The organism is Pseudoxanthomonas mexicana (assembly GCF_001556105.1).
Classification (GTDB): Bacteria; Pseudomonadota; Gammaproteobacteria; order Xanthomonadales; family Xanthomonadaceae; genus Pseudoxanthomonas_A; species Pseudoxanthomonas_A mexicana_A.
In genome coordinates this window covers 56818-112099 of the sequence record NZ_LSIF01000002.1, presented here as the reverse complement: position 1 = coordinate 112099, position 55282 = coordinate 56818, and the positions used below count along the sequence as shown (strand labels likewise).

60 protein-coding genes, 2 tRNA genes and 1 pseudogene (1 of these 63 cut by a window edge) are annotated in these 55282 nt (G+C 65.1%); 25 read left to right on the top strand and 38 right to left on the bottom strand.

The genetic code is table 11. The annotated features are described in order from the left end of the window. Positions 1–529: 529 nt before the first annotated feature. The 4 genes from AX730_RS00555 to AX730_RS18665 all read left to right on the top strand — a co-directional run bounded on the left by AX730_RS00555 (position 530) and on the right by AX730_RS18665 (position 2170). On the top strand, positions 530–796 hold the full coding sequence (locus AX730_RS00555; RefSeq protein ID WP_232310133.1) for a BPSL0761 family protein: 267 nt from the start codon (positions 530–532) through the stop codon (positions 794–796). Between the two features lie 2 nt (positions 797–798). After that, positions 799–1557, top strand: coding sequence for an SseB family protein (locus AX730_RS00550; protein WP_062350366.1), 759 nt, complete (start codon positions 799–801; stop codon positions 1555–1557). An 18-nt stretch (positions 1558–1575) separates the two neighbouring features. Then, positions 1576–1734, top strand: coding sequence for a hypothetical protein (locus AX730_RS18670; RefSeq protein ID WP_157074017.1), 159 nt, complete (start codon positions 1576–1578; stop codon positions 1732–1734). Positions 1735–1984: 250 nt separating this feature from the next. Continuing rightward, positions 1985–2170 carry a hypothetical protein gene (locus AX730_RS18665; RefSeq protein ID WP_157074016.1) on the top strand — a complete coding sequence of 62 codons (186 nt, stop codon included), beginning with the start codon at positions 1985–1987 and terminating at the stop codon, positions 2168–2170. A 513-nt stretch (positions 2171–2683) separates the two neighbouring features. Here the strand turns inward: AX730_RS18665 and AX730_RS00545 are convergent. The 4 genes and pseudogenes from AX730_RS00545 to AX730_RS00535 form a co-directional block, all read right to left on the bottom strand. Next, entirely contained in the window at positions 2684–2950 is a 267-nt protein-coding gene (locus AX730_RS00545; protein WP_157074015.1) for a hypothetical protein, read from the bottom strand. A 133-nt stretch (positions 2951–3083) separates the two neighbouring features. Continuing rightward, on the bottom strand, positions 3084–3368 hold the full coding sequence (locus AX730_RS18660; RefSeq protein WP_157074014.1) for an SEC-C metal-binding domain-containing protein: 285 nt from the start codon (positions 3366–3368) through the stop codon (positions 3084–3086). A gap of 229 nt (positions 3369–3597) precedes the next feature. After that, positions 3598–3963 (bottom strand): annotated as a pseudogene (locus tag AX730_RS19525) (VC1465 family Xer recombination activation factor); the annotation flags it as partial. Positions 3964–4002: 39 nt separating this feature from the next. Next, positions 4003–5004: a glucokinase gene (locus AX730_RS00535; protein WP_062350389.1), complete on the bottom strand. Its 1002-nt coding sequence runs from the start codon at positions 5002–5004 to the stop codon at positions 4003–4005. Positions 5005–5165: 161 nt separating this feature from the next. On the opposite strand from AX730_RS00535, the gene AX730_RS00530 reads away from it, so the two are divergent. The 4 genes from AX730_RS00530 to AX730_RS00515 all read left to right on the top strand — a co-directional run bounded on the left by AX730_RS00530 (position 5166) and on the right by AX730_RS00515 (position 8924). Next, positions 5166–5567 (top strand): CopL family metal-binding regulatory protein, encoded by a 402-nt coding sequence (locus tag AX730_RS00530; RefSeq protein ID WP_198146939.1) that lies wholly within the window; start codon positions 5166–5168, stop codon positions 5565–5567. A 122-nt stretch (positions 5568–5689) separates the two neighbouring features. Further along, on the top strand, positions 5690–7483 hold the full coding sequence (locus AX730_RS00525) for a copper resistance system multicopper oxidase (RefSeq protein ID WP_062350355.1): 1794 nt from the start codon (positions 5690–5692) through the stop codon (positions 7481–7483). After that, positions 7480–8388, top strand: a complete 909-nt coding sequence (locus AX730_RS00520; protein ID WP_157074012.1) for a copper resistance protein B — start codon at positions 7480–7482, stop codon at positions 8386–8388. The genes AX730_RS00525 and AX730_RS00520 overlap by 4 nt, the downstream gene beginning before the upstream one ends. A gap of 11 nt (positions 8389–8399) precedes the next feature. Further along, entirely contained in the window at positions 8400–8924 is a 525-nt protein-coding gene (locus AX730_RS00515; protein WP_062350383.1) for a DUF411 domain-containing protein, read from the top strand. Positions 8925–8979: 55 nt separating this feature from the next. Here the strand turns inward: AX730_RS00515 and AX730_RS00510 are convergent, their stop codons facing one another. From AX730_RS00510 to AX730_RS00420, 19 genes are all read right to left on the bottom strand, one after another. Beyond that, positions 8980–9420: a hypothetical protein gene (locus AX730_RS00510; RefSeq protein WP_062350352.1), complete on the bottom strand. Its 441-nt coding sequence runs from the start codon at positions 9418–9420 to the stop codon at positions 8980–8982. 136 nt (positions 9421–9556) lie between these two features. Beyond that, on the bottom strand, positions 9557–10792 hold the full coding sequence (locus AX730_RS00505; protein ID WP_062350348.1) for a beta-ketoacyl-ACP synthase: 1236 nt from the start codon (positions 10790–10792) through the stop codon (positions 9557–9559). After that, positions 10789–11523 (bottom strand): 3-oxoacyl-ACP reductase FabG, encoded by a 735-nt coding sequence (gene fabG, locus AX730_RS00500; RefSeq protein WP_062350346.1) that lies wholly within the window; start codon positions 11521–11523, stop codon positions 10789–10791. Before fabG ends, AX730_RS00505 begins: the two co-directional genes overlap by 4 nt. Beyond that, on the bottom strand, positions 11520–11978 hold the full coding sequence (locus AX730_RS00495; protein ID WP_232310130.1) for a hotdog family protein: 459 nt from the start codon (positions 11976–11978) through the stop codon (positions 11520–11522). The genes fabG and AX730_RS00495 overlap by 4 nt, the downstream gene beginning before the upstream one ends. Further along, the gene (locus AX730_RS00490) at positions 11975–13165 is read right to left on the bottom strand and encodes a beta-ketoacyl-ACP synthase (RefSeq protein ID WP_062350341.1); all 1191 of its coding nucleotides are present in this window, start codon (positions 13163–13165) and stop codon (positions 11975–11977) included. Before AX730_RS00490 ends, AX730_RS00495 begins: the two co-directional genes overlap by 4 nt. After that, a complete protein-coding gene (locus tag AX730_RS00485) occupies positions 13162–13707 on the bottom strand; it encodes a DUF3261 domain-containing protein (RefSeq protein ID WP_062350337.1) in 546 nt (181 codons plus the stop codon). Before AX730_RS00485 ends, AX730_RS00490 begins: the two co-directional genes overlap by 4 nt. Beyond that, positions 13695–14927 carry an NAD(P)/FAD-dependent oxidoreductase gene (locus AX730_RS00480; RefSeq protein ID WP_062350334.1) on the bottom strand — a complete coding sequence of 411 codons (1233 nt, stop codon included), beginning with the start codon at positions 14925–14927 and terminating at the stop codon, positions 13695–13697. Before AX730_RS00480 ends, AX730_RS00485 begins: the two co-directional genes overlap by 13 nt. Continuing rightward, positions 14924–17290, bottom strand: coding sequence for an MMPL family transporter (locus tag AX730_RS00475; RefSeq protein ID WP_062350380.1), 2367 nt, complete (start codon positions 17288–17290; stop codon positions 14924–14926). The genes AX730_RS00480 and AX730_RS00475 overlap by 4 nt, the downstream gene beginning before the upstream one ends. After that, on the bottom strand, positions 17283–17912 hold the full coding sequence (locus AX730_RS00470; RefSeq protein ID WP_062350331.1) for an outer membrane lipoprotein carrier protein LolA: 630 nt from the start codon (positions 17910–17912) through the stop codon (positions 17283–17285). The genes AX730_RS00475 and AX730_RS00470 overlap by 8 nt, the downstream gene beginning before the upstream one ends. Then, entirely contained in the window at positions 17909–18340 is a 432-nt protein-coding gene (locus tag AX730_RS00465; protein WP_062350328.1) for an acyl-CoA thioesterase, read from the bottom strand. The genes AX730_RS00470 and AX730_RS00465 overlap by 4 nt, the downstream gene beginning before the upstream one ends. Next, positions 18330–19871: an HAL/PAL/TAL family ammonia-lyase gene (locus AX730_RS00460; RefSeq protein ID WP_062350325.1), complete on the bottom strand. Its 1542-nt coding sequence runs from the start codon at positions 19869–19871 to the stop codon at positions 18330–18332. The genes AX730_RS00465 and AX730_RS00460 overlap by 11 nt, the downstream gene beginning before the upstream one ends. Further along, the gene (locus tag AX730_RS00455) at positions 19864–20808 is read right to left on the bottom strand and encodes an LpxL/LpxP family acyltransferase (protein ID WP_062350322.1); all 945 of its coding nucleotides are present in this window, start codon (positions 20806–20808) and stop codon (positions 19864–19866) included. Before AX730_RS00455 ends, AX730_RS00460 begins: the two co-directional genes overlap by 8 nt. After that, positions 20805–21584 (bottom strand): glycosyltransferase family 2 protein, encoded by a 780-nt coding sequence (locus AX730_RS00450; RefSeq protein ID WP_062350319.1) that lies wholly within the window; start codon positions 21582–21584, stop codon positions 20805–20807. Before AX730_RS00450 ends, AX730_RS00455 begins: the two co-directional genes overlap by 4 nt. Continuing rightward, positions 21574–23259 (bottom strand): ApeI family dehydratase, encoded by a 1686-nt coding sequence (locus AX730_RS00445; protein WP_062350316.1) that lies wholly within the window; start codon positions 23257–23259, stop codon positions 21574–21576. The genes AX730_RS00450 and AX730_RS00445 overlap by 11 nt, the downstream gene beginning before the upstream one ends. Continuing rightward, positions 23252–23803, bottom strand: a complete 552-nt coding sequence (locus AX730_RS00440; protein ID WP_157074011.1) for a COG4648 family protein — start codon at positions 23801–23803, stop codon at positions 23252–23254. Before AX730_RS00440 ends, AX730_RS00445 begins: the two co-directional genes overlap by 8 nt. Before the next feature lie 17 nt (positions 23804–23820). Further along, a complete protein-coding gene (locus tag AX730_RS00435; protein WP_055944868.1) occupies positions 23821–24075 on the bottom strand; it encodes an acyl carrier protein in 255 nt (84 codons plus the stop codon). A gap of 24 nt (positions 24076–24099) precedes the next feature. Beyond that, entirely contained in the window at positions 24100–24369 is a 270-nt protein-coding gene (locus AX730_RS00430; protein WP_475277074.1) for a phosphopantetheine-binding protein, read from the bottom strand. Beyond that, positions 24347–25144: a lysophospholipid acyltransferase family protein gene (locus tag AX730_RS00425; protein ID WP_062350305.1), complete on the bottom strand. Its 798-nt coding sequence runs from the start codon at positions 25142–25144 to the stop codon at positions 24347–24349. Before AX730_RS00425 ends, AX730_RS00430 begins: the two co-directional genes overlap by 23 nt. Further along, a complete protein-coding gene (locus AX730_RS00420) occupies positions 25137–25877 on the bottom strand; it encodes a beta-ketoacyl synthase chain length factor (RefSeq protein ID WP_062350302.1) in 741 nt (246 codons plus the stop codon). Before AX730_RS00420 ends, AX730_RS00425 begins: the two co-directional genes overlap by 8 nt. A gap of 137 nt (positions 25878–26014) precedes the next feature. On the opposite strand from AX730_RS00420, the gene AX730_RS00415 reads away from it, so the two are divergent. From AX730_RS00415 to AX730_RS00405, 3 genes are all read left to right on the top strand, one after another. Continuing rightward, a tRNA-Ala gene (locus AX730_RS00415) sits at positions 26015–26090 on the top strand. 49 nt (positions 26091–26139) lie between these two features. Next, positions 26140–26215 (top strand) — tRNA-Glu (locus AX730_RS00410). A 142-nt stretch (positions 26216–26357) separates the two neighbouring features. Then, positions 26358–26993, top strand: coding sequence for a DUF4747 family protein (locus tag AX730_RS00405; protein WP_083537605.1), 636 nt, complete (start codon positions 26358–26360; stop codon positions 26991–26993). Positions 26994–27300: 307 nt separating this feature from the next. On the opposite strand, the gene AX730_RS00400 is transcribed toward AX730_RS00405, so the two are convergent. Further along, positions 27301–28062, bottom strand: a complete 762-nt coding sequence (locus AX730_RS00400) for an SseB family protein (RefSeq protein ID WP_052756066.1) — start codon at positions 28060–28062, stop codon at positions 27301–27303. 2 nt (positions 28063–28064) lie between these two features. Then, the gene (locus AX730_RS00395; RefSeq protein WP_223224794.1) at positions 28065–28358 is read right to left on the bottom strand and encodes a BPSL0761 family protein; all 294 of its coding nucleotides are present in this window, start codon (positions 28356–28358) and stop codon (positions 28065–28067) included. 307 nt (positions 28359–28665) lie between these two features. Here AX730_RS00395 and AX730_RS18650 point away from each other — a divergent pair, with 307 nt between their 5' ends. After that, the gene (locus tag AX730_RS18650) at positions 28666–28893 is read left to right on the top strand and encodes a hypothetical protein (RefSeq protein ID WP_155944467.1); all 228 of its coding nucleotides are present in this window, start codon (positions 28666–28668) and stop codon (positions 28891–28893) included. Between the two features lie 159 nt (positions 28894–29052). Here the strand turns inward: AX730_RS18650 and merR are convergent, their stop codons facing one another. Beyond that, complete coding sequence (merR, locus tag AX730_RS00390; RefSeq protein ID WP_054665581.1) at positions 29053–29460, bottom strand: Hg(II)-responsive transcriptional regulator; 408 nt, start codon at positions 29458–29460, stop codon at positions 29053–29055. A gap of 74 nt (positions 29461–29534) precedes the next feature. On the opposite strand from merR, the gene merT reads away from it, so the two are divergent. From merT to merA, 3 genes are read left to right on the top strand one after another with little or no spacing between them, the layout of a single operon-like run. Then, positions 29535–29885 (top strand): mercuric ion transporter MerT, encoded by a 351-nt coding sequence (gene merT, locus AX730_RS00385; protein ID WP_019183730.1) that lies wholly within the window; start codon positions 29535–29537, stop codon positions 29883–29885. Between the two features lie 12 nt (positions 29886–29897). Continuing rightward, a complete protein-coding gene (merP, locus tag AX730_RS00380; protein ID WP_062350294.1) occupies positions 29898–30176 on the top strand; it encodes a mercury resistance system periplasmic binding protein MerP in 279 nt (92 codons plus the stop codon). A gap of 10 nt (positions 30177–30186) precedes the next feature. Further along, a complete protein-coding gene (gene merA / locus AX730_RS00375; protein ID WP_012480191.1) occupies positions 30187–31881 on the top strand; it encodes a mercury(II) reductase in 1695 nt (564 codons plus the stop codon). 82 nt (positions 31882–31963) lie between these two features. On the opposite strand, the gene AX730_RS00370 is transcribed toward merA, so the two are convergent. Continuing rightward, a complete protein-coding gene (locus AX730_RS00370; protein ID WP_054665575.1) occupies positions 31964–33304 on the bottom strand; it encodes an ISL3-like element ISStma11 family transposase in 1341 nt (446 codons plus the stop codon). Positions 33305–33476: 172 nt separating this feature from the next. On the opposite strand from AX730_RS00370, the gene AX730_RS18230 reads away from it, so the two are divergent. Beyond that, on the top strand, positions 33477–33971 hold the full coding sequence (locus tag AX730_RS18230) for a YkgJ family cysteine cluster protein (protein ID WP_082393984.1): 495 nt from the start codon (positions 33477–33479) through the stop codon (positions 33969–33971). 255 nt (positions 33972–34226) lie between these two features. Here the strand turns inward: AX730_RS18230 and AX730_RS18645 are convergent, their stop codons facing one another. From AX730_RS18645 to AX730_RS00355, 4 genes are all read right to left on the bottom strand, one after another. Further along, positions 34227–34427, bottom strand: coding sequence for a hypothetical protein (locus tag AX730_RS18645; protein WP_155944466.1), 201 nt, complete (start codon positions 34425–34427; stop codon positions 34227–34229). A 146-nt stretch (positions 34428–34573) separates the two neighbouring features. Continuing rightward, the gene (locus AX730_RS00365; RefSeq protein WP_056878761.1) at positions 34574–35986 is read right to left on the bottom strand and encodes a Cu(+)/Ag(+) sensor histidine kinase; all 1413 of its coding nucleotides are present in this window, start codon (positions 35984–35986) and stop codon (positions 34574–34576) included. Continuing rightward, complete coding sequence (locus AX730_RS00360; RefSeq protein WP_054665569.1) at positions 35979–36659, bottom strand: heavy metal response regulator transcription factor; 681 nt, start codon at positions 36657–36659, stop codon at positions 35979–35981. Before AX730_RS00360 ends, AX730_RS00365 begins: the two co-directional genes overlap by 8 nt. Before the next feature lie 185 nt (positions 36660–36844). After that, positions 36845–37279, bottom strand: a complete 435-nt coding sequence (locus AX730_RS00355) for a hypothetical protein (RefSeq protein WP_054665567.1) — start codon at positions 37277–37279, stop codon at positions 36845–36847. Between the two features lie 219 nt (positions 37280–37498). Here AX730_RS00355 and AX730_RS00350 point away from each other — a divergent pair, with 219 nt between their 5' ends. From AX730_RS00350 to AX730_RS00320, 8 genes are all read left to right on the top strand, one after another. Further along, complete coding sequence (locus AX730_RS00350; RefSeq protein ID WP_054665565.1) at positions 37499–37744, top strand: DUF2933 domain-containing protein; 246 nt, start codon at positions 37499–37501, stop codon at positions 37742–37744. Beyond that, the gene (locus tag AX730_RS00345; protein WP_054665562.1) at positions 37734–38399 is read left to right on the top strand and encodes a methyltransferase family protein; all 666 of its coding nucleotides are present in this window, start codon (positions 37734–37736) and stop codon (positions 38397–38399) included. The genes AX730_RS00350 and AX730_RS00345 overlap by 11 nt, the downstream gene beginning before the upstream one ends. Positions 38400–38533: 134 nt before the next feature. Continuing rightward, complete coding sequence (locus tag AX730_RS00340; protein WP_164490769.1) at positions 38534–40486, top strand: heavy metal translocating P-type ATPase; 1953 nt, start codon at positions 38534–38536, stop codon at positions 40484–40486. Next, on the top strand, positions 40483–41484 hold the full coding sequence (locus AX730_RS00335; RefSeq protein WP_054665556.1) for a ribose-phosphate pyrophosphokinase: 1002 nt from the start codon (positions 40483–40485) through the stop codon (positions 41482–41484). The genes AX730_RS00340 and AX730_RS00335 overlap by 4 nt, the downstream gene beginning before the upstream one ends. An 11-nt stretch (positions 41485–41495) precedes the next feature. After that, the gene (locus tag AX730_RS00330; RefSeq protein WP_081420139.1) at positions 41496–42851 is read left to right on the top strand and encodes an MBL fold metallo-hydrolase RNA specificity domain-containing protein; all 1356 of its coding nucleotides are present in this window, start codon (positions 41496–41498) and stop codon (positions 42849–42851) included. Beyond that, the gene (locus tag AX730_RS19270) at positions 42848–43762 is read left to right on the top strand and encodes a hypothetical protein (RefSeq protein WP_232310128.1); all 915 of its coding nucleotides are present in this window, start codon (positions 42848–42850) and stop codon (positions 43760–43762) included. Before AX730_RS00330 ends, AX730_RS19270 begins: the two co-directional genes overlap by 4 nt. Then, positions 43744–44331: a hypothetical protein gene (locus AX730_RS19265; RefSeq protein ID WP_232310127.1), complete on the top strand. Its 588-nt coding sequence runs from the start codon at positions 43744–43746 to the stop codon at positions 44329–44331. Before AX730_RS19270 ends, AX730_RS19265 begins: the two co-directional genes overlap by 19 nt. Positions 44332–44448: 117 nt before the next feature. After that, the gene (locus AX730_RS00320; protein WP_081420138.1) at positions 44449–46176 is read left to right on the top strand and encodes a DUF3141 domain-containing protein; all 1728 of its coding nucleotides are present in this window, start codon (positions 44449–44451) and stop codon (positions 46174–46176) included. 62 nt (positions 46177–46238) lie between these two features. Here AX730_RS00320 and AX730_RS00315 read toward each other — a convergent pair whose 3' ends face one another. From AX730_RS00315 to AX730_RS00300, 5 genes are all read right to left on the bottom strand, one after another. Then, positions 46239–47738 (bottom strand): ABC1 kinase family protein, encoded by a 1500-nt coding sequence (locus AX730_RS00315; RefSeq protein WP_232310126.1) that lies wholly within the window; start codon positions 47736–47738, stop codon positions 46239–46241. Continuing rightward, positions 47684–48805, bottom strand: a complete 1122-nt coding sequence (locus AX730_RS18225) for a copper resistance protein B (protein ID WP_232310125.1) — start codon at positions 48803–48805, stop codon at positions 47684–47686. The genes AX730_RS00315 and AX730_RS18225 overlap by 55 nt, the downstream gene beginning before the upstream one ends. Before the next feature lie 167 nt (positions 48806–48972). Next, complete coding sequence (locus tag AX730_RS00310) at positions 48973–50853, bottom strand: copper resistance system multicopper oxidase (protein ID WP_054665543.1); 1881 nt, start codon at positions 50851–50853, stop codon at positions 48973–48975. Positions 50854–51190: 337 nt separating this feature from the next. After that, entirely contained in the window at positions 51191–51664 is a 474-nt protein-coding gene (gene cueR / locus AX730_RS00305; protein WP_054665540.1) for a Cu(I)-responsive transcriptional regulator, read from the bottom strand. 1 nt (position 51665) lies between these two features. Beyond that, the gene (locus tag AX730_RS00300; protein WP_198146942.1) at positions 51666–54038 is read right to left on the bottom strand and encodes a heavy metal translocating P-type ATPase; all 2373 of its coding nucleotides are present in this window, start codon (positions 54036–54038) and stop codon (positions 51666–51668) included. A gap of 151 nt (positions 54039–54189) precedes the next feature. On the opposite strand from AX730_RS00300, the gene AX730_RS00295 reads away from it, so the two are divergent. Further along, positions 54190–54393, top strand: coding sequence for a heavy-metal-associated domain-containing protein (locus tag AX730_RS00295; protein WP_054665537.1), 204 nt, complete (start codon positions 54190–54192; stop codon positions 54391–54393). A 113-nt stretch (positions 54394–54506) separates the two neighbouring features. On the opposite strand, the gene AX730_RS00290 is transcribed toward AX730_RS00295, so the two are convergent. Both AX730_RS00290 and AX730_RS00285 read right to left on the bottom strand, forming a co-directional pair. Continuing rightward, positions 54507–54890: a DUF1622 domain-containing protein gene (locus AX730_RS00290; RefSeq protein WP_054665533.1), complete on the bottom strand. Its 384-nt coding sequence runs from the start codon at positions 54888–54890 to the stop codon at positions 54507–54509. Between the two features lie 12 nt (positions 54891–54902). After that, positions 54903–55282, bottom strand: the end of a protein-coding gene (locus AX730_RS00285; RefSeq protein ID WP_054665529.1) for a multiheme c-type cytochrome. The gene runs 424 nt beyond the window's last position; 380 of the gene's 804 nt are visible here — the last part of the coding sequence; its start codon lies beyond the right edge, outside the window; its stop codon occupies positions 54903–54905.

Sequence of the window (55282 nt, the reverse complement as noted above, 5' to 3'; positions counted from 1 at the left end):
TGCAACTGTTGATCATTTTGCATTGACGGGTTGAACTCACCCTGCTAGTGTCAGAGCGCCGATGCACTGGACCCGTTCCTGTCAGCGATCCAAGATGGGATAGCCACCGAGATCAACGGGCCAAACTCGCCTGGATGGCTCTCCGAAGAGTCCATACAAAGCGGGTAAGACTGAAGCTGAGCTTCTTCATTTTTTTCGCGACTGGAGCCAACAAGTCGAGAACATCGTCACTTCACTCTACTGGGTAGCACAGGGTATCAATCAACTTATGAGATCACCTCGATGGCAAAACCCTGAGCAACTAAGTTGGATAAGTGTCGTAGGCGCGGGCAGGGGAGCGTAGGGATTGAGCGACAGCGCAGGCAGCTTACCCCATAGCGCTATACATAACGGATGTTATGCGAACTAAGTTATTGATTATATTATCTTTTGTTCCGCTAAGCAAATAGCCAGAGCTTGTAGCCAACACCGTTCCCAAAAGTCTGTAAGCTAAGTATTCCTTAGTACGTCATCAGGCATTCGCGTGACCATGCCCGCCGAACGCACCCGCAACGTGCTTCAGGCCGGCGCGTTCCTGAGAGAACTCGCCGGCAGCAAGGACGTGCCAAAATCGGTACGGGAAGAGGCGTACCGGCTGCTTCGGCACTATCCAACGGTCAGCGACATTGAGGCCATTGCCCAGCACGAAGAACGGCTGCGGGAGCTGACCCAGTCGGCCTTCGTACGCCCTTATTTGACCAGTCAGTTCGACGCAGATTGGTTTCGCGGCTTTCCCCTTGGCCCGCATCGCATCTGATCATGAAGCGATCGACCAGACCCGGAAGACGCGAGTCAGCCGCGGAGGCAGACCTGGAGGCTGCGCTCGAGCGAGCCCGTGGCGACTCAGCCCAGGAGCTTGCCTTCTTCAAGCAGTTGATGGATGCGATGGTCTACGTGCATGCGCCTGTCTCGGACGATTCCCGGACACCTAGGCTGGTCCAGTTCCGACACCCCGACGGGTTTGACGCCATCCCGTTCTTTACCTCGCTGGGTAAGGCGGAGGTGGCCAGCTCATCGGCCGTCAAAATCCTGGGGGTGCCGGGACGAGATTTGTTGGAGGGTTCGCGGGGCGCGACGTTAATGCTCAATCCCAACGACGGGGGCATTGTCCTGTATCCGGAAGAGATCGCGACATGGTTGGATAAGGGTTTCTTGGCCAGGGTGGAACGGCTGGCGCCAGCGGAGTTTGTGGTAGGACCTGCCCTAAGAGCACCGGCTTGGCTAGCTCCCACCATCGCCCGCAGCCTTGAACCTGCCACTTTCGTCTCGTCGGCGTATCTCCTGGAAACTCACTCGTCAGGGCGCATCGAGCAGTCATCCGGGCTGTTGATCTGGCTAGTGGTCGACATGGTATTCGCCGAGCGAGCCGCCCGTATGGTGACCACTGCCATACAGCCCTTGTGCGGCGATTTAAACGTCATCATCGATGTGGCGATCCACGACGTATCGCAGCCTTTGCCGGCGGGCCTCGATGATCCTCAGATCATGCCCGTATTCAAGAGAATCACGTCAACCTGAGCGCAGCGTACCCATCCAATGAGCCACGAAGAAAAGCTATTAGCACTCCTTCCGGAATTGACCGAAGAAGAGAAGGATCGCCAAACCCGCGAGGGTCTGGCCGACGTGGACGCCGGACGGACGATCCCGCACGACGAACTGCTGCGATGGGTCAGGCAGCTGACTGTACCTGCTTGAGGGTTCCCGCTGGCGTGGAAGCTTGGGAACTGCGGCTGGTCAAGGGCGCTAAATAACGCTGCGGTAGGAAAATCATGTCCCGTGGTGGTAGCGTAATGTCGTGGGCGCTAGGCAGGCGCCCGTCGCCCGTCATCGCAAAGCTGTTAACAGCACTGCCGAGAAAGCAGGACCGCTCAACCGACCATGACCTTGTTCGGTTCGAGAAATGGCTGACGGGCGACATTTCACATCGGACCGTGAGGACACTGTCATGTCAAAAATCGTACATCCCTCCACGATGGAGGGCATCAAACGCTTGGCCAAGTCGCTCAAGCGCGAAAAGAACATCTCTCACACCGAGGCGCTGGATCAGGCGGCCCAAGCGGCTGGTTTCCAGGATTTCAGGCACGCCCAAACTACGCTGTCACAAGCCGATTCTGCTACGCGGCGGACCTGAGTTTCGGACCTGACCAGCATCGCGCCGCTGTTCGGTCCTTCTGGCAGCGGCGTCTTGTCAGTAGATCTGTGACTTTCTCGGAGTGCACAATAAATCTGTGACTTAGCCGGGAGCGGGGGGAAAAGTCACGGCTTTTCCGAGCCCGGTTCGAACCGGACACGAAGCCAGAGCCATAGCGCCCCAATAAGTCATTTCGCATAATGCCTATTATGTAAAACGGCATCATGTGCTTTCATGGTGTCGCCGCCTCCAACGCGGCTTTGTTGGGGCCTGATTTCGCTTCGCTAAAAGCTGTCAGGCAATTCTTGCTCTCATGGGCCAGATAAAGCGGGTCAGCGGCATGGGTGTCAGCCCAGCTCTGACCCGCTCCCTTCGCGGGTCCAACCGCTAACGCAACAGCCGCACATCCATGTGCGATAACCGCCGGGGACAAGCCCCCGGCACCCCGTGACTTTCGTGACGCGTCACGGTTTATGTCTACACGACGGCACCGAGTGCCTATCCTGCAAACCTTCATGGACGCCACGCCGGTGGCGTGTGTTCGAGCAGATCGAGGACCCGACCGCAGGCGTCGAATTTGGCTTGTAGCTCAGCGATGATCATCGTGGAGGCCAGCATCATGCCGGGACCCTCCAATGACCAGTCGATGGCACGAGCCCTTTCGATGAAGCCGCGGTAGACGTCGCGGAGGTCACGCAGCATTGGGATATCTCTAGCTCCGAAGCGACGACCTGACGGACCGGGATCGAACAGACCTTTGGGATGCCTGGGGAGCTTCATGCGGCCTCCCCCTTGGATGGTGCGGACGGGGCGTCAGTGCTGAGCGGTGCACGCCCGGTGTTGATAGGGTTTCCAGCCCCTGACGGGATATAGACATTCCCGCCCGTCGCCTTCTCAGTCAACGTCCGCGTAGCTATTTGGCTTTGCCCCCGTGGCAAAACCGATATTTCTTCCCGCTTCCGCAAGGACAGGCGACGTAGACGCCACCGGCCGGAGGTGGCAGCAGATCCTCGCTGGGAGATTCCGCGACGGCGGCCGCGACCGGCCTCCGGACCACCCGAGTTGGAGGCGGCGTACGTTCCTTCCACTGAAGGTAATTCTCGACCGCCTTCACTAGGAACTTGTTGACCGATACGTCCTGCTGATCGGCCATCGCCTTGACCCGATCCCGAAGAGACTCGGTCATGCGCAGCTTCACTTCGAACTTGGGAGGTATCGCCATTGGGTCGGCTGGAATTATGGGCCCACAATGGGCCCACTTTTACGCCTGTATGCACCGTCTGGCAAGTGGCTTCGTTATCCGCTTGTCCATTGTCGTAAGAAGAGACAAGCCCAGCACCCTCGGGCCCCCGCCCCGCGCTAGCGCGCGGGTCGCGTGCCGTGGGCGCGGCAGCCCTCGCCACAACAGAGGAAACGTTGGGTACGGTCGCCTCCCTGCTACGCCGGCACATATCGACGAACTGCTGCGCCATGCGAACCAGAAGGCTCTGCCACGCCATGTCGTGCGGGGCAATCGCCCTACCCTCAGGCGTGATCAGGTGGCCACGAGAGAGCCTGTAACCCGCCCAGGCGGCGTCCTGCAGCTCGCCGTGACGAATGACCCTCAGGAGACGAAAGGCGGCGTAGCTGGGCGTGGCGAAGCCGGTCTCCCAGTGACCGATGGTGCGGACCGTGACGCCGAGCAGATCGGCGGCCGCCTCGCGATCTAAGCCGGAGTAGATCCGGGCATCGCGGAACTGCTGGGACTCGACAACCTTAAAGCGGGGACGCTTTGAGCGGCTCGCTGCAAGGATGTGGGAGTGCCTATTATGTCTGTAGCCAGGTGCGCGCCATCAACCGCCCTTAGTGTTCTGCCGGTACCACGCCGCCGCACCCAGTAACCCTAGTTGGCCATGCTCCACACGCCACACGGGCACCCTTTCCAGTTGTTCGGTCATCACGCCCTTATTGAGGTAACGCCGCAGGAAGCGGCCGTCGTGCAGGAACTGCGGGATGTGGGCCGTCACGCCGCCGGCCAGGTACACGACCCTGGCGCCGAAGATGATGGCCAAGTCGCCGACCACGCTGCCCAGCCAGCCGCAGAACGTTTCCAGCGTTTCGCGGGCCAGTGCATCGGACGCCGCCGCCGCCACCAGAGCACCGGCATCGGCATGCGCCGGCGTCGCAGCGCGGAGATCGCACAGGCAGCGGTACAGATTCATCAGGCCGGGCCCGGATAGCACGTGTTCGTTGTGCAGGTACGGACGATCCTTCAATAGCCGACGCACGATATCCAATTCCAGCGCGTTGCCGGCCGCCAGCGATGCCTGACCGACTTCCGTAGGCAGCACGCGCGGTGGCTGGCCTTCGATCCAGACGGCGGCGCCCAGACCCGTACCGGGGCCGATCACCAACGCCGGCGAGGCGGTGGTCGACACGGTCGATGGCGTCAGCGACGACAGCGTGTCCGGCGCCAGCGTGGGCACGGCATTGGCGACCGCCTCGAAATCATTGATCAGTTGCACCCAGGCCAGACCGGCGCCTGCGCGTGTCTGTTCCACCGATACGGCCCAGGGCAGGTTCGAATTGATGAGCCGGTCGCCTTCCAGCACACCGGCGATCGCGACAACCGCGCCGTGGCACGGCATGCCGGCGGCGTAATCATGCAGGATGGACGCGAGGTCAGGATGCTCGGCGCAGGCATAGCGACGGTAGTCGTGGATCTCGTTGCCGCCGTCGGATTGGATCCAGCCAAGCCGCGCATAGGTGCCGCCCACGTCCGCCACGATGACGCGGGTCAAGGTCGAAACATCCGGGGTGGGATCGGTGGGAACGCCCGCCGGCACCTTGCTCATCATTACCGTGCCTGCCATGCGATTGCCACGTTGTCCAAAGTCTTCGAGTACCCGCCAAGGATATCGCGTCCCTCACTGTCGTGGCGTCGATGAAGGTCGGCCCACGTCTCTTGCAGGCCCTACGGCACAGTACGTCCGCGGGCTTGGCGTATGATGGGCGCATGCCCCGCTTCGCTCCCCTGCTGCGCGCCCTGCTCTGCCTGATCCTGTTGGCCAACGGCACGGCGTATGCGCATGCGGCAACGCGGATGGCGATAGTCGGGATGCCCTCCGAAGAGATGGTGACGGCCCACGACGCGCCTCCGTGCCACGCCGACATGGTGATGCCCCAGGCGACGATGCACCACGATGCGGGCATTGACGGCCACGCCGCTGACCTGCCTGATTGTTGCGAGGCGGGCAACTGCGATGGTTTCTGCACGCAGCATGCGCCAGTGCTGACGTGGCATGCGCCGATGGGGCCGCTGCCGTATGGGCAGGCTGGTGCTCCTGATTACCTGGCCGACGCGCACGCATCTGCAGGCCTGTCGCATCGACACCGACCTCCCATCCTGACCGCCTGACGCCGCTTTTCTGCGGCATTCCGCAGGACCGGGCACACTGTGTGTGCACCGGACCACGATCATGGCGATGCCGTGTCCGCGCAGCGGCCGGCAGCGTCGATGGATACACAGGACGGTCTTGAATGAAGCACGATGAATCCTCCCCGGGACGCCTTGGCGCGTTCCGGCCTTCGCGCCGCCAGTTTGTTACCGGGCTTGCCACCAGCAGCGTGGCACTCGGCCTGGGCCTTGCACGCATGCCCGCTTCCGCCGGTACGCCAGCGCGACGCGGCGGTGCGGCCATAACCTCCGGCACCGACTTCGCGCTGAGCATCGGCGCGACGCCAGTGAACATCACCGGCCGCACGCGCCCCGCGATCACCGTCAACAACAGCTTGCCCGCGCCCACGCTGCGCTGGCGCGAAGGCGACACCGTCACCGTGCGGGTCAGCAACCGGCTGCATGACATGACGTCGATCCACTGGCACGGCATCCTGCTGCCGTCGAACATGGACGGCGTACCGGGACTGAGTTTCAACGGCATCGCACCAGGCGAAACGTTCCAGTACCGCTTCCAGCTGAAGCAGTCGGGCGCTTACTGGTACCACAGCCATTCGCTGTTTCAGGAACAGGCGGGCCTCTACGGCGCGTTGATCATCGATCCGCGCGAACCGGCGCCGTACCACTGCGATCGCGAGCATGTGGTGCTGCTGTCGGACTGGACCGACCTCGATCCGGCCGCACTGTACCGGCGGACGAAGCGGATGCCCGGGTACGACAACTACTACCAACCCACGCTGGTCGACTTCGTGCGCGATGCGCGCCGCAACGGGCTGGCGGAGACTATCGAGGACCGCGCCAGGTGGGGACGCATGCGGATGACGCCCACCGACATCTCCGACATCAACGCCCACACCTACACCTATCTGGTGAACGGCGCCGCACCGGATGGCAACTGGACAGGACTTTTCAAGCCGGGTGAGAAGGTGCTGCTGCGATTCATCAACGGCAGCGCGATGACGTACTTCGACGTGCGCATCCCTGGCCTGAAGATGACCGTGGTAGCGGCTGATGGACAGTACATCCATCCTGTCAGCGTCGACGAGTTCCGCATCGCGGTGGCAGAGACCTTCGATGTGATCGTCGAGCCCGTTGGCCAGGACGCGTTCACCATTTTCGCGCAGGACATGGGGCGCACCGGCTACGCCCGCGGCACGCTGGCCGTGCTTGATGGGCTGGAAGCGCCGATCCCGGTACGCGATCCGCGCCCCGTGCTGACGATGGCCGACATGGGCCACGACACCGGCGGACATGGCGCCCGCAAAGGCAAGGAAGGCGGCTGCGGCGCCATGATGGGCGAAGGCGGTTGCGGTGCGAACATGGCGGCGATGGACCACGGCTCGGCCTCGACCTCGCCGAATCATCGCGCCAGCGAAACCGGCAGCCCGCTGGTCGACATGCAGTCCTCCGCCAGTGAGCCGAGGCTCGAAGATCCGGGTATTGGCCTACGCGACAACGGGCGCGTGGTACTGACCTACGGCGCCATGCGCAGTCTGTTCGACGATCCGGATGGCCGCGAACCGGGCCGCACCGTCGAGCTGCACCTGACCGGCCACATGGAGAAATTCGCCTGGTCATTCGATGGCATTCCGTTCGCCAGCGCGGAACCGCTGAAGCTGAAGTACGGCGAGCGCATGCGCATCGTGCTGGTCAACGACACGATGATGCAGCACCCGATCCATCTGCATGGCGTGTGGAGCGACCTGGAGAACGCGGACGGCGATTTCCACCTGCGCAAGCACACCATCGACATGCCACCGGGTACGCGGCGCAGCTATCGCGTGCGTGCCGATGCGCTCGGACGCTGGGCATTCCATTGCCATCTGCTGTACCACATGGAAGCCGGGATGATGCGGGAAGTGAGGATCGAGCCATGAACATCTTCGCCCCCCCCGCTCCGCTCCGCCTCGTGTCCATCATGGCGGTGTCGCTGGGCATCGCGCTGCCCGCCTTCGCGCAAGACCATGACCACGCGACCCCGATGCCTGCAGTCAGCGAGGTGCCCGTACAGGACACGCACGACCACGCTGCCATGATGGCGGCAGAAGCAGCAGCGTCGGCAACCCCGCCGCGTGAACCGATCCCCGTGGTCACCGCCGACGATCTGGCGGCGGCATTTCCGGTCATCGACCATCGCGCCATGCAGCACGCGCCGGCGTTCAACCGCAAGGTAGCGCTCAACCGTCTGGAAGCGTGGGATGCGGATGAAGGCACCGGCCAAGCCTGGGAGGGGATCGCCTGGTTCGGTACGGACACCGACCGTCTCTGGTTGCGCAGTGAAGGCGAACGCGTGGGTGGCAAGACCGAGAGCGCGGACCTTGAGGCGTTGTACGGACGCAGCATCTCGCCCTGGTGGGACGTGGTGGCTGGCGTGCGGCGCGATTTCAAGCCGGGCGATGGGCGCACGTGGGGCGCGTTCGGTGTGCAGGGCATGGCGCCGTACCGCTTCGAAGTGTCCGCTACCGCTTATGTCGGTGAGGATGGCCAGATCGCCGGTAATGTCGAAGCCGAATACACGTTTCGTATCACCAATCGGCTGATCCTGCTGCCGCTGGTGGAAGTGGATATCAACGCCAAGGACGATCCAAACTACGGCATGGGACGGGGCTTGACCGGCGTTGAAATGGGGCTGCGCCTCCACTACGAAATCATTCGCCGTTTCGCGCCTTACGTGGGCGTGGCGCACGAGCGTGCCCTCGGCGACACCGCCAACTACCGACGCAACGCGGGCGAATCCGCGCGTGACACCCGCTTCGTGGCGGGCGTCAGGATATGGTTCTGATGGAGGACACCATGCGATATCGCAATCCCTTGTTCCGGTGCGCATCCACTGTCGTGGCCGCCATCGTCATCACCGCCTGCACCCAGGTCGTGCCCTCACCGGTGGGTACGGCGATCGCCGCGCCATCGCCCCTGGCGAAGAAGGCCGACACCGCCCTGCCCCGCATCACCGTGCACCGGGATGCCTACTGCGGGTGTTGCCACCTGTGGGTGGACCATCTGCGCAAGGAGGGCTTCGAGGTGGACGATCGCATCGAGGGCGACATGAATCCGGTCAAGCAGCGCATGGGCGTCGCGCCTGAGCATGCGTCGTGCCACACGGCGGGGATCGGCGGCTACGTGGTCGAAGGCCATGTTCCGGCTTCCGACATCCGGCGCCTGCTGAAGGAGCGGCCTCGCATCCACGGCCTCGCACTGCCCGGCATGCCGGTGGGGTCACCGGGGATGGAGGTGGACGGCATCGATGCGCCCCCCTACACGGTGCTCGCGATCGGCCGCGACGGCATGGCGTCGCCGTACGCCGAACATCGACCCTGAGCGAATTGCGCGCGGCCGCTTTCGGGCGGCCGCGCGATTGGGGACGCGGGACGCGTTACTTGATCTTGGCGTAGGTGGCCTTGAAGGCGACGCCGCTCATGAGGCCGCCTGCATGACACTCGTAGTTCGTCGCGCTGCGGAACTCCTTCTTCTTGAAGTAGCTGACGATGTCGACGACCGCATTGGCACCGCGGTCCTTGGCGCCTTGCTGCAATGCCTTCAATGCGGAAAGCGCTACCCAGCGACAGGATTCAGCGTCGGACTTGCCCACACCGTTGGTCTTCTTGTTGGTCACGTCCTCGCCGAAGCGGGACACCACGGCCGGCGTCTTCTGGCCCGCGAGATAGAAACGCACGCTGCCATCGATGCCGGCTGCCTTCGCCTCGGGCGAATCGATCAGTTCCTGCAGAGGCAGTTCGAGACGGGTATTGGCAGCGAACGTGGGCGTCGCGGCCAGCATCAGGCAGGTCACTCCGGTGATCAGAAGTCGTTTCATGGTCCAGCTCCCGGTGAAAGTGGCGGCAGCGCCGCGGTCGTGGTGGAGATTGCCAAGCGACGTGTTCGGATGACGTGGAGAAGCACGGGCAGGCCACGGCGCAGCCCGCCCGCGCTCGTCGGTCGTCCGCGTTCGCTCACCAGCGCTTGAAGATCAGCGACGTGTTGATGCCACCGAAGGCGAAGTTGTTGTTCATCACGTAGTCGGTCTGCAGGTCGCGACCTTCGCCGGTGATGTAGTCCAGGTCGGCGCAACGCGGATCGCGCTCCTCGAGGTTCAGCGTGGGGGCAAACCAGCCCTCGCGCATCATCTGCAGCGTGATCCACGACTCGTAGGCGCCGCAGGCGCCGAGCGTGTGGCCGACATAGCTCTTCAGCGAACTGATCGGCATGCGGCTGCCGAACACGGCCGCGGTCGCCGCGGTCTCGGCGATGTCGCCGTGGTCGGTGGCCGTGCCGTGCGCGTTGACGTAGCCGATGGCATCCGGCGACAGCCCGGCATCGTCCAATGCCAGCCGCATGGCCTGCGCCATCGTGTCGGCGCTGGGCTGGGTGACGTGCTGGCCATCGCTGTTGGTGCCGTAGCCGACGATCTCGGCCAGGATCGTCGCACCACGCGCCTGCGCATGCTCGAGGTCTTCCAGAATTAGCGTGCAGGCACCCTCACCCAGCACCAGGCCGTCGCGGTTGGCATCGAACGGGCGCGGCGTCAGTTCCGGCTGGTGGTTGCGCACGCTGGTGGCGAACAGGGTGTCGAACACCGCGGCCGCCGTGGCGTCCAGCTGTTCGGCGCCGCCGGCGATCATCGCCACCTGCTTGCCGCTGCGCACGGCCTCATAGGCGCAGCCGACGCCCTGGCTGCCGGACGTGCAGGCACTGGACGTGGTGTACACGCGACCGGTCAGGCCGAAGAACACGCCGATGTTCACCGGCGCGGTGTGGCTCATCATCTTCAGGTAGGTGGTCGCGTTGATGCCTTCGGTGGTGAGGTTGTTGAGCATGCGGCCGAAGTCGCCGACGGCCTCGTGGCTGCCCGCGGACGAGCCGTAGGACACGCCCACCCTGCCGCTCTTCAGCACCGGGTCGCCCAGCAGGCCGGCCTCTTCCAGCGCCAGCTCGGTCGCGCGCACCGACATCAGCGCCACGCGCCCCATGCTGCGCGTGGTCTTGCGGTTGTAGTGCGATGGCAACTCGAAGGCTTCGGCCGGCGCCGCCAGGCGGGTGTTCAGCCCTTCGTACTTCGCCCAGTCATCCATGTGGCGCACGGCGTTGCGGCACTCGCGCAGGCGCAGGTGCACGCTGGGCCAGTCGTGGCCGAGCGGACTGATGGCACCGGCACCGGTGACCACCACGCGTCGATCGTTGCGACTCATCCGACCAGTCCTCCGTTGACCGAGATCACCTGGCGGGTGACGTACGAGGCCTGCGGCGACATCAGGAACGCCACCACGGAGGCCACTTCCTCGGGTTTGCCGACGCGCTTCATCGGGATCATCTTCAGTGCCTCGTCGACCACCTCGCCACTGACCATCTCGGTATCGATCAGGCCGGGCGCCACGCAGTTCACAGTGATCTCGCGGCTGGCCAGTTCCAGCGCCAGCGCCTTGGTCGCGCCGATGATGCCGGCCTTGGCCGCGCTGTAGTTCACCTGGCCGCGGTTGCCCACCAGGCCGGACACCGACGACAGCGTGACGATGCGGCCGGGCTTGCGCCGCCGCACCATCGGCATGACCAGCGGATTGAGGATGTTGTAGAAGCCGTCTAGGTTGGTGCGCAGCACGTCGTCCCAATCCTCCGCGCTCATCGCCGGGAAGGCGGTGTCGCGCGCGATGCCGGCGTTGCAGACGACGCCGTGGTAGGTGCCGTGTTCGCCGATGTCCGCCTCCAGCGCCTGCGCGGCGGCAGCGCGGTCGGCCACGTCGAAGGCGAGCACACGCGCCGCGCGACCCAGTTCGCGGATCTGCCCGGCCACGGCCTCGGCTTCGTCCACGCGGCTGCGGCAGTGCACGACGACATCGAAGCCGTCCTGCGCCAATCGCAACGCGATCGCCTTCCCTATCCCCCGGCTCCCCCCGGTGACCAGGACCGTATGCTGTCCACTCATCCCTGCGTACTCTCCAGATACGCCATCGCGTCCGGTGGTTCGAACACCGACACGTTGGCAGTTGCCAGTTCCTCGCCATCCCCCAGGATGCGGCAGCGGAACATACCCAGCCCATTGTCGCCCAGCAGCTCGCGGATCGCCTCCACCCGAAGTAATGCCCCGGCCGGAAACCAGGATGTCCGGCTGTCGTAGCGCCGGGTGCCGAGCAGGAAGCCGATCGACGGTTCGCGTCCCGCCGCGCGCGCGCGACAGCCAGCCCAGGCGGCGATGGCCTGCGCCATGTACTCCACGCCGACCCACGCCGGCACGCCCTCGTCATGGCTGAATGGCCCTTCCTCGGGCACGCGCAGTTCGACGGCGATGCTGTCCTCGTCCCAGGCCACGAGCCGGTCGATCAGGCGCATCGTGCCGCGATGCGGCAGTACGCGTTCGATGTCGTACAGGCGGTCCATCATCCGGCTCCGAACACCAGGACCGCATTGCTGCCACCGAACGCGAACGACTGGCTCAGCACGTGACGCAGCGGCCGTTCCGCGCGGTCGCCGGGCGCGACGAAGGCCAGCGGCGGCAACGCGGCGTCGACGGCGCCGTCCCACCAGTGTGGTGGCAGCCGGTGGGCGGGATTGTCGGCCATCGCCAGCCAGCACAGGCCCGCTTCGACGGCGCCTGCCGCACCCAGCGTGTGACCCGTAAGTGGTTTGGTCGAACTCACCGGCACGTCGCTGCCGAGTGCCGACGCCACCGCCCGGCTTTCCATCGCATCGTTCTGCGGTGTCGCCGTGCCATGCAGGTTCACGTAGTCGATCTGCGCCGGGGACAGCTTCGCCCGTGCCAGGGCCTGCCCGATCGCATCGATGGCGCCGATGCCTTGCGGTTCGGGCGCAGAGATATGGTGTGCGTCGGCGCTTTCGCCCCAGCCCGCCAGCCGCACCGGTCCAGATTCCAGCGTCATCAGGAACAGCGCGGCGCCCTCGCCGATATTGATGCCGTGGCGATGCGCGGAAAACGGATTGCAGCGCTCGACCGACACCGATTCCAGCGACATGAAGCCGCGCACGGTGAACTGGCACAGCGAATCCGCCCCGCCGGTGATGACGGCATCGACCAGGCCGGTGCGCAGCAGCCGTGCCGCGGAGGCCATCGCCTTCGCACTGGACGAGCATGCGGTGGAAATCGTCCACGCCGGACCTCGTACGCCCGACTCGGCCGCGAGAAAGCGCGAAGGCGCACCGATCTCCTGCTGCACGTAGTGGAAATCGGCTGGCCATTGCCCGTGACGATGCCAGTGCTTCGTGGCCTGCTCGGCTTCGCCGATGCCCGAGGTACTGGTGCCGATCACGATGGCCACGCGTCCCGGTCCGTAGCGCGCGATCGCCTGCTGCACCTGGTCTTCGATCTGCAGGTACGCCGCACGCAGCAATGCGTTGTTGCGACCATGAAGCTGCACGGGATGATGGGTGAGCGATGGCAGTTCGTCGGTTACCGCGCCCAGCGCGAGCCGATGGCCGGGCACCAACGCGTCGTTCATCGCGACCCCCGACGGTGCGTCGTCGCGGAACAGCGCCTCACGCACGGCCGTGGCGCCAGCACCGAGCGCACAGACGATGCCAAGATCGTTCAGGAAGATCGGGCGGCGGCTCACGGATCGACCACTCCGCCCGCCACCGACTCGATCATCAGCTCGTAGCCATCGGCGCCGTTGCGGACCCGCAACGTTGTGGCATCGACCTGTTCGCGCTGCAGCCAGACCTGTCCAAGCTTGCGCAGTTCCCGGACACCCCCGCGTTCGACCAGTTCCCATCCCTGGGGCAGTTGCGCGCGGATGGCATTCGCCGGCCACAGGCTGAACTGCACGTCGTCGAGCACGCGTTCGCCGCGTACCGCCGATGGCAACCACGCAGCGCGCTGCTCGACCAGATCCTTGCCGTCCCACTGCAGGCGCACGCCGGTGCGCCCCATGGCCTGCACCGCGAGTCTCACTTCAACCGCATCCACTTCAAGCAGTGCATCCAGTTCGCGCACCTGCGTGCCGAAGCGGAACACCAGCCGCTGCTGCACGGCCAGCTCATGGCCCAGCGTGGACGGCGCCAGGCGCAATGCAGGCAGCTCGACGACGGGCCGGGGCGGCCGTGTCGCGCACGCGGCCAGCAGCACGCACAGCAGCAGGGCGATCAGTCGCTGCACAGCTGCTCCAGCACCTGCAGGCGGCGCTGCGTATCGGCGACGTAGGGATTCTTCTTGTCCCAGGCGTAGCCGGCGAGGATCGAGCAAATCATCCGGCGGATATCCGGCTGCGGGTTCGGATGGAAGATGATCTTCTGGAAGCCACCGGCGTACCACGATTCCACGAAGCGGCGGAACGTCTGCACGCCACCACGCAGAGGTACCGAATAGTCGGCTTCCCAATCCACGGTTTCGCCGGCGTAATGGCGCCGCAGGCATTCGCTCGCCAGCTGCGCCGACTTGAACGCGATGGTGACTCCCGACGAGAACACCGGATCGAGGAACTCGCCGGCATTGCCGAGCAGCGCATAGCCCGGCCCCCACAGCGACGACACATTCGCGGAGTACCCGGTGATCTGCCGCACCGGCAGCACCGCCCACTCCGCGTTCCTCAGCAGGCGGGTCAGGTTGGGATCCTCGCCGACGATCGCCTGCAGCCGCTCGAGATCGGTGCCCTGGTAGCGGTTGAGGAACTCCATTTCCGCGACCACGCCGAGCGAGCAGCACCCGTTGGAGAACGGGATGGTCCAGTACCACACGTCGACGTGCTCGGGATGCGTGGTGATCAGGATCTTGTTGCGGTCGAAGCCGGCGTCGTGCGGGATGTGGTCGCGCACATGGGTGAAGATGGCGCCGCGCACCGGGAAGTTCGACGGCGACTCCAGCTTCAGCAGGCGCGGTAGCAGACGCCCGAAGCCGCTGGCATCGAGCATGAAGTCCGCTTCGATGACGTACTCCTCGCCTTCCGGCGAGCGCACCGTCACGCGCGGCGTCTCGCCCGGTTCGGCCGACAGCACCTCATGCCGGTACCGCACCTCCGCGCCCATGCGCTCGGCGCCTTTCGCCAGCACATGGTCGAAGTCGGCGCGCTGCACCTGGTAGGTCGTGCCCCAGCCCGCCGAGAACTTGTCGCGGAAATCGAACTCGGTGGTGCGTTCGCCGCGCACGAAGGCAGCGCCGTTCTTGTACTGGAAGCCGGCCTGCACCACGTCCTGCAACAGGCCTGCCGCTTCGATGTACTCCATGCTCTGCGGCAGCAGGCTCTCGCCGATGGAGAAGCGCGGAAACTGCTCGCGCTCGACGATCAGGACCTTGCGCCCCTGCTGCCGCAGCATCGCCGCGGCCACGGAACCGGCCGGGCCGGCGCCGATGATCAGGATGTCAGTGCGTTCGGTTTTCATGCAGCGGTGTTTCCATGCGAAGGGGAGTCATCCGGCGGAGGCCGGAACAGCGGCGACAGCAGCCAGACCAGGCCGATGCCGAACAACAGGGTCAAACCGAAGGCACGCAATGCGGGCGTTGCCGACAGGCCCAGCAGCCCGAACGACAGCCAGGTGCTCGCCGCGCCGACGCAGACCGCCAGCCAAGCGCTGGCATCGCCACGGTGTTCGACCAGGAAAATCCCGTAGTCGATGCCCATGCCGAGTAGCAGCATCAGCGCCAGCACGTTGAACAGTTGCAGCGGCTGGCCCAACCAGCCCAGCAGCGCCACCGTCAGCACACCGGCGAGCAGGGTCGGCGTGATGACGCGCCACGCCTGCGCGCGATAGCGGATCGCCAGAACCGCGAACACCACTACCACGCCTGCCAGCAGCAACCAGCTCATCATGTGGCGGTAGTGCGTGAGCAGGCGTGAAATGTCGGCGGTCCTGTCCACCCAGCGCACACCCTCCAACCCTTCCGCCTGCGTCGCGAACGTGGCCAGTGCATCCATCCGCGACAGGTCGTTGACCATCACCACCGAGGCCATGCCCTGCCCCACCTGACCAAGCCACAGGTGGCGAACGGGCAATGACGCCGGCGATGCCAGGAAGGTCTCCAGGTGCATCGCAGATGCCGCGAACTCCCCGCGTGACAGCGTCTCGCCGGTGGCAACCGACAACCGCGCGAGCACGTCCCGCTCGACACGTGCGGTCAGCGCCGCGTCTTCGTCCTGCCGGCGCTGCGAGGGTAGCCAGTCGCTCACCGCACGATGTCCGCCGACCGAGCCTTGCGCTTCCACTGCCCTCAGGCGCGCCACGAGCTGTTCCTCGCGCTGCAGCACCTGCTCCGCATCGCGTCCCTGCACGAGGAAGAACTGCGCCGGGCTGGGCATGCCGAGCAGGCGGCCGACGTCGCGCTGCTGCGCGATAAGTTCCGGCGGCGACGACTGCAGGCCGCGCAGGTCGTCGTTGCCCTGCACCCGCATCAGGCCCGGCACCGCGACGACCAGCATCACGACGGCAAGCACCGCGCCCGCACGGCGACTGGCCACCCGCGGCCAGCGCGTCAGCGTGCCCCCCAGCCAGCGCGAGAATCCCGTTGTGCGCACCTGGCCACCATCGAGCCAAGGGAAGAAGAAGATCACCGTCAGGAAGGCCGCCGTCAGACCGACCACCGAGAACAGTGCCATCTGCCGAAGGCCGGGGAACGGCGCCAGACCGAGCGCCAGGTAGGCCATGGCGCTGGTCAGCAACGCCAGCCACAGACCCGGCAACAGGTGCCGCAGCAGCGACCAGCGACGTTCGCTGGCCACGCCCTGGCGCGAGGCGAACCAGTGGATGCCGTAATCCTCCGCCACGCCGACCAGGCTTGCGCCGAAGATCAGCGTCAGCAAGTGGACCTTGCCGAACACCAGCACGGTCACCGTCAGCGCGACAGCGCAACCGACCAGCAGCGACAGCGCCACCAGCAGCAAGGGACGCAGCGAGCGGAATGCGAGCCACACCAGCAGCAGCACGGCGGCCAGTGATCCCCAGCCGATGGTGTTGATCTCACGGTTGGCCTGCACGGCGGCGGATTCGGCATGCAGCGGCACACCCGCCTTCAGCACGCGGAGATTGGCCGTCGCCGCCGTCGCCGCGGCGGTCGCGTGGTCCAGTGTGTCCTGCAACTGGCGTTCGCCATCGAGCCTGAAGGCCGATCCACGCAAGCTGAGCTGCAGCACGGCCCAGTGACGTCCTTCCGCCTGCAGCAACCCGTCGCCATCCAGTGCCATGCCGGCGGCCGCCGCCTGCGCCTGCCACCACTGTGTCCACAGGCCGAGCGGATCGTTGCGCCATTCGGTCAGCCGGGGCGCGCCCATCGGCCCGTACAGCGCCGCCAGCGCGGCGTCGGCCAACGCATCCGTGGAGGTCCGCGCCAGCATGTCCCGCTGGGCCGGCGTCAACAGACGATCGCGATAAGGCGCCAGCACATCGCGCGCCTGCGCGAACCAATCCTCGGGCGACCGTGCGGTTGCCAGCAACGCCTGCGAGGCCGGCTGCGCCATGTGGCGATCGAACGCTTGCCGCGCCGCCAGTGCACCTGCCGCATCCTTCGCGCCCAGCATGACCACGATGTCCCGCGAACTGTTTTCAGCGATGCGACGGGTGGCATCGGCGACTGTCTGGTCGCCTGCTTCGCGGGGCAGCAACGCCAGCACGTCGGTGTCGATGCGAGGCGATTGCCAGAAGGTCCAATGGTGCCAAGCCACGGCTGCAAGCACCCATAGCCACGCCAGCGCCAGCCAGCGCCAGCCGCGCAGCGGTCGGCTTGCGTCCGGGAAAAGCGGCGAATCAGTCAAACTGCGCAGCCTCGTCACGCGACAACGTCGCAGGCGCCTCGCTCATGCCGCTGAAGCGAAGGCGCGTCAGATCGCCGTTCGCTTCGCGCATCTCCACTTCGCGGACATAACGATCACCCGCCAGCCGCACCGACGTGAATGCCTGCGCCAACTGTCGCGAGCGTGGTGCCAGCGTCATCCGCCAACCGTTGCCCGCCTGCTCTTCCTTCACCTCGAAGGCCGATGTCAGCGCCTTCATGTCGCCGCTCATCAGCGCGAACATCATCGCGTTGACGCTGCGCAGGCCAGGCTGCTGCTTGCCGTCCACGTCCACCCGGCGGCTGCCGTCGCGCTGGCGGCTGAGGATGCGGTCCTGGGTGATGACGATCTCGGACGGGAACGGCGCCGTCGTGGTCCAGACCACGCCCTTGTCGCGCGCCAGCAGGAAGCGGCCGTTCGAGCGCAGCGGGTTCTTGAAACCGGCGACCTGCTTTTCCTGGCTGAATTCGCCTCGCAGCACCGGCACCTGCGCGACCTGTGCGCGGACCCGGGCGAATGGTTCGGCCGCCGTTGCAGGCAGGAGTGGAGCGACAACGCCGAGCGTCAGCACGCAGGCGGACAGCCATCCGCGGATCGTCTTCATGGTACTTCGACTCCCAGCCGCTGCCAGAGCACAGGCGGGCACAGATACAGCATCTCGCCTGAAGCGGCATCGACCGCCACCTGGATCGTATGCGCGCGCGTCAGTACGGTCCCGCTCGACGCATCACGGATCTCGTAGTCCAGCTTCAGGCGGTTCTCCCACTCGCTGATCCGCGCCGCGATCACCAGCGGCTGCGCATAGCGCAGTGGCCGGATGTACTTGATGCGCGCATCGACCACGGGCCACAGGTAGCCGGAAGCCTGCATCTGCGGGTAGTCGTAATCGAACGTCTCCAGCAGGGCGCAGCGGGCGATCTCCAGGTACTTGAAGTAGTGCCCGTGCCAGACCACCTGCATGGCGTCGCAATCGTGGAAGGCCGGGCTCAGGCGGACTTCGATCGCCAGGTCATCGCGAAGGTCAGCCGGCATAGACGGACCAGCGTTCTTCGCGGATATCGACCAGCAGCTGGCGCAGTTCGCCATCCAGGGCGCGGTCTTCCTCGACCAGCGCGATGCGCTCACACAGGTCGCCGTACATGCCGGCCGGGCCATCGCCCAGAGTGGATTGCAGGCCGACCCGCTCGCGCAGCGCCAGCGCCTGGCGCGCGGCGATCAGCATGCCGGCAACGACCTGCTCGGTCAGTTCGATCACGCGCAGGCAGTCGCGCGCGGCGATCGTGCCCATGCTGACCTTGTCCTGGTTGTGGCACTCGGTGGAACGGGAAAACACCGAGGCCGGCATCGTCAGCTTCAAGGCTTCCGCCGTCCACGCCGAGACGCTGATCTGCAGTGCCTTGAGGCCATGGTTGATGGTGGCACGCGGTCCCGTCGCACCGGAGAGATTCGCCGGCAGGCCATGGTTGTAGCGCGCATCGACGATCAGCGCGAGCTGCCGGTCCAGCAGGTCGGCGACGTTGGCCACCGTGTTCTTCAGCGAATCCATCGCGAAGGCGATGTGGCCGCCGTAGAAATGGCCGCCATGCAGGATCTGCTCCCGGTCGGGATCGATCAGCGGATTGTCGTTGGCGCTGTTGAGTTCGGTTTCGATCAGCTGGCGCAGGAACGGCAGTGCGTCCTCCAGCACGCCGATCACGTGTGGCGCGCAGCGCAGCGAATAGCGATCCTGCAACCGCTGTTCGTTGCGCGGCGGGCGATCGCTGTGCAGGTCCTCACGCAGCCGCTGGGCAACGCGCGACTGGCCGGGATGCGGTTTGGCCGCGAACAGCACGGCGTCGAAGTGGTGGGCGTTGCCATCGCTGGCGAGCACGTTGAACGCGGTCAGCCGGGTGGCCAGGCGCGACAGGTATTCCGCACGCTGGAACGCCAGGCAGGCCAGCGCGGTCATCACGGCGGTGCCGTTCATGATCGCCAGCCCTTCCTTCGGGCGCAGCGTCAGCGGCGCCATGCCGATCTCGGCCAGCGCCTCGCGCGCCGGACGGCGCCGACCGTCGTGCATCACCTCGCGCCCGCCGCACAGCACCGCGGCCACGTAGGACAGCGGCGTCAGGTCGCCGCTGGCGCCCACCGAACCTTCCGCCGGGATCAGCGGCAATACGTCGTGGCGCAGCAGCGCCTCCAGGCCTTCCAGCAGCGGCACGCTGACGCCGGACATGCCACGCACCAGCGACGCCAGCCGCGCGGCGAGCACGGCGCGCGTCTCGGTTTCGTCGAGGAAGCGGCCCAGCCCGCAGCCGTGGTAGGTGTAAAGATGATGCGGCAGTTCAGCGACCAGCGCCGGCGGAATGTTCACCGTGCAGGAATCGCCGTAACCGGTGGTGACACCGTAGATGACGCCCTCCTCTTCCAGCAGGCGGCTGAGGAAATCGGCGCCGCGTGCGATCCGCGCACGAAACTCCGGATCGTCCGACAGCACGGCAGGGGCCCGCCGGTGCGCGAGTGCGACCACGTCCTCGATGCGCAGTGGGGCGTCGCCGAACACGGGCGCCACGGTTTCATTCATTGCGGGCGTCATGCGTTACCTGATCCCAGAAGGGGTAGAAGTTGAACCAGTCGTACGGCGACAGGCGGACCTGCTGTTCCATCCATGCCGAGAACTGTGCAGCGTAGCCGGCCAGGGCCGCATCGCGCGAGCCGCGTGGCAATTCGACGCGTGCGGCAAAGCTTTCCAGTCGCACGTGGTAGCCGTCGCCCTGGTGGGTACAGGCCATCGTGAACACCGGACATTTCAGCGCCGCGCCCAGCACGTAGGCGCCGATGGGAAATGGCGCGTCGTGTCCAAGGAACCGCGCCGTGACGGCGCGACCGCCGCGCAACGGAACCCGGTCGCCGGCGATGGCGACGAACTCACCCCGCGCCACGCGCTCGGCCAGCTTCACCGCATCCGCCGGCCCCAGGTCGGTGACCTGCAGCAGTTCCACGCGGCTGCCGGCATCCAGGCGCCGGATCAAGCGATTGAAGCGTTCGGCATGCGCGGTGTGCACCAGTGCCGTCAGCCGGAAACCCGGCACCTGGTCCGCCATCACCTGGCACAGTTCCAGGCAACCGAGGTGCGCGGTGACGATCAGGCCACCCTCGCCCGCGGTCACCCGCGCCAGTACGTCCTGCCGCTCCATCCGCACCTTGTCGACCGGATAGCGCTGGCCGAGCGCGAGGATCTTGTCCAGCATCGTCTCGGCGAACATCGCGAAATGATGCAGGCTCTGCCACATGCCGGGATGCGAGACCGGCTGACCCTGGAAGGCATGTGCACGTCGCAGGTACTGCAGTGATGCGCGACGCGCGGTGCCGTTGAGTAGCCAGTGGACGAACACCACCGGATACACGCACACGCGGAACGGCCAGCGGCCCAGCCAGCGGTGGATCGCGCACAGCAGCAGGATGCCGCGGACCGACGTGGATTCGCCGATGTCGGCCCAGTGCTCGCTGCGCCCGCTCATGCCATGGCCTCGGGCGCGCGGCGCACGAGCAGGCGCGGCAGCCGGCGCAGCATGCCGAAGAACAGGCGCGTATGCATGCGGCTGATGCGCACGTTGTCGCGCCAGATGTCGAAGTGGGACACGCCGTCGAGCGGATACGTCACGCGCGTGGGCACGTTGCGTACCCGGATGCCGCGCCAGAACAGGCGGACCAGCACCTCGACGTCGAAATCCATGCGTCGGCCGATCGTCTCTTCGTCGATCAACCGCAGCACCGGCGGCAACGGATAGACACGGAAGCCGCACATCGAATCGCGGATGGCGAAGGACAACGTGTTGATCCACACCCATACGTGGGTCAGGTAGCGACCATAGAGCCGCCCCTTCGGCACGCTCTCGTCGTACAGCGGCACGCCGCAGATGACCTCGTCCGGGTGCGCCTGCGCATCGGCGAGGAATCGCGGGATATCGGCGGGATCGTGCTGGCCGTCCGCGTCGATCTGCAGTACGTGCGAATAGCCCTCTTGGCCCGCCTGGCGGAACCCCGCCAATACCGCCCCGCCCTTGCCCTGGTTCACCGACAGCCTCAGCAAGCGCACGTGGGCCGCATGCAGCGCCGCCAGCCGATCCAGTTCACGTGCACAGACATCGCCCGACCCGTCATCCACCAGCAGGCACGGCACGCCGGTTGCGATCACGCCGTCCACCATCGTGGCGATCGCGTGTTCATGGTCGAACACCGGAATCACTACCAGCGGTCGGAACGCGAGCGATGCGGGCACGGCATCATTCCCCATTCGCGAACACCACGCGGCCGCTCGCATGCGGGCCGTGCACGGAGGTGTAGCGGAACGCCAGCGTCATGCGCTCCGCCTGCCATTCGAGATCCAGCCGGACCAGGTCGCCGGGCCGTGCGACGCGCTGGAACTTCAGTGCTTCCATGCGCAGGAAACGGGGCGGTATCGCGAACACCTCGCGGGCCAGCTGCACCGCCCAGTCGAGTTGTGCCACGCCCGGCAGGACGGCCGCCTGCAGGAAGTGGCCGTCGAACACGGCCAACGATGCGTCCAGCGGCAATTCCACCTGGGCGCGGGCAGCCTCCCGCAGCTTCCATGTCGGCGTGGGTCGCTCCGGGCGGAACAAGGCCGTCAAGGATGCTTCGGTCACCTTGCCCTGCGCATTGCTGGGCAGTGCCGGCACGAAGCGCCAGCGACGCGGACGCGTCACGGCATCCTGCGTGCGGGCGAGATGACGCGACAGCCCCTGCGCCAATGCGCGGCGTGCCGCGGCATCGTCGGGCACAGGCGTGCCGTCCGCCGTTGCGACGACGGCCGCCAGGGTGCTGCGCGTGCCACCCAGCAGGACCACGCGCACGTCGCTTACCGCGGGATGCGCGCGGATCTGGCGCTCCAGTGCATCCAGCGAGACGCGTCGCTCTTCCACCTTGACGATGCGGTCCGTCCGGCCGAGCAGGCGGAACCCGCCAGCGCCGTCGGGCTCGGCGCGGTCCTGGCTGCGCCACCACACGGCATCGGCCAGATGTGGCGAACGCACCTCCAGTGAGCCGTCCTGCACGCGCCAGTCGACGCCGGGCAGCGGGCGCCACGCGGGCTGCTCCTCGTCCCAGCGGCGCCACGCCATGCCACCGGTCTCGCTGCTCCCCAGGATCTCCGTCGGCGGCACGCCGAGCAGGCGGGCGGCATCGTGTGCCGCCTCGGCAGGCAGTGCGCCCCCGGACGAAAACACAGCGCGCAACTTGCCGTGCAGCGATGCCCACGACAGCTGTGCCGGCAGACGCTTCAGGTGCGCGGGGCTGGCGACCAGCACCGCATCCTGCCCGTCCATCGCCGCCAGCAGGTCTTCGGGAAAGAACGCCCGCGACACGATCGCGCGCCCGGCCGCGAGCGGCCACAGCACCCGGAACAGCAGGCCGTAGATGTGCTGGTGCGACACGGTGCCATGCACCGCGACGCCATCGAGGCCGCTGCCAAGCGCCGCTTCCAGCGCATGCACCTCGGCGTCGAGCTGGCGCAGCCGCTTCTCGATGGCGACCGGCTCACCGGTACTGCCCGAGGTGAACACGACCAGGCGCGTGGCGTTCGCATCGAGCGCTCCCGCCGCGGCATCGGCATCCGGCGCGTGATCCGGCGTCGGCATCTCGCTGTCGATCCAGTCGCCGACGAAGCCGTCCACCCGTGTCCGCAGGCGGGACTGGGTGCCGGCCAGCGCATCGCCGGGCAGCACCACGGTCTTGCCGGCGTGCCATGCACCGTAAAGCGCTGCGGCAAAACGCGCGGCGTCCTCGAAATGGAGTGCCCAGGTATCGCCGGCACGTGCTCGGAGACTCGCCTTCCAGCGCAGCACATCGCGGTGGAAGTCCGCATGGTCCGCAGACGCGGCGCCTGCGGCAAGGAATGCGCGTCCCGGCAAGGGTCGCACGGCGACGTCGGCGAGCGAGCGCCACTCAGCCATGCCGGTACCCCGCCTTCACCCGCTGCCGCACCAGCCATTCGGCCCCGAACAACAGGCCGATCAGCGCGTACGCGATCAGGCCGTTGTAGAGCGCCCAGGCGCGGTCCGACATCCACAACGCCGTGACCAGCGCGAGCGCGCCATTGAAGACGAAAAAACCGCACCACACCTGGGTGACGCGGCGCGTATAGGCCACGCCGGCCGGCGGCAGGTCGGGTTCCGTCATGCGTGCGATGCGTTCCACCGCCGAGGGCGGGAACACCAGGCTGGTCGCGAACACCACCAGCATCACCGCATTGATCAGCGCCGGGTACAGCTTCAGCGGCAGCGCCTCATTGAAGGCCGTGGCCAGTGCCGCCAGTATCGCGGCGCCGGCGGCGGCGACCAGCCAGATGGCCTGGCGGGTCGCGATGGCACGAAGCACGGCGAGGACCAGCAGCAGCACCGCCAGCCAGCGCGGCTCGAAGCGGCCCATCGCCCAGTACACCACCAGCGGGTACGCCACCGACAACGCCACGAAGATGGCCGCGCCTATCCGGGACACGGGAACGCGGCCTGCGCTCAGGCGGCTTGTTCGCGGATCAGGCCGTACAGCACGTCCACGATGTCCTGCACCGTGCGCACCGACTTGAACGCATCCGGCTGCAGGCTGCGCCCCAGCAACGGTTTGAGCTGCACGATCAGGTCGACGGCGTCGATGCTGTCGATATCGAGGTCGTCGTAGAGCCGGGCCTCGGGCGTGATGCGCGCGGGCTCGATCTCGAAGCTGTCATGCAGGATCGTGACGATCCGGTCGAAAAGTTCATTCTTGGTCATCTTGCCTGTCCTGCCCGTCGGTGCTCAGGCCTTGCCCTGCGAGGCGACGAAATCCGCCAGCGCACGCACGCTGGCGAAATGCCGGCGGGTTTCCTGCGAGTCGGCGGCGAGCGCCACGCCGTAGCGCTTCTGCAGCGCCAATCCGAGTTCGAGCGCATCGATCGAATCCAGGCCGAGCCCTTCCACGAACAACGGCGCGCTGGTATCGATGTCGTCCGGTGAGATGTCCTCCAGCGACAGCGACGAAATGATCAATTCCTTGATCTCGTGCTCAAGTGCCTGCACGCGATGGATCTCCCGCAAAGTAGTTGGCCAGATGTTCCGTGAGCCGCCGGGCTGCCAGCGCTTCTCCCCCTGCCGATGGGTCCGTCCCCTGCGTTCCGTTCAGGAACGGGGCGATCGGCAGGTCTTCCTGAACGTCGATCACCATGTGGAACCGCACCGGCGGCACACGATACCACTTATCCCCTTTCCCAAGCGTCGGCGGCACACAGCGGATACGCACGGGGGTGATGTCCAGACGTCCACGAATCGCGATGTTGGCGGCGCCACGCTGCAGCTTGATGGGTTCGCCGGGACGCGTGCGCGTGCCCTCCGGGAAAATGACCAGGTTGCCGCCCGCTTTCACAGCGGCGATGCAGTCCTCGACCAGTCCCGCGCCATCATCGTTGGCGACATAACCGGCGGCCCTGACCGCCCCCCTCATGAACGCGTTGCGCGCCACCGCCGACTTCACGACGCAGTCGGCATTGGGCAGCAGCGAGATCAGCAGCACCACGTCGATCAGGGTCGGATGATTGGCCAGGATCAGCAGGCCGTCGCGCTGCAGGCGCTCGCGCCCGCGGATCTCGTAGGTCATCACGCCCAGGCGCCGCATCAGTTCGACATGGCCCGCGAAGCTGGCCTGCACCACGCGTCGCGCGCAGCGACGTCGTCGTTCTTCATCGCGCACCACGAGGAGCAGCACGGGCAGCACGCACGCCCCCAGGAACAACCCTCCCAGCCCGAAGGCGAGGAAGCTCAGCCCCGTGCCAAAAACGCGCCAGGCATGGTCCAGCCGGTCAGACATCTCGGCGCCAGCGCCACACGGAGCCCTCTCCTGCAAGCCTCAGTTCCGGCTCGCGGGACAGGAAGAAGCGCAGCACTTCTAGGCCGTGCGGCAGCCCCGTAGCGACGTCATGGCCAGGTTGTTCGGGCTCCCATGCCAACCGGTAGGTCGGGGCGTCCGCATCCGTGCCCGCTGCGGCGAGGCGCCAGCACCAGGCGAAGCCGGCGTCGGGTTCGTCCGCGAAGTCCGCATACACGGCAGGCAATGGCGCGTCGTACACCACCACCAGCACCTCGCGCGCGCCGTCGGCCAGCAAACCGGCGGCCTCCACGCAGGCCGCCTCGACCGTCGCCATGCCACCCGCCAGCGCGATGTAGTTGCCGCGTTCGCGGCGCAGGATCGAATACAGCGCTGCGATGGCGTTGTGGACCGACAGTCCGAACGTCGTCGGCGATGGCGGTTCGTCAGCGGCGAGTGCTTCGAGCAACTCCATTGATCGCCCGACATCGCCGTGACGCGATGCGAACACCAGCGGCACACCGCTTTCCTCCGCCTGCTGGCACCAGCACGCTGTCTGGATCGCCATGCGTCCCAGCCTTTCGATGCGCCGCCGCTGCATGGCGGGCACCTCGGTGAGGGCAGGCATGTCATTGCCCGACGGCGCCCAAGGCGCAGCGGCCCACGCGCGCCATGCACCGTGGTCCACCAATCCCGGCGCCCACGCCGCCCACGCCTTCACTGAAAAACCGATCATCCGCTGCACAATGCCTATCGATTCGAACGCGCCTATTTCACCCGCATGCCCTGGCATGCGCCAGTCGTGAAATTTTTCGTAACGGAAGCTTGCGCATCCGGAAGAGGCTGGCTATTATTCCGCTCCTGCCAGCACGTGGGGCCATAGCTCAGCTGGGAGAGCGCCTGCATGGCATGCAGGAGGTCGGCGGTTCGATCCCGCCTGGCTCCACCACTTCCGGTCAATAGGCCGTCCGGAAAGACAACTGGTAACACTTTCGTGCGTCCCCATCGTCTAGAGGCCTAGGACATTACCCTTTCACGGTAGCGACCGGGGTTCGAATCCCCGTGGGGACGCCAACTTTATCAAGTACTTAGGGCTGCCGAGAGGCGGCCCTACTTTTTTTCCGGAGTCCTTCCGGAATTGAGGCCGCCCGCCCTTCAGTACGACGAGGAGTCGACTTGTTGGTATCTTGGCCCCTACAAGGATCGAGGGGGTCGCATGGAACGTACGCTGCGCTTGGGCGCATTAAACATCGTTACTCATCCACACAGTGCGCCGGGCTACCAGAGACTAATTCAGTTGGTCCGAAACCGGCGCATGGCATCCCGCATCAGAGGGGATCGCTTCGGACTACTGACGTTCCTATCGCTGGCGGAAAAGCCGCGTGCCGCCGGCGCATTTGTCCAGGGATTGATCGGCACTTTCACCCAGATCAAGAAAGACGGGGACTGGATCAACCTTACCACCGGCAAGAATGCCGACGCCGATGAGCTCGGGAAGATTTCAATCCCGGATGGCCTGAGGCCGAACCCGAAGTACTTCAGGTTTCGCTTCTACCTAAAGGAGCATCTGTTCATCTTCGAGACTGGGAACGGCGGATTGCGAATGACGCCCAGGAACGCAAAGGCTCTGTTTGACCGTCAGTTCTCCGCTGAGAAAGTTCTAGAGGAGTTCGGGAAAGTCGAGGTGACTTGCATCCCCAAGAGGAGCCAAGTCGAGACTATTCTCAAGGATCCCAACCTCAGGCATCTTCACCTGGTGATCCACGCACCAAACCCTGACGATGGATCCGCTGCGGAACAGGCGTTCATGAAACGTCTCAATAGCATGAAGAGGGTCGGCAGGGATTCGTGAGAAAAACAGCCGAATCGGCTCTAACACCATGATTCAACGAGGAAAGCCTCGACGTCAGGCAGTTCGTGGATTTCAGACCTAGGCTTGATCGAACCAGAAGCCGCGTGACACAGGCATTCCTGGAGTACTGCTCAGGAAGGCTCCGACCATCGCCTGATCCATTGCAGTAGTTCCTCGTGCGGGATCGTACGTCCAGCGTCGACGTCGGCCATACCCTCGCGGGTCCGCCGATCCTTCTCTTCCTCGGTCAATTCCGGAAGGAGTGCTAGTAGCTTGTCTTCAGGGCTCATAGGCCGATGAGCTGCGCTCAAGTTGGCTTGATTCTCGTGAATATGGGCAGGATCTGGGGATCATCCAAGCCCGCCGGCAAAGGCAGCGATACGTCATGGACCGCCAAGTCGATGATTACGTCCAAATCTGAGCATAAGGGCTGTATGGCGGTGGTCACCAGACGAGCCGCCCGCTCGGCGAAAGCCAGGTCGACCACCAACCAGATCAACAGACCGGGAGGCTGTTCGACGCCCCCTGACGAGTGAGTTTCCAGGAGATACGCCGACGAGACGAAGTCGGCGTGCTCAAGGCTGCCGCTGATGGCCGGAGCGAGCCAAGCCGGTGCGGCCTGGGCAGGTCTAACCGCGAACTCCGCCGGCGCCAGCCGTTCCACCCTGGCCAGAAAGCCCGTATCCAACAATGTCGCAACCTCTTCCGGGTACAGGACAACGCCGCCGTCGTTGGGATTGAGCATCAACGTCGCGCCGCGAGTACCGGTTAGCAGCTCACGGCCTGAAACTCCCAGAATTCTGACAGCAGCCGAGCTGGCCGCCTGCGCCTTGTCGAGCGAGGTAAAGAAAGGGATCGCATCGAAACCGTCAGGATGGCGGAACTGGACGAGGCGCAGTGTCCGCGCGTCGTCCGAGACGGGCGCATGCACGTACACGATCGCATCCATCAGTCGCTTGAAGAATGCGCGTTCCTCGGCTGCACTGTCGCGGGCCCGTTCAAAGGAAGCCTCCAGCGCTGTCTCCGCAGACGTAGTCCCTCTTCCACGCGGCCTGCTCGGTTGCTTCATGGTCAAATGCGATGAGGGCCAAGCGGGTACCCGGAGAACCAATCCGCCTCAATCTCGCTGCTCAGATAGGGTCGCACGAAGGCCGACTGGGTCAGCGCTCGCAGCCGCTCTTCGTGCTCAGCAATCGCCTCGATGTCGCTGACGGTTGGATAGTGCCGCAGCAGTCGATATGCCTCTTGCCGCACCTCTTTGGGCACGGCTTGGCTGGCCGCTAGCTGCCTGAGGAATGCGCCCGCCTGCAGCACATTGCGGGTGCGCTCAGATGGCATCGTCATGACATCAAGAATGACTAGCACTAAGGAATGCTTAGCTTATCGCGCTTGTGGCCGGCCAGCGCACGGTGCAACTACAGGCCTTGTGATTCCTCAATTAATGTAATATAATCAATAGCTTACTTCGCATAACGTCGCTTATGTAAAACCGCGGCGTGGCCGGCTTGGTGAGTCTGGTGTTTGAATGGCTCCGCCCTTGATCGGTGTCTTGCTCACGTTGCGGCTAGCCCGCGCCGGACGCTCCAGCCCTGATAGCCTTCAGTTCCGCGAGCATGATGGGCGCAGGCTTGGTAGGTTTTGAGGATGAACCGGGCACGCTTGAGGAGCACCGATGACGCAGCAAACGGATGACTCAGAGCGCGATCCTGCTCAGGCCAAGAAGAATGCCCAGGCGAATTTCGATCGAATGCTTACTGGCATTCCGATGGAAATCCAAGACAGAGAAGCCAGCTTGGCCAGTCGGCTGGCCGCCTTGCCTGGAAGCCCGATAAAAAAGGGGTGGATTTTAGTGTGGGAAGACCGCACTAGCCCTTCTTGTCTGACAGCTCTCGTTCGGTAGGTTTCTGGTATCGCAAGGCTTACGCGCTTTTAGCCTTCAGTGTGGGCTTTGTCTGGCGCATGTCGGTGCAAGGAAACAATCAGTGGCAGGTCACCTTGCCCCCGGCTCGAACTGGGGTTTGAGGCGCAGTGGAACGGAAAACCGGGTTAAGCCACGCGCCTAGCTCCCGTGCAGAGAATCGATCAGCGGGCACGACACAGTGCCTCGCTGCGCATGGCACTCGTTGACCAACCGTGACAGCACCGCTTCGATTCGCGTCAGGTCCGCCATCTTGGTGCGCACGTCGGTGAGCTGGAGCGCAGCCAGCTCGGCGGCTTCGCTGCAGTGAGTGCCGTCCTCAAGCTGTAGGAGTTGGCCGACTTCGTCCAGGTTGAACCCCAGCCGCTGGGCGGATTTCACGAAACGCACCCGCGCCACGTCCGCCGATCCGTAGCGGCGAATACTGCCGACGGGCCGACCTGGTTCTGGCAATAACCCCTTGCGCTGATAGAACCGGATGGTCTCCACGTTGACCCCAGCGGTCTTGGCGAAAGCCCCGATGGTCAGTGTTTGCGGATCGTTCACCATCGCGCTTGACTCCGTACTTGACTACGGAAGTAACCTTAGCGCATCACGCAACGTCTCGGAAGGAGATCCCTCACATGGCAGACCCCAGCAACGGCCGCGGTGCACTGGCCGCCGGTGGCCTCGCCGCCATCCTCGCCTCGACCTGCTGCCTCGGTCCGCTGGTGCTGATCACGCTGGGTTTCTCCGGCGCCTGGATCGGCAACTTGACCGCGCTGGAACCGTACCGGCCGATCTTCATTGGCGTGGCGCTCGTGGCGCTGTTCTTCGCGTGGCGTCGCATCTTCCGGCCGGCTCGCGCCTGCGCGCCGGACGACGCATGCGCCGTGCCCCAGGTGCGGACGGCCTACAAGGTGATCTTCTGGATCGTCACCGCCCTGGTGCTGATCGCGCTCGTGTTCCCCTACCTCATGCCCCTGTTCTACTGAAAGGAGATTGCCATGAAGAAACTCGTCGCATTGCTCGCTCTGACCGCTGCCCTCAGCGCTCCCGCCTGGGCCGCCACCAAAACCGTCACGCTGTCGGTGCCGAGCATGACCTGCGCCACCTGTCCGATCACGGTCAAGAAGGCGCTGACCAAGGTCGAAGGCGTCATCGAGGCCAAGGTGACCTGGGAGCCCAAGGAGGCGGTGGTAACCTACGACGATACCAAGACCACTCCGGCCGCGTTGACCAAAGCCACCGAGAACGCCGGCTACCCGTCTACCGTCAAGAAGTGAGCACACGCTCATGACCGAGGCGATCACGCTGCACATCGATGGCATGACCTGCGGGTCGTGCGCCGAGCACGTCAAGCAGACCTTGGAAAAGGTGCCCGGCGTGCGTTCGGCCTCAGTGTCCTACCCACAGCGCCGGGCCGAGATTGAGGCCAGCGTAGGTACCGCCGCGGACGTGACCTCGCTGGTCGCGGCGGTATCCGCACTCGGTTACCGAGCGCAGCTTGCCGATGCGCCGGGGCAACCCAGCGACCTGCTGAACAATGCACAAGAGCGGCTGGGCGGCGAACCAAAGCGCGAGGACGATGAGGCTGCACTGCACGTGGCCGTGATCGGCAGCGGCGGCGCGGCGATGGCGGCGGCGTTGAAGGCCGTCGAGCAAGGGGCGCGTGTGACGCTGATCGAGCGCAGCACTCTCGGCGGCACCTGCGTCAACGTCGGATGTGTGCCGTCCAAGATCATGATCCGCGCTGCCCACATTGCGCATCTGCGTCGCGAGAGTCCGTTCGATGACGGCATTGCCGCCGCCTCGCCGAAGATTCTGCGTAAGCGCTTGCTGGCTCAGCAGCAGGGGCGCGTCGATGAACTGCGCCACGCCAAGTACGAAGGCATCCTGACGAGCACCCCGACCATCACCGTGCTGCGCGGCGATGCCCGATTCAAGGATGCGCACACGCTGACCGTGGCAACCGCTGACGACGGGATGCGCGAGGTGAGTTTCGACCGCTGCCTCATCGCCACCGGGGCCAGTCCGGCGATTCCACCGATCCCGGGCTTGAAAGACACGCCCTTCTGGACGTCGACCGAAGCGCTGGCCAGCGACACGATCCCCGATCGGCTGGCCGTGATCGGCTCGTCGGTGGTGGCCGTCGAACTCGCGCAGGCCTTTGCCCGGCTGGGCAGCAAGGTGACCATGCTGGCGCGCAGCACACTGTTCTTTCGCGAAGACCCCGCCATTGGCGAGGCCATCACGGCCGTGTTCCGCGCCGAAGGCATCGAAGTGCTGGACCACACCCAGGCCAGCCAGGTCGCCTATGAGGATGGGGAATTCGTGCTCACCACCGAACGCGGCGAACTGCATGCCGACCGGCTGTTGTTCGCCACCGGCCGCACCCCAAACACCCGCACGCTCAACCTCGACGCGGCCGGTGTGGTGGTCAATGCGCAAGGCGCCATCACCATCGACCACGCGATGCGCACTACCGTGCCGCACATCTATGCCGCCGGCGACTGCACTGACCAGCCGCAGTTCGTCTACGTCGCGGCGGCGGCCGGCACCCGCGCTGCAATCAACATGACGGGTGGCAACGCGACGCTGGATCTGACGGCGATGCCGGCGGTGGTGTTCACCGACCCGCAGGTCGCCACCGTGGGCTACAGCGAAGCCGAAGCGCACCACGACGGTATCGAGACCGACAGCCGCACGCTGACGCTCGACAACGTGCCCCGGGCGCTGGTCAACTTCGACACGCGCGGTTTCATCAAGCTGGTTTCGGAGGCCGGTTCGGGACGACTGATCGGCGTGCAAGCGGTAGCCCCGGAAGCAGGCGAGCTGATCCAAACCGCAGTACTGGCGATTCGCAACCGCATGACGGTGCGAGAGTTGGCCGACCAGTTATTCCCCTACCTGACGATGGTCGAGGGGCTGAAACTCGCGGCACAAACCTTCACCAAGGACGTAAAGCAACTGTCCTGTTGCGCGGGGTAGTGGCTGGGCCTCTTACCTATGCTTCATCGGCTGAATCACAAATTCAGGCTGAAGCGCCGCCTCTTGCACAATGGGCTGAGGACTATTCGAAATACCCCTCTTCGAGTAGCCGCGCCAGCGTCGGGAGATAGGGGCCGTACTCGACCACGCGCGTGATCTTCTTCTTGCGCGTTGCCGCCGTGGTCATCCGCTGGAACACGAAGTCCGTGGTCATTGGGTCGTCGTCATCGACCAACACGGTTTCGATAACCGAGCCATCCTTGCGCGCCTTCTTGTCGTAGAGTATGCGCGCCCGAAGCACCTCGAAGCTGTAACCCCTGCCCATGCGGTTCATGTCTTTGGCCACTCGGTTGACTGACTCAGTATAGGCATTGGTAATCGGCTGCTCGAAGTAGGCGAAGATTTCGTCGTGCCAGTTGTGCACGGCGGTGGTCAGGTCCTTGAACGTGGCCGCCAATTCGGTCGGAATATTGGCCTGCCACTTCGCGCAGGCGGCTTCTGCTGCTGGGCGGGTCTTCTGATCCCAGATCGACAGAAATCCTTCCTTGAGCGCGTGGGCTTCGCTTAGGAGCGGGAACTGTTGGAACCATTCCCGCATCCGGTCCATATCTCTCCCTGTCAGGTCGTGCTGCCGCTTGAGCAGCAGGAACCGCTCGTCCTTGAGTTTGAGGCGCTGCCGGGTGGACAAATCCTTGCGAATGCGCTTGCGCAGCTTCTCCAGCGCGTCGTTCGCCATGCGCTGGATATGGAATCGATCGACCACGATCCGGGCCTGTGGCAGCGTGGCGCGCACCACCTGCCGATAAACGTGGTACATGTCCATCGCCACCCACTCGACCGAGTCCTTGTCCCGCAGGTCGCGGAAATAGGGCATCAACTCGGCTTTGGCCCGGCTGGGGCGGATATCGAACACGGTCTTGCGCTCGACGTTGGTGATCATGGCCCGGTACTGGCCGATGATCTTGAGCTCGTCGATACCCAGCACCCGCGGCGTCCGGAACTGGGTCTTGGCCTCGACCTCCTCGATGAAATCGTCGAAGACGTGGCGGACCGTCTTTTCGTCCACGGCTACTTCCCGGGCAAGGGCCGCAAAGGTCTTGGAGAAGGACTGGTCGCGGATATAACGCACCAGACGCGCCGTGGCTTGGCGTTTTCCATCAAGGTCCGCCACAGGCTCAAACAAGGTCTTGGTGCAGCTTGTACAGCGATAGCGACGGCGCTGGATGAAGATCACGACGGGTTTGCCGTGCGTCGGTGTGTCCTGAAACGACTGTTCCTGTGAGCCGTGACCATGCAGGCGTCCGGTCTTGCACAGCGGGCAGGTCACCCACTGATTGACGCCTTCGGCCTTGACGACGTAACTGTCCTCGCTGGTCAGGATTTCAAGCGTCTTCAGGCTTCGCAGCTGGAGAAAGTCCGTCACTCAGCACCTTGGGCGAACCCACACTGAAATCCGACTTTTACTCTAGCACATCCGCTCAGCCGTCCAACACCAAAATCCATTCTTTGAAAGTGATAGCTACAAAGACCCAAGGAGCCAGAACCCACACCAGATTCCGGATACCCTAAAAAAGCTGCGCGCCTTGCACAGGGAAATGGAGATCCTGTCCGCTGCGATGGCTCCGTATGTCGCATGCAGTGCGGGGTGCTCGGCATGTTGCCACTACCCGGTGCACCTTTATCCCGTTGAGGCCGAGCTTATTGAGAAGCGATCCTCGCATTCTCGATTGCCGAAGTCGCTTCCTAGTGCCGACTTCCATGGTTCGCCCTGCCCCTTCCTCATCCAGGAACAATGCTCGATCTACGAGGACCGTCCAATGGTTTGCCGCCAGCATGTTGCGTTGACCAACACGGCGTACTGGTGCGATCCGGTCAGATCGGGCGAAATCACTTTGCCGATGGCCCAACTCTCCAAAGTTCAAGAAGCTTTTCATGAGCTCGTAGCAAAAGATGGCCGCACGACCCCCATGGACATCAGACAGATCTTTGCGGTACCCGGCGAAAGCTCCTGGGTATGTAAGTCCCTTAAAACTTGTCCGGACAGCGCACCTTCGCGCGAGATCTGCGCGCAACGGGAGCGTCAGGACTGATGGAGCCGCGCTTCCTGTTTGCGCTTATGTTAGCAATCCCATATCAAGGAAATTGTTCAGAACCCACTGACGCCGCCACGATGCGTGGAGAGATACGTAGATTCACCCTCGCCCTGTGCGGCTTTGCGATGCTCGCCGCTCAGCTCTTCCACATCTATCTTCCCTGGCTGATTGCGCGACCGGCGATGCTCGCCTTCCTGATGCTGATGCTGTTCGGCACGCCTATGCTCCTGTTTCCGCTGGCAAGGAGCCCGATCACTCTGGCGGTTCTCGTTGCGATGGCAGGCTGGTCGCCAGCCTGTGGATCGGCGGTGAAGGCACGCCTTCTGCATCGAGGCTCGGTCCGCAGCAATCGGCGACCAGCATCGGGCCGATTCTGGCGCCGATCGCCGTCGCCGCCATCAGCACGGATGGGCAGTTTGTCGTTGCCTGGGGGCTGGCCGCGGCTTCGCTCATGCTGACGCTCAGCCTTTCACGGCTCTGGCCCCAGCGCGGCGCTGGCTCCCCCGATTGTCCCCGTCCCTGAACCTCGCGGCACGGCAGAAGTCCGCAGCTCTCGATGCCCCATCACCCGCCTGCGCGCGGCGATGAAGAACGTGTTTTCAGCTCTCGGTCAACGGCAAGAGGATGTAGAACTTGGTCAGCTTCTCGTCGGACAGCGCGCTGACCGACCCGCCATGCGCCTCGACGATGGATTTGACGATGGCCAGTCCCAGCCCGGCGCCTTCGCCCTTTCGGTGGGCGGCGTGCCCCACCCGGTAGAAGCGGTTGAAGATGCGCGAGAGCTCCTCGGGTGGAATCTTCTCGCCGGGATTCTCCACGCTGATGATGACGTCCCGATCGTTCTGCGAGAACCTCACGGTGATGGTTTCGCCACTGGGCGTGTACCGGATCGCATTGGAGATCAGATTGCTGAGCGCCCGGCGAAGCATTTCCCGATCACCGCGGATCGGTGTCGTGCGGCCGCGAAGTTCGAGCTTCACGCCTCGCTCTTCCACCAAGGCCTCGAAGTACTCGAACAGCCCCCGGACGGCGTCCTCAAGGACCACGCTCTCCAGATTCAGATTGCCCGGATCGTTCTCGGTCTGAGCCAGGAACAGCATGTCGTTGATCATGCGGTTCAGGCGCCCGAACTCTTCCAGGTTGGAATAGAGAATCTCCCGATACTCGTCGGCCGAGCGGGCCTGACCGAGCGCCACTTCCGTCTGCGTGGTCAGGTTCGTGACCGGCGTGCGCAACTCGTGGGCGATGTCGGCCGAGAAGTTCGCCAGTTGCTCGAACCCATCCTCGATGCGCCCGAGCATGTCGTTGAAGGACGCGATGGTTTCTTCCAGCTCGACCGGTACAGCCTTGGGATCCAATCGCAGATACAGCTTGGACGAGGTGATCGCGCGAATCTTCTCGTTCGCCCTGTGGATCGGAATGTGCCCCCAGCGAACCGCGAACCAGGCGACAAGGATCGCGATGCACATGACCACGCAGATGGTCCACCACTGGATGCGCTTGAAGCTCCGGATGAATTCGAGATGGCCGCCGATGTTCATCGCCACGGCGATCGTGTAGGTACCGCTCAGACTGGTGTCGCCCCCGACCTGGATGACGCCACCTCGATAGGACTTCCCGTTCTCTTCCCATATCGTCATGCTTTGCCTGTCCGCCAGAGGGACGGGAGGTGTGCGCCGGGCGAAGCTCGCCAGGTCCGGACCGTCCTTCGGCGCGTACAGCGTCTTTCCGCCGGCATCAGCGACATAGTAGTAGACCCCGTGATGCCCCCGAACCGCACGGCGCAAGGCCTGCGTATCGCTTCCGTCCTGCACCTCGCCCAGTGCCCGGATGACCGAACTGGCGATCACGCCCAACTCTTCCTCATCCATTTCGGCGAAATGCCGGTCGAGGGATCCCACGCTGACCCAGCTGAACAGCAGGAGCACCACCATCATCGCGATGCCGACGAGGCCGGTGACCCGTGCGGAGAGCGAAGCCGGACGCCGCAGAAAGGCAAACCGGTCAGGCATCCGGCAGGTCCAACGTGTAGCCCATGCCACGTACGGTCTGGATGAGCTTGGGCTCGAAGCTGTCGTCGATCTTGGCGCGCAGCCGCCGGATCGCGACGTCGATGACGTTGGTGTCGCTGTCGAAATTCATGTCCCAGACCTGCGAGGCGATCAGCGAACGCGGCAGCACCTCGCCTTGGCGACGCGCCAGCAGTTCGAGCAAGGCGAACTCCTTGCTGGTCAGGTTGATACGCTGCCCGGCCCTCGTGGCACGACGGCGCGCCAGATCCAACTCCAGATCCGCAATCTGGATGCGATCGTGCGGAATAGGCGAACCCCCTCTGCGCAACAACGTCCGGACGCGCGCGAGCAGTTCCGAGAACACGAACGGCTTGACCAAGTAGTCGTCGGCGCCCAACTCCAATCCCTGGACGCGATCGTCGACGCTGCTGCGAGCGGTCAGGAACAGCACCGGCACCTGGTTGCCTGCCGCCCGGATGGTTTGCAGGATTTTCCGCCCATCCATGCCCGGCAACATGACGTCGAGCACGATCAGGTCGTAATGCTCGGTCGTGGCCATGTGCAGGCCGTCGGGCCCATCGCGCGCCAAGTCGACGACGAACCCGGCCTCCATCAGCCCTTGACGGACGTAGTCCGCCGTCTTGTGCTCGTCTTCGACAACCAGAAGTTTCATGTCAGCCCTATGCCCGCACTCGTTCGTGCTTCCGGCTCCCGCCACGACGGATGGATCATGATGGGTCACTGGAATCTACCGAGGCGAAGCTGCCATAAGGATGACGCAAAGATTACATATCAGTAATCATTTCGTCACCATTTGGGCCGGAGCGGCGTTGAACGAGTGAATGCCAAACGATCGTGTCAGCGTCCGCGCCTCAGCAGCAGGCTGATCGCGGTTGCGGCGGCCAGCGCGAACAGGGCCGAAATGAACCAGAGGAAATCCGAATCCAGGAGGATGTTGCTGAACAGGAAGCGCCCAAACGCGACGACGGCACCGATGGCCGTGGCCCAGTACAGGCATCGCGCCCGGCCGGAGAGCAGGAAGCCTCCAATCCCCAGCAGCAGGACGCCAAATCCGGCAATGAAACCACCCCAGGTGCGGAACACGGTGCCGAGCCATTCCAGGAACGCCGGGGGCAACGTGCCTGGGTCGATACCGGTGTGCCGGATATCCTCGGGCAGAAGCGCGGGGCGCAACACTAGGAAGAACACCGCAGTCCCCATGGTGAGGAGGCCGAGCACCAGGAGCAGGATGCCGCTCAGCGCGTCCCTCCGATCGACAATGTGCTGCTTCATCGCGTCCAATCTCCACGACCGCTTCGAGCGCCGACCCGACCAGGTCGGCAAGCCAGGCTGCTACTGACACTGCAAGACGCCATCTGCCACAACGATGACGTGGTGATTACATGAATGTAATCAACGCGTAACTGACCCGACAGCGACGCCTTTCTACGCTCAGGAGGCATCGTCGCCAATTGTCCCGTCCATTCTTAACTGGCGCCCTGGAGCATCGAGATGAGCGAAATTCCTGATCGGAAGCGAGGCGGTTGGCGCAGCCCCGCCGTCCTGACCGTGTGCGTCTTTCTCTCTATCGCGGGACTCTTCCTGTGGCTGGAGCATCGGGCGCACGTACTCGGTGCGCTCCCCCTCTTGCTGCCCCTGGTGATCTGCATCGGCATGCACTTCTTCCTGCACCGCGGTCACGGCGGTCACGGTGGCCACCAGACGCATCGGGAGGAGGGCGACCGCGATGACCGGTAACCCGCCCGCCTACGGCCTCTGGTTTCTGGCGCTGGTGAACGCCGGCATCTTCATTCTGTTCGCCCTGAGCTTCTTCAAGCCGACGACGGCGCGCGACTGGCGCTCGCTGGGCGCGTTTTCCGCCTTCATCGTCGCCCTGTTCGTGGAAATGTACGGCTTTCCGCTGACGCTCTACCTGTTGGCGGGTTGGGTGGGCAATCGTTTCCCGGGACTGGACCCGCTGTCCCACGACGCCGGCCACATCTGGCCCGCACTCTTCGGTTGGTCGGGAGATCCTCATCTCAATCCGTTCCACCTGGCCAGTTACGTGCTGATCGGCAGCGGGTTCTGGCTGATCGCCGCGGGCTGGCGGGTGTTGCACGAGGCTCAACGCGCCGGATCGCTTGCCACCACCGGGCCGTACGCCCATGTGCGGCATCCGCAGTACGTGGGCTTCATCCTGGTGCTGATCGGATTCTTCCTGCAATGGCCCACACTCGTGACGGGCGTGATGCTGCCGATTCTGCTGGTCATGTACTGGCGGCTCGCCAAGCGGGAGGAGCGCGAGGTCGAAGCGACGTTCGGGGATCAGTATCGACGCTACGCGAGCGACGTGCCTGCATTCGTGCCGCGGCTTGGGCGCTTGTTCAACAATAAAGAAGGCCAGATCGAATGAGTCACCATGACCCGCACGCACACCACCAGCACGATCACGGCGCACACGTCCATGCGTCTCCACCCGGCACCGGCGCCGTCGTAAGCGCCGCCGGTTCGAGTCACGCAGGCCATGCCGGCCATGACCATGGCGCCATGGTCGCCGACTTCCGCAGACGCTTCTGGGTCACGCTGCTGCTGACCCCGTTTGTCCTCGCGCTGTCGCCCATGATCCAGCACGCGCTCGGCCTGGGCGAGGCGTTGGCATTCACAGGCGATCGTTACCTCCTGTTCGCCCTGTCGACCGTCGCCTATCTCTACGGCGGCTGGCCCTTCCTGGTCGGCGTCGTCTCCGAACTGCGCAAGCGTCAGCCCGGGATGATGACGCTGATCGCGTTGGCCATTTCGGCCGCCTACATCTTCTCGGTGGCAGTGACCTTCGGCTTTCCCGGGCAGGAGTTCTACTGGGAACTGGTGACGCTGATCGCGATCATGCTGCTGGGCCACTGGGTCGAGATGCGCTCGGTCATGGGGGCGTCGCGTGCCCTGGAGGAACTGGTCAAGCTGTTGCCCGACAGTGCCACCCGCATCGATGCCGATGGCAGCCTGCACGACGTGCCGATCAGTGCGTTACAGCCAGGCGACCGCGTGATCGTCCGTCCCGGCGCCAAGGTGCCGGTGGACGGGGAGATCACCGAGGGCTCCTCGGACTTCAACGAAGCCATGCTCACCGGCGAATCCCGCCCGGTCGCCAAAGGAGTCGGTGCCACCGCGATCGGCGGGGCCATCAACGGCGCGAACGCCGTCATCATACGCGTCACCGCAACTGGCGATGCCACGTATCTGTCGCAGGTGATCGACCTGGTCAAGAAGGCGCAGCAGACCCGCTCGCGCACGCAGGACATCGCCAACCGCGCTGCCGCCTGGCTGACCTACATCGCCTTGGCCGTGGGCGTCGGCACGCTGCTGGTCTGGTGGCTGGTGCTCGACGCGCCGCTCAACTTCGCCATCGAGCGCATGGTCACCGTCATGGTCGTCGCCTGCCCGCACGCGCTCGGACTGGCTGTGCCCCTGGTGGTCGCGGTCAGCACGTCGCTGAGCGCGAGCAACGGCCTGCTGATCCGTGACAGGGCGGCGTTTGAGCGAGCGCGCCGACTGGATGCGGTCGTGTTCGACAAGACGGGCACGCTGACCGAGGGACGATTCGGGGTCAGCGACATCGTGATGCTGCAGGAGGGCGATGAGCGCCAGGAGTTGGCCTTCGCCGCGGCGGCCGAGAGCCAGTCGGAACATCCCATCGCCCATGGCATCGTGGCCGAGGCAAAGCGCCGCGACATCGCCATCCCCAAGGCCAGCGACGTGCGCAACATCACCGGCGAAGGCATCGTAGCCAACGTGGGCGACGAGCGCGTGCGCATCGTCAGCCCAGGTCATCTGGCCCGCCAGGGCAACGCCATTACCCACGAGCGGCTGGGACAGCTCGAATCGGCAGGCAAGACCGTCGTCGTACTCGAACGCGATGGTCAGCCGCGCGCACTGTTCGCGCTTGCCGATATCGTTCGGTCCGAATCCCGGGATGCCATCGCCGAATTGACCCGGCTGGGGATTCGCTCGGTGATGCTGACAGGTGATGCCCGAGGCGTGGCCGAATCGGTGTCCAAGGAACTTGGGATCTCGGAGTACTTCGCCGAGGTGCTCCCGGATCAGAAGTCGCAGAAGATCCAGGAGCTTCAGGCCCGCGGGCTATCGGTCGCCATGGTGGGCGATGGCGTAAACGACGCCCCGGCGCTGGTCCAGGCCGACCTGGGCGTGGCCATCGGCGCGGGCACCGACGTCGCCGTGGAGTCGGCCGACGTCGTGCTCGTGCGCAGCGATCCGCGCGATGTCGGCGCCATCCTTGGCCTGTCTCGCGCCACTTACCGCAAGATGGTGCAGAACCTGATCTGGGCGACCGGCTACAACACGATTGCGGTGCCCATGGCGGCGGGCATCACCTTCGGTACGGGCTTCCTGATGACGCCTGCCATCGCCGCCGTCTTCATGTCGGCCAGCACGGTGATCGTCGCCATCAATGCCCAGCTTCTCCGTTTCTACAGGCGACAAACATGACTACGACAGATTCCTCCAGCCGAGTGATCCTTCCCCTTCCCGGCAACGAAGCATTCGCCCGCCAGTTGGCGGTCGCTGGAAGGTGGGAGCTGGGAGAGCTGGAAACCCGGCGATTCCCCGACGGCGAAAGCTACGTGCGCATCGCCGCGGAGGTGGCGGACAAGTCGGTCGTCCTCGTGCAGACCCTGGCCCAGCCCGATCCCGGCTTCCTGTCGCTTGTCTTCGCCGCCGACGCCGCCCGCGACCTCGGTGCCCGCGACGTGATCCTGGTCGCACCTTACCTGGCCTACATGCGGCAGGATCGCCGCTTCCACCCCGGAGAAGCGATCACCTCCCGGAGCTTTGCCCGTCTCGTGTCGTCGAGCTTCGACCGCCTGGTAACGGTCGATCCCCATCTGCACCGTTACCCGGCGCTGTCGGCGCTCTACACCGTGCCCGCCGACACCCTTCATGCCGCTCCGCTGCTGGCCGACTGGATCACCGGCGAGGTGGAAAGGCCGTTGGTGATCGGTCCGGACGAGGAAAGTGAGCAGTGGGTGGCGGCCATCGCCCAGCGCATCGGCGCACCCCATGCAGTCCTGCGCAAGATCCGCCACGGCGACCGCAATGTCGAGGTCGCATTGTCCGACCTGTCCGCCTGGCGCGATCGCCAGCCCGTGCTGGTCGATGACATTGCGTCCTCCGGACGCACGCTGATCGAGGCCGCGCGGCAGCTGCCTCAGCAAGGCTTCGCGCTGCCCGTGGTCGCTGTGGTGCATGCCATCTTCGCCGAGGATGCCTATCCACAACTCGCGCAGCTATGCAGCCGCATCGTCTCCACCGATGCCGTGCGTCATCAGAGCAATGCGATTGCACTGGCCCCGCTGATCGCACAGGCCCTTGCCACCGACACGGAGGCAGCGACCAGCCTCGTGCGCCATCGCCGTCCACCCGAACCTCTCGATGACATCGACCCGACGACGGGTGCCGACTCCTTCACCGCGACTTCCACACTCTGAGGATTCCTCTCTTGAAGCTCACCTCGTTCGGCGGTGCTGGCACCGTCACCGGCTCCAAGCACCTGCTGAGCCACAACGGGAAACACATCCTGGTCGACTGTGGCCTGTTCCAAGGCCTCAAGAATCTGCGCGAGCTGAACTGGGAGCCGTTGCCGATCGCGCCGAAGGAACTCGACGCGGTGGTGTTGACGCATGCGCATCTCGACCACTCCGGTTATCTGCCAAGACTCGTGCGCGATGGCTTTCGCGGACGCATCTACGCCACCGCCGCAACCCGCGACGTGGCCGAATTGATCCTCAAGGACAGCGGCCATCTGCAGGAAAAGGATGCCGAGTACGCCAATCGCAAGGGTTTCAGCAAGCACAAGCCCGCCCTGCCGCTGTATACCGTGCAGGATGCCGAGCGCGCGCTCAAGCAGTTCTCCAATGTGCCGTTCGGCAAGCCGGCCCCGCTTCCCGACGGTGCGACGCTGACGTTCCGCTACGCCGGGCATATCCTGGGTGCCGCTACGGCGGAGATCGACTGGGGCGGCAAGCGCATCGTGTTCTCGGGTGACCTCGGCCGCTACGACGACCCGATGCTGTTCGATCCGCAGCCCGTGACCGAAGCCGATTATGTGGTGATCGAGTCCACCTACGGCAACCGGACCCATGCCCCGAGCGATGCCGCCGAAGCACTCGGGGCCGTCATCGAGACAACGGTCGGCCGCGGCGGCACGGTTGTCATTCCCGCGTTCGCGGTGGGCCGCGCACAATTGCTGCTCTATTACCTCTGGAAGCTGCGCCAGGCCGGGCGCCTGGGTTCGGTGCCCATCTATCTGGACAGTCCGATGGCGATCAACGCCAGCGAGCTGCTCTGCGATCACCTCGCCGACCACCGCCTGCCCGCCGAGATCTGTCATGCCGCCTGCGGGATCGCCACGTATACCCGCGAGGTCGAGGAATCCAAGCAGATCACCGCCAGCCGATTCCCCAAGGTCGTCATCTCGGCCAGCGGCATGGCGACCGGCGGCCGCGTGCTGCACCACCTCGCGGCGTTCGCGCCCAAGCGCGAGAACACGATCCTGTTCTCCGGCTACCAGGCCGCAGGAACGCGCGGCCAGGCGATGCTGCAAGGCACACGCGAAATCAGGATTCACGGTCAATGGGTGCCGGTCAATGCGCAGGTCGCCAACCTGCCGGAATTGTCCGCGCACGCCGATGCCAACGAGCTGATGCGCTGGCTCTCCGGTTTTCGGCACGCGCCTTCGCGGATCTTCGTCGTGCATGGCGAACCGGAGGCCTCCGAGGCACTGCGCGTACGCATCGACAAGGAGAACGGCTGGCCTGTCTCGGTGCCGCGCTTCGGGCAGGTGTTCGAACTATGAACGCGCGTGATGCCCAGGTGGCCGATTCGCCGCCGACGCTACGCGCTCGGCGCCTGGGGCTTTATGCCCAACACCAGTCGATTGCGGTCATGCGCACGGATTGCCACGTGTGCCGCGCCGAGGGACTCGCCTCACGATCGCAGGTGTTGCTTTCGGCCGGTGGGCGACAGGTGCAGGCAGTGCTCTATCAGGCCGATGGCGATCTGGTTGCGCCAGGCGAAGCCGCACTCTCCGAATCCGCCTGGGAACGGCTGGGCGTCGCCGAGGGCGCCCCCATTGAGGTCTCCCATGCCCCCGCCCTGGACTCCTTGGCCAGCGTTCGACGGCGGATCTATGGCCATCGGCTCGATGCGGCCGCGCTGCAAGCCGTCGTCGCGGACGTGACGGCGGGACGCTACACGGACGTGCATCTAGCCGCGTTCCTGACGGCCAGTGCGGCCCTGCCGCTGGACGAACAGGAAACGGTCGATCTGACCGCCGCGATGATCGATGCCGGGGAGCGCCTGACGTGGAACGCTCCGGTGGTGGTGGACAAGCACTGCATCGGCGGACTGCCAGGCAACCGGACCACGCCGATCGTCGTCGCCATCGTGGCAGCCCACGGCCTGGTGATGCCCAAGACCTCATCGCGCGCGATCACGTCGCCGGCGGGCACCGCCGACACCATGGAAACATTGGCGCCTGTGGATCTTGACCTGGCCACCATGCGGCGCGTCGTGGATCAGGAAGGCGGCTGCATCGCCTGGGGCGGTGCTGTGCATCTCAGTCCCGCCGACGACATCTTCGTTCGCGTGGAACGGGAACTGGACGTGGACACCGAGGGGCAATTGATCGCCTCCGTGCTGTCCAAGAAGATCGCGGCGGGCTCCAATCACGTCGCGGCCAACCCGAAGTGCGCGGCGACCGCCTGATCGCGGTCGCCGCGCACTTCGGGTTGGCCGCGACGTGCATCCGCACCGACGGCAGCCAGCCGGTGGGCCGAGGGATCGGCCCCGCCCTCGAAGCGCACGATATTCTCGCCGTCCTTCAGAACAAACCCGATGCGCCCGGCGATCTGCGGCACCGGGCCGCAGTGCTCGCCGGCGCCGCGCTCGAAATCGGCGGCGCGGCAGAGCCAGGAGCAGGCTATGCGCTGGCCTTGGCCACCTTGGCTGACGGTCAGGCCTGGACGAAGTTCCAGCGGATCTGCCAGGCGCAGGGCGGCATGCGCGAGCCGCCCAGGGCCTTGCACATCCGGCCCCTGACTGCGGCGCGTGCTGGGAGGATCGTCCAGATCAACAACCGCAAGATTGCCCAGCTCGCTAAGTTGGCCGGTGCGCCCGAGGCCAAGGCCGCCGGCGTCACCATGGAGGTCATGCTGGGAGCTGACGTCGGCATCGGACAGCCGCTGCTTCAGTTGCACGCCGACACCGCGGGTGAACTGGCCTATGCCATGGAATATGCGTCCCGGAACCCGGACATCATCGAAATCGCGACTTGAGACGTCGCGGCAGTATCTCCATTGGAGGCCAAGATGCGCCCACGTGAAACCCGGACTCGTTCAGCGAAGCGCGCTGCGGGCAGATCCAGAAGCGAAAGGGCTGTTCACGCATCACCCGTGGCAGCCGTGCCGTCGGTGTCGACAGATCATTCCGCCGAACAAGCGCTTGCAGGTTCTGCCGTGTACGACTTCGCTCAGGCAGTGGGCTACTCGCGTGACGTGTTCGAGCGCGCGGTGCTGTTCTGGGACACACTGCGCCAGCGGGCCGACGAAATGATCGCCCACGAGCGCGCGGGCAAGCCTCCGCTGCTGGACTTCGACTACGAAACGCTGCTCGATGCCCGGCGCTTCGAGCATCCGGCCAACTACGCGCTCCTTCGCATCACGCGGGCCGGGGACCACTGCATCGAAGACTGCCTGGATGCCTCCAGGCCGCCCGTGGTGGTCGTCGATCCGCGTGCCGGACATGGCCCAGGCATCGGCGGCTTCAAGACCGACTCCGAAGTCGGTATCGCGCTGCATCGCGGCCATGCCGTTTACTTCGTCTCGTTTTATCCTGAACCATGTCCCGGCCAGACGCTCGCGGACGTGTTGCAGGCGCTGCGGCGCTTCGTGGAGGAAGTGGCGAGGCGCCATCCCGGCCAGCCTCCTGTGCTGTACGGCAACTGCCAGGCGGGTTGGGCACTCACGCTGCTCGCGGCGGACTGCCAGGGCCTGAGCGGGCCAGTCGTGCTCAACGGATCGCCGCTGTCCTACTGGGCGGGCGCCGCGGGTATGAACCCGATGCGGCTCGCCGGAGGATTCGTGGGCGGCGTGTGGATGACCCATCTGCTCGCGGATCTGGGCAATGGTCGTTTCGACGGCGCCTGGCTCATCCAGAACTTCGAGAATCTCAAGCCGGAAGGCGTGTGGGAGAAGTACGCCAACCTCTTCGCGCATGTGGATACCGAGCGTGATCGCTTCCTCCAGTTCGAGCGCTGGTGGAATGCCTGGTACTTCATGAGCCGCGAAGAGATCGTCGCCATTGTCGAGAACCTGTTCATCGGCAACCGTCTCGAGGAAGGCAAGCTGCGGATCGACGAGCACTGCGCCGTCGACCTGAAGCGCATCCGCAACCCGCTAGTGGTCTTCGCCTCCTACGGTGACAACATCACGCCGCCTCACCAGGCACTGGGCTGGATTCCCGTGGTCTATCCCGACACGGACGCGCTCAAGCAGGCGGATCAGCGCATCGTCTACCTGACCAACCCGCATGTTGGTCATCTGGGGATCTTCGTCTCCGCGAAGGTCGCCCGCTTCGAGCATCGGGCCATCCTGGAGACCCTGGCGGACGTCGAGGCATTGGCCCCGGGCCTCTACGAGATGAAGATCGACAGCCCCACCGGCGACTCGGATTGCGCGCGGTCGCAGTACACCGTCCGTTTCGAGGAGCGACAGGTCGAGGACCTGCGGTTCGATGTCCCTAATGCAGCGTTCGAGAAAGTGCGAGGGATGTCGGAGACGAACGAATTGTTCTACAAGACGTTCGTGAGTCCCGTCTTGAGCGCCATGAGCAATCCCTGGAGCGCCTCGGCGCTGGAATGGCTGCATCCGATGCGCACCAGCCGCTACCTGCTTTCGGAGGCCTTCAGCCCTTGGATGCACGCCGTCGCGGCCCTGGCGCCCCTGATCAGGAAGGAGCGGACGCCATTGCCCGCGGACAACCCCTTCGCGGCGCAGGAGCAGGCGGTGATCGCGCAGGTTACCCAGGCCATCGAAGATGGGCGCAAGCATCGCGACGAGGCGATGGAATGGTGGTTCGCGCTTGTGTTCGGCGCCATGCCGAGAAGGCTCGGCGCGGCCTGACGATTCGTGGTCGCGGCTTGGTTGCGTAGTGGATCGGCGGATGAAGGCTTAGGCGCCAGTCGTCACAAGTGACCGGAGCGCGAGATCGCCAGAACCAGGCGTAGCGACAGCAATAGGGCCAGCAAATACGCGACGACCGCGAACAACGGCATGTCGCCCCAGATGCGAGGCCCAATGCTGTGCTGCATCAAGAGCGATCCAGCAAGGTAAAGCCCCAGCGTGATCAACGCGACCGACAGTCTGTTGCCGGTCCGGCTGATGTTGGCCTGCAATGCCTCAAGCCCCCGGTGGTACATGGTCAGGCTCGGCCTGCCATCATCCACCATCGCCGACCTGAGCAGTTCCGATGCGATCGTCGACAAGCTGTCGGCCGTGCGCGCAGCACGCTCGGCCACCGGCCGCCGGCTGCGGGCCGCCTCCTTGCTCAACGAAGCGGCAAGGGTTTCGCGGTGGAGCTCGAAACTTCCCAGCAGGTTGAACTCCGGATCGAGCTGGCGAATCGTGTTCTCGACCAGGAACAGTGTTCGGATCAGGACCAGCAGATGCCGGGGCAGCCGGAAACGCTCTCCTCCGCCCAGGCGTGAGATCCGCCACACCATCTCGGCCAGCGACCACTCGGTGACGGGCAGGCTCTCCAGTTTGTCGAGAATCTCGCCGATGGCGCGCGTGTACTCGCGACGGTCCACGGGTGCAACGATGAAACCCAGAAGAAGCGCCGAATCCAGCACCTCGTCCGCATCCGCATAGGGCACGGCAGCGATCATGCGTGCGAGTGCCAGCCGCGCCTTTGGATCTAGGTATCCGATCGAGCCGAAGTCATGAAGGCACAGTCGCCCATCCGCCATCGCGAACAGGTTTCCTGGATGTGGGTCGGCGTGGTACACGCCGCGAACGAACAAGAGGTGCAGATAGGCATTGAACAACTGATCGGCAATGGCGCGCCCTCGGTCGCTTCCGGCGAAGTCGGTGACGACGCCGCCGCTGCTGTATTCCTGAACTAGTACGTTAGGCGAGACATAGGGCTCGACGACGCGGGGCATCATGACGCCTGGCAGCCCCGCGATTGCTGACTGCAAACGCCGCATATTCCGCGCTTCGTGATCCAGATCGATTTCTGCAAGCAACTGCATGCCGAGTTCGTCGATCAGCGCCAGCGGCTGTTGCCGCCTGAGCTGCGGCCACACAGGAAGCAAAATCCTCACCAGCAAGCGCAGCAGCAGAAGATCGGTCTTGACCTGGGAGACGACACCGGGGCGGCGAACCTTGACCACGGCCTCTTGCCCGTCGTGCGTACGGGCTCGATGAACCTGGGCCACGGACGCTGCAGCAAAGGGAATTGCATCGAACCGTGCGAACAGCGTTGCCGCCGGTTGGCCGAACGCATCTTTGATGGCAGCTTCGGCAAGCTGCGACGAGAACGGCGGCACCCGGTTATGCAAGTCCTCCAGCACCACGCGGTACGCGTCGGGCAGCATGTCGCGACGCAAGCTCAAGCCTTGACCGAGCTTCACGAAAGTCGTGCCCAGCCCCTCCAGCGTCTCGCGCAAACGCTCCGCCAGCACCGATGGCGTGGTCTTCCGCAGGCGCCACCATGCCAAACCGAATCCAAGGGCAGCGACCACAATCTGAATGCCACGACGCAACGATGAGATTCGGGGTGGACGCATATGACCTTCGATTTCGTGTTCGATGGCCTGATGCGGGTTGCATTCCAGGCCCTCCTACGATGGCACCACCCCGCCATCTCCCCAACCCCAAACGCATCTACGTCAGAACCACAAGCGCAGGCCGACCACCCAGCGGTTGTCGGTTCGGAATGACCGCTGAGCCTGCGCAGGTCGGACGTCTCGCCGAAGCTCCATTCGCGCTCGAACCCGATATAGGGCGCGAACTGCCGCGTGATCTCGTAGCGCAATCGCACACCTCCTTCTACCGTGCTCAAGCCTGACCCGATGACTTCCGCCGGATCGGACTGCCCGAACCAGTTGGCTTCGACACCCCAGCTTGCGATCAGCCGGTTGGTGAACAGCATGTCGTACTCGGCCTCGACGATCGCCGCCGTCTTGCCGCCTTCTGCGACGTAACCCGTTGCGGAAACCTCGAACTTATAGGGCGCCAGCCCCTGAACGCCGAACGCGGCCCAGGTGCGCGGCGTTCCGCCTCCACCGAAGTCACCGAAATCCCGGCGCACGCCCACCACGGCATCCCACCAGGGATGGATCGCGCGTCCGTACATCGCCTCCACCCGCGCGCGCTGCAGGTTCTCGTCCAGGGCGTGCCCCTTGGTCCTCAGCCAGAGGCGGTTGATGTCGCTACCGACCCAGCCGATTCCCTCCCAGGCGATCTCCCTGCCTTCATCCGTGTTCGCCCCTTCCAGCTGATCCATGAGCCAGAAGGAGTTCAGGCTGGTTCCATGCTTGTGGTAGTCCTTCAGCGTCGGAAATGCCGCCAGGCGATCGGCATCCGTGACGGCGGGGATGGGTTCGCGTGGCGAGTCGAGCACCCCCATCCGGGAATGATCCATCTGCGAATGGTCGACCTGCGGACGATCATGCTGCGAATGATCCATCTGCGAGTGGTCGACCTGTGGGCGACCATGCTGTCCATGATCCATCTGCGAGTGGTCCATGCCGGCATTGGGAGACTGCGCTGCCGTCGCGTCCTCTTCCTGCTGGTTCGCAGTCGGACTCGACGGGACAGGCTGGCCATGACCGGCGTGCTGCGCGTGGGCGCCGACAGGAGGGAGCAGCAATGCTGCGGCCAGCGCAGCCCACCGCATCGATGTTCTCACGCTCGTCATTCTTCGACCCTCACTTCCCGGAACATCCCGGATTCCATGTGGAAGAAGAGATGGCAGTGGTAGGCCCAGCGACCGAGCGCGTCGGCGCGCACCCGGTAGCTGCGCTTCGTGCCCGGCGGCATGTCGATGGTGTGCTTGCGCAAGTGGAAGTTGCCCTGTTCGTCCTCAAGGTCGCTCCACAGGCCATGCAGATGGATCGGATGCGACATCATGGTGTCGTTCACCAGCACGATGCGCATGCGTTCGCCGTAGTTGAGGCGCAGCGGCTCGGCGTCGGCGAACTTGATCCCATCGAACGACCAGGCAAAGCGCTCCATGTGGCCGGTCAGGTGCAGCTCCACCGTGCGCCCCGGCTCGCGACCGTCGGGGTCCTCGAACAGGCTCTTCAGGTCGGCATACGTCGCCACCTTGCGGCCGTTGCCGCGCAGACCGATCCCAGGATCGGACAGTCGCGGCTCCGGCGCCATGGTCTGCATGTCCACAAGGGGATTGCCTGTTTCGCTGGCCGGATGAGTCTGCATCTGCATGCCGCCGCCTTCATGCGCGGAGTGCGCGCCTGGTGCGGCCGGAACGCCGTGCCCGGCATGCGGATCGGCGGCCACGGCCCCCGCTCCGTGGCCCGCGTGGGGGTCCGGCGCCGGCGCGGCGCCATGCCCGGCATGCGGATCGGCCGATGCGGCCGCCAGTCCGGAATGGGCACCGTGGCCGCCATGCCCCATGTCGGCCATGGTCAGCAGCGGCCGCGGGTCCACCGCCGGTACCGGAGCACGCAAGCCCTCGCGGACCGCAAGCGTGCCACTGACGTAGCCGGTGCGCGCGGAGTCTTGGGCGAAGATCGTGAAGGCGTCCTGCCCGGTAGGCTCGACGATCACGTCGAAGGTTTCGGCAGTGGCGATGCGCAGCTCGTCCACCGTCAGCGGGTGGACGTACTGGCCGTCGACCTCGACGACCGTCATCTTCAGGCCCGGGATGCGGACGTCGAAGTAGGTCATCGCCGCACCGTTGATGAAACGCAGGCGCACCTTCTCACCGGCACGGAAAAGTCCCGTCCAGTTGCCCAGCGACGTGGTCCCGTTTATCAGGTAGGTGTAGGTATGCGCGTTGACGTCGGACAGGTCCGTCGGCGTCATGCGCATGCGTCCCCATGCCTCGCGATCGCTTAGCGTCGCGCTCAAGCCGTCCCGGCGCACGTCGCGGAAGAAGTCGCCCACCGTACGCTGGTAGTAATTGTCGTACTCCGACAGCTTCTTCAGCCGGGCGAACAGGCGCGCCGGGTCCATGTCGGTCCAATCGGACAGGAAGACCACGTAGTCTCGATCGTAGGAGAACGGAGGCGGATCGATGGGGTCGATGATCAGCGGCCCGTACATGCCGCCCTGTTCCTGGAACCCCGAATGACTGTGGTACCAGTAGGTTCCGCTCTGGCGGACATCGAACTCGTACAGGTAGCTCTCGCCGCGGTTGATGCCGTCGAAGCTGAAGCCGGGAACCCCATCCATGTTGGCGGGCAGCAGGATGCCGTGCCAGTGGATCGACGTCGCGTCGCCGTGGATCGAGCCGGGGGGAAGGTCATTCCGGGCCCTGAGCTGCACCCGCGTGCCTTCGCGCCAGCGCAGGATCGGTGCAGGCACCGAGCCGTTGACGGTGATGGCGGGCCGCGTCTTGCCCGTGTAGTTGACCAGGGTCTCGCCTATGGTCAGGTCGAACTGCGTGCCCGACAGGACTTCGAGCTGGCCAGGGGAGCGGAGCGCCCAGCTCTGCTTCGGCCAAAGTCCCAGGCCCAGCACTGCGCCACCCGCTGCCAATCCTTGAACGAACTGCCTTCGAGACAGCAGCAGCTGCTCGGCGGCGTTCGTGCCTGAAAGTCTGGATCGCATGCATGACCTCCTATGATCGGTATCGGCTGACATCGAGCCCGCCCGGCCCATCGCCACGATCTGGGTGCCGGCCACGCGCGCCGGAGAAAGCGCCAGCGTGGTGAGGAACGCGGGTCAGCGTGCGCATGACAAGCCACGTGACGGTGGCCGGAATGCTTGCCAGATGGGCCGCACAGGATCCAGGCAACGGTCGGGGTTGAACGCAAGGGCGTGGTGCTCGCGTCATGGTGACCAGCCTAGGAGGGGTCACTTTCGGCGGGATGACCCATCCATTACATTCCCGTCATTTCATGGTCATTCGCCCTGCCAGAGGCCTCGATGCTTGGGCGGTTGCGCCTTACCCCCGCTGGGCCTTGCGCTTGCCGACACCACGGTCGTCGACCGCGCCGCGTCGGCGCTTGGGTTCTTTCGCCGCCGCCGCAGACGGCTGTTCGAGATCGGCCAGGATCGGGCAATCGGGACGGTCGTCCCCCGAGCAGCATGTCGCCAGCTGCTGGAGTGTCGCTGCCATCTCTTGCATGTCGGCGATCCGCCGTTGCAGATCCTCGATGTGGTCCAGGGCGATACGCTTGACGTCGGCGCTGCGCCGGCGGCGGTTGCGCCAGAGCTGCAACAGGCCATCGATCTCGGCGACGGAGAATCCCAGATCCCTCGCGCGCCGGACGAAGCGCAGCACGTGGACGTCCTTTTCGGTGTAATCCCGGTAGCCTGCGTGCGTGCGGCCAGCCGGTGGAATCAACCCGATCTGCTCGTAGTAGCGGATCATCTTGGCCGATACACCCGAGGCCTTCGCCGCGTCACCGATGTTCACGTCATTCTCCTTTCGGTCCCAAGCCCGCCGCCCCGAAACTCGCCGAAGCGGCGGCACCCCTCGAAGCCGGCAGTTGGCCAGCCGACGCGGCCGTCGTCGGCGGTTGGAATCGCCGTAACCTGAGTGCGTTGCCGAGGACGAAGACGCTCGACAACGCCATGGCGCCTGCCGCGAAGACCGGCGAGAGCAAGACGCCGTACGCCGGATACAGCACACCCGCGGCAACCGGGATCAGGGCCGCGTTGTAGGCGAACGCCCAGAACAGGTTCTGCCGGATGTTGCGGATCGTCCTCTTCGACAGCGCGATGGCGTTGGGCACGCCCTTGAGGCTGCCCGACATCAGCACCACGTCGGCCGCCTCGATCGCGATATCGGTGCCCGTGCCGATGGCGATACCCACCTCGGCCTCCGCCAAGGCCGGCGCGTCGTTGATGCCATCGCCCACGAACACCAGATGGCCATGCAAGGCCCTGAGCCTGCGCACCGACTCCACCTTGCCCTCCGGCAGCACCTCGGCGACCACCTCGTCGATGCCCAGATGGCGGGCGATGGCCTCGGCCGTGCGCCGGTTGTCGCCGGTGATCATGGCCACCTTGAGACCCAACACGTGGAGCGCGGCGATGGCGTCGGGGGTTGTGTCCTTGATCGGATCGGCCACGGCGATGACGGCCGCGAGCTTGCCGCCGATCGCTGCGTAGAGCGGCGATTTGCCCTCGTCGCCCACCCGTTGCGCGTTGCCGGCGAAGGCGGTCACATCCAGCCCCAGCCGGTGCATGTAGCGGTCGGCACCGATCTGGACACCCAATCCGTCCACCTTGGCCTCGACGCCGTACCCGGTCTCGGACCTGAAGCCGGCGACCTCCGGCAAGACCAGGCCTTCGGCTTGGGCGGCCTCCACGATGGCGCGGCCGACCGGGTGTTCCGACATCGCCTCGACGGCCGCGATCCGCGCCAGCACCTGCGCCCGGTCGAAGCCTTCGGCGAGTTCCAGATCGGTGAGCACCGGCCGGCCTTCGGTCAGCGTACCGGTCTTGTCCAGCGCGACGACCTTGGCATCCTTGAGCAACTGCAAGGCCTCGCCCTTGCGGAACAACACGCCCATTTCCGCGCCGCGCCCGGTGCCGACCATGATCGAGGTGGGCGTGGCCAGCCCCATCGCGCAGGGACAGGCGATGATCAGCACGGCGACGGCGTTGACCAGCGCGAACGTCAGCGCCGGTGAGGGGCCGAAGGCGAGCCAGAGCAGGAATGTCAGCAGCGCCACGCCGATCACGGCCGGGACGAACCACGACGTCACCTGGTCGACCAGAGCCTGGATGGGTAGCTTGGAGCCCTGTGCTTCCTCGACCATGCGGATGATCCGGGAGAGCACCGTGGACTCGCCCACTGCGGTCGCGCGGAACGCCAGCGCGCCGTTCTGGTTGACCGTGCCGCCGACCACCGCGCTGCCGGCGGTCTTCGCCACCGGCACCGGCTCGCCCGTGATCATGGACTCATCGACGTAGCTGTCGCCCTCGATCACCTCGCCGTCGACCGGTACACGTTCGCCGGGCCGCACTTCGACGGTATCCCCCGGCGCCACCTCGCCGAGAGCGATCTCGGCCGTCTGCCCGTCACGGCGCACGCGCGCGGTCCGCGCCTGCAACCCGACCAGCCGCTGGATCGCCTGGGAGGCGCGCCCTCTGGCCCGCGCTTCCAGGGACCGGCCGATGAGAATCAGGGTGACGATGACGGCCGCCGCCTCGTAGTAGACGTTGACCGCCTGCGCGGGCAACAGCGCGGGCGTGAAGGTCGCGACCAGCGAGTAGGCGTAAGCGGCCAAGGTGCCGACCGCCACCAGCGAGTTCATGTCCGGCGCCAGGCGCAACAGCGCGGGGAAACCCTGCTGATAGAAGCGCCGGCCTGGCCCGAGGATCACCAGCGTCGTCAGCGCGAACTGGATGATCCAGTTCCACTGCATGCCGATGGTGCGCACGATCAGGTGATGCAGGCCGGGAACGAGGTGCGAGCCCATCTCCAGCGCGACGACCGGCAAGGTCAGCGCAATGGACACGACCACCGCGCGTTTCAGTGCCGCCTGCTCGGCCTCCTTGCGGGCTGCGTCATCGGCCTCGCGCAAGGCCGCCCGGTCGATCGGCCGTGCCGCATACCCTGCGTCGTCGATGGCCTGGATCAGCAGTGGGGAGTCCGCGCCGCCTTCCACGACTGCGCGCTCCGTCGCCAGATTGACGCGCGCCGCCATCACGCCAGGGACGGCGCGCAAGGCGCGCTCCACACGTCCGACACAGGACGCGCAGGTCATGCCCTCGATGGCGAGTTCGGTCTTCCGCACAGCGTTCGTTCGCAGGGAGGCGCTTGGGGCAACGGAATCCATGGTGTTCATCTCGCCGGTGCAATGGTCAGTAAACAAGTCTGCGGGTTCCTACGGTGGGAAGGTCAACCCCTGCATGGCCCGCGAAAACCCTTGACCTTCCAACGATGGCAAGGCCCATCCTAACCGTACACAAATCAGCAGGAGGTGCCCCATGCACGCATTTCACATCCAGAACATGACTTGCGGCGGCTGCGTCCGAGGTGTGACGCGCGCCATCCAGTCCGTCGACTCGGATGCCCGGGTTCAGGCTGACGTTCATACCCGACGGGTGCAGGTCGTGTCCGAGCAGCCTAGCGAGATCGTGAAAGCCGCCCTGACCAAGGCGGGCTACCAGGCGATTGGCGTCGATCCCTGACGCGCCGCCCGGCGGAGCGTTCAAGTCCCATTGATCGGCTGCAAGCAGCGAAGGGGCTCTCGCCAGCGCGGTCGTCGCACGACGCTGTGCCTTGAGCGTGTGGGCCGGTTCGCTCAGCCGGGATCATCCGGGTGGTCGGGCGCCGCCGGTCGACGGCGCCGCCACGACCATCCTCGTTCGATCTCGATTTGCAGTGCAACGCTCAGGAAGGTGCGGATCAGCACGATCAGCGCAAGGATCGCCACGCCCTGGAGCGAGGGATCGATGGTGACGGTGCGGATGATGTCCGCGGCCACGAGGAACTCCAGGCCCAAGACGATCGTGCCGCCGAGCTCCTGCCGCAGGGCGTGATAGCGCGCCGTCATCCCGACCTTCGTGTGAAGGAAGGCGAACCGCCCACACGCCAACAGGCTTCCCAGCGTGATGACGCCGACACCGAACAACTCGAATCCAGCCACCGCGATTCCGATGGCGGCATGTGGCAAGTCGACGCTCATCGGCCTGTCCGGTCAATGGTGGTCGTAGATGCCCACCCCGCGAATGTCGTTCCAAGACGTGGTCTGGTGGCAGAGGTAGCATTGCTCGGGCTGCGCATTCCGGACACCCGCAATCGGCTTGGACATCATCGAGAAGTGCTCCTTGTAGTGGCTGAGCGGCGCGAGATGGCACTGGCCGCACTCGGTGGAACTGGGCAAGGGATGCCTGAACCCGGCGATCGACCACGTGCCGGTGCCGTGGCATGTCGCGCAATCGTTTCCGAACACCTGGACGTGAGGGTCCGTGGTCTTGTGGCAGCTCGCGCAGTCCAGCAGCGTCTCCTTGTAGGTCATGCCGCTGGCGAGCGAGACGTTGCCGGGCAGCGCCTCTGGCCTGTGCGCCTTCACGTGCG

Bases quoted from the DNA above. Each gene is read 5' to 3' on its own strand.
- AX730_RS00525 (WP_062350355.1), top strand. From the start codon at position 5,690: ATGAAGCACGATGAATCCTCCCCGGGACGCCTTGGCGCGTTCCGGCCT.
- AX730_RS00295 (WP_054665537.1), top strand. From the start codon at position 54,190: ATGCACGCATTTCACATCCAGAACATGACTTGCGGCGGCTGCGTCCGA.
- AX730_RS00300 (WP_198146942.1), bottom strand. From the start codon at position 54,038: ATGGATTCCGTTGCCCCAAGCGCCTCCCTGCGAACGAACGCTGTGCGG.
- AX730_RS18650 (WP_155944467.1), top strand. From the start codon at position 28,666: ATGACGCAGCAAACGGATGACTCAGAGCGCGATCCTGCTCAGGCCAAG.
- merP (WP_062350294.1), top strand. From the start codon at position 29,898: ATGAAGAAACTCGTCGCATTGCTCGCTCTGACCGCTGCCCTCAGCGCT.
- AX730_RS18670 (WP_157074017.1), top strand. From the start codon at position 1,576: ATGAGCCACGAAGAAAAGCTATTAGCACTCCTTCCGGAATTGACCGAA.
- merT (WP_019183730.1), top strand. From the start codon at position 29,535: ATGGCAGACCCCAGCAACGGCCGCGGTGCACTGGCCGCCGGTGGCCTC.
- AX730_RS00520 (WP_157074012.1), top strand. From the start codon at position 7,480: ATGAACATCTTCGCCCCCCCCGCTCCGCTCCGCCTCGTGTCCATCATG.
- merR (WP_054665581.1), bottom strand. From the start codon at position 29,460: ATGGTGAACGATCCGCAAACACTGACCATCGGGGCTTTCGCCAAGACC.
- AX730_RS00550 (WP_062350366.1), top strand. From the start codon at position 799: ATGAAGCGATCGACCAGACCCGGAAGACGCGAGTCAGCCGCGGAGGCA.
- AX730_RS00360 (WP_054665569.1), bottom strand. From the start codon at position 36,659: ATGAAACTTCTGGTTGTCGAAGACGAGCACAAGACGGCGGACTACGTC.
- AX730_RS00515 (WP_062350383.1), top strand. From the start codon at position 8,400: ATGCGATATCGCAATCCCTTGTTCCGGTGCGCATCCACTGTCGTGGCC.
- AX730_RS00435 (WP_055944868.1), bottom strand. From the start codon at position 24,075: ATGACCAAGAATGAACTTTTCGACCGGATCGTCACGATCCTGCATGAC.
- AX730_RS00425 (WP_062350305.1), bottom strand. From the start codon at position 25,144: ATGTCTGACCGGCTGGACCATGCCTGGCGCGTTTTTGGCACGGGGCTG.
- AX730_RS00420 (WP_062350302.1), bottom strand. From the start codon at position 25,877: ATGATCGGTTTTTCAGTGAAGGCGTGGGCGGCGTGGGCGCCGGGATTG.
- AX730_RS00445 (WP_062350316.1), bottom strand. From the start codon at position 23,259: ATGGCTGAGTGGCGCTCGCTCGCCGACGTCGCCGTGCGACCCTTGCCG.
- AX730_RS00345 (WP_054665562.1), top strand. From the start codon at position 37,734: ATGACCGGTAACCCGCCCGCCTACGGCCTCTGGTTTCTGGCGCTGGTG.
- AX730_RS00460 (WP_062350325.1), bottom strand. From the start codon at position 19,871: ATGAATGAAACCGTGGCGCCCGTGTTCGGCGACGCCCCACTGCGCATC.
- AX730_RS18230 (WP_082393984.1), top strand. From the start codon at position 33,477: ATGGAGATCCTGTCCGCTGCGATGGCTCCGTATGTCGCATGCAGTGCG.
- AX730_RS00470 (WP_062350331.1), bottom strand. From the start codon at position 17,912: ATGAAGACGATCCGCGGATGGCTGTCCGCCTGCGTGCTGACGCTCGGC.
- AX730_RS00535 (WP_062350389.1), bottom strand. From the start codon at position 5,004: ATGAGCAAGGTGCCGGCGGGCGTTCCCACCGATCCCACCCCGGATGTT.
- AX730_RS00405 (WP_083537605.1), top strand. From the start codon at position 26,358: ATGGAACGTACGCTGCGCTTGGGCGCATTAAACATCGTTACTCATCCA.
- AX730_RS00355 (WP_054665567.1), bottom strand. From the start codon at position 37,279: ATGAAGCAGCACATTGTCGATCGGAGGGACGCGCTGAGCGGCATCCTG.
- AX730_RS00480 (WP_062350334.1), bottom strand. From the start codon at position 14,927: ATGAAAACCGAACGCACTGACATCCTGATCATCGGCGCCGGCCCGGCC.
- merA (WP_012480191.1), top strand. From the start codon at position 30,187: ATGACCGAGGCGATCACGCTGCACATCGATGGCATGACCTGCGGGTCG.
- AX730_RS00340 (WP_164490769.1), top strand. From the start codon at position 38,534: ATGGTCGCCGACTTCCGCAGACGCTTCTGGGTCACGCTGCTGCTGACC.
- AX730_RS00335 (WP_054665556.1), top strand. From the start codon at position 40,483: ATGACTACGACAGATTCCTCCAGCCGAGTGATCCTTCCCCTTCCCGGC.
- AX730_RS00365 (WP_056878761.1), bottom strand. From the start codon at position 35,986: ATGCCTGACCGGTTTGCCTTTCTGCGGCGTCCGGCTTCGCTCTCCGCA.
- AX730_RS00455 (WP_062350322.1), bottom strand. From the start codon at position 20,808: ATGAGCGGGCGCAGCGAGCACTGGGCCGACATCGGCGAATCCACGTCG.
- AX730_RS00495 (WP_232310130.1), bottom strand. From the start codon at position 11,978: ATGATGGACCGCCTGTACGACATCGAACGCGTACTGCCGCATCGCGGC.
- AX730_RS00450 (WP_062350319.1), bottom strand. From the start codon at position 21,584: ATGGGGAATGATGCCGTGCCCGCATCGCTCGCGTTCCGACCGCTGGTA.
- AX730_RS00465 (WP_062350328.1), bottom strand. From the start codon at position 18,340: ATGCCGGCTGACCTTCGCGATGACCTGGCGATCGAAGTCCGCCTGAGC.
- AX730_RS00505 (WP_062350348.1), bottom strand. From the start codon at position 10,792: ATGAGTCGCAACGATCGACGCGTGGTGGTCACCGGTGCCGGTGCCATC.
- fabG (WP_062350346.1), bottom strand. From the start codon at position 11,523: ATGAGTGGACAGCATACGGTCCTGGTCACCGGGGGGAGCCGGGGGATA.
- AX730_RS00545 (WP_157074015.1), bottom strand. From the start codon at position 2,950: ATGAAGCTCCCCAGGCATCCCAAAGGTCTGTTCGATCCCGGTCCGTCA.
- AX730_RS00290 (WP_054665533.1), bottom strand. From the start codon at position 54,890: ATGAGCGTCGACTTGCCACATGCCGCCATCGGAATCGCGGTGGCTGGA.
- AX730_RS00530 (WP_198146939.1), top strand. From the start codon at position 5,166: ATGCCCCGCTTCGCTCCCCTGCTGCGCGCCCTGCTCTGCCTGATCCTG.
- AX730_RS19270 (WP_232310128.1), top strand. From the start codon at position 42,848: ATGAACGCGCGTGATGCCCAGGTGGCCGATTCGCCGCCGACGCTACGC.
- AX730_RS00510 (WP_062350352.1), bottom strand. From the start codon at position 9,420: ATGAAACGACTTCTGATCACCGGAGTGACCTGCCTGATGCTGGCCGCG.
- AX730_RS18225 (WP_232310125.1), bottom strand. From the start codon at position 48,805: ATGGACCACTCGCAGATGGATCATGGACAGCATGGTCGCCCACAGGTC.
- AX730_RS00310 (WP_054665543.1), bottom strand. From the start codon at position 50,853: ATGCGATCCAGACTTTCAGGCACGAACGCCGCCGAGCAGCTGCTGCTG.
- AX730_RS00400 (WP_052756066.1), bottom strand. From the start codon at position 28,062: ATGAAGCAACCGAGCAGGCCGCGTGGAAGAGGGACTACGTCTGCGGAG.
- AX730_RS18645 (WP_155944466.1), bottom strand. From the start codon at position 34,427: ATGAGCGAAGCCGCGGCCAGCCCCCAGGCAACGACAAACTGCCCATCC.
- AX730_RS00555 (WP_232310133.1), top strand. From the start codon at position 530: ATGCCCGCCGAACGCACCCGCAACGTGCTTCAGGCCGGCGCGTTCCTG.
- AX730_RS00350 (WP_054665565.1), top strand. From the start codon at position 37,499: ATGAGCGAAATTCCTGATCGGAAGCGAGGCGGTTGGCGCAGCCCCGCC.
- AX730_RS18665 (WP_157074016.1), top strand. From the start codon at position 1,985: ATGTCAAAAATCGTACATCCCTCCACGATGGAGGGCATCAAACGCTTG.